Here is a 45,130-nt window from a genome sequence, read left to right on the forward strand (position 1 = left end):
AAGCGCACCGGGGAAGCGCTCGTCGACGCAGACCAGAACCTCGCGGCCGTGCAGCGGATGCCACCGATAGTGGACGACCCGCACCTCGGTACGACGCGCATTGTGACGTGTTTGTGCTTCAAAATCGACGAAAGCACGAACGTGCACGCGGCAGGTGGGTGCCGCGGCGCGACCTCGACGCGTGCAGCTCGGCGCGCTACTTCACCGGGTGGAAGGACCTTGTGCCGATCCCCCCCGACGGAGACCCGCCCGTGCTCAAACCACGGACCTGGCTGCTCAAGACCGGCTGGAGGCTCCGGGGACTGATCCCTACGAGCGCGGTACCAGGCACCTGACCACGCTCACGTTGACCCCGGCGCACCCGCTCCTCAGAACAGACTGAAGCCGACGCTCCCGACGAAGGCCACCTGGTGGCCGCGGTCCACGGTCACGGCGTGAAGGCCGGTCCAGCCAAACGTGATCGCCGTGCGACGCCCGACCGGGACGTGCAGCTCGAGGCCGTAGTACCAGCCAAAGCCGAAGCGCGGGCGGAAGCCGTCGACGAGGTCCACGTTCTCTCCGAGACCGAGCCCGGCCTTGGCCGAGACCTCGGGGACCCAGAGCCGGAGCTTGGCGAAGAAGAAGTGCCCGCCGAAGAGGTCGGAGGCCGACGGCCCCTCGGTGAGTCCGTCGCTGTAGACGAAGACGTGCGCGTAGCCCAGCGTCAGGGGCGCGCGCGAGAGAGTGCCGCCCACCTCGAGGGCGTGAAACACTCCGCCGCTGGACGGGCCCGCCCCCCACCCGGTCGCAAGGTGCAGGTGGAAGCCGGAGCGGGGCAAGGTCTCCTGCGGCGCGGCGCCTCCATCGGCGACGGGCGCTGCCGCCGCGGCACCGACGACGGCGAGCTGCGAAAGGAGCAGGAGCGCGAGCCCGCGCTCCCACCCCGGGCCACGCCGCCGGACGGGGGACCTCATGCCGCCGCGTGACCCGGCGGCTGCGCGAAGGCCGACGTCAACTCCTCGACCTTCCGCCGCAGACTCGCCGCCTGCTCACGCTGGCCCATCGCGTCCACGGCGCGCGCGAGCGCCTGCCAGATCAGGATCTGCACCATGCCGCCCTCCCCCGCCAGGCCGTCCAGGGTCAACCGCGTCTCCGTCGGAATCGGCACGCCGGTCACGCCCATGGCGAGGGTGGCCAGCGCGCGGGTCTTCTTTTTCACTAGACCCATCGTGATCCCTCCCTCGCGCTCGATCTGCTCGGCCAGCCCCACGAGGCGCTCCGCCGCCGGTCGCGCGTCCGCGCTCCTGAGCGCCGCCCCGAGGAGCGCCACGCCGTTCACCTGCACCACCGCGGTGAGCGACCCACCGTGTGCAGCGACCTCCTCCTCGAGGGCCGCCACATCACCGAAAATGGTCAGGGCCGCCATCCGCTCCCGCTGGTCCAGGATCTGCCGCAAGGCGATCTTCCTCGTCGGGGGAATGCGCCGGTCGAGGAGGCTGCGCGCAGCTGCCGGGCCCTGGGCCTGCAGCGTCCCCAGCACCTTCTTGCGGATGCTGCCGCGCTTGAGCAGCATGACGACCGACACGATAACACCCACCACCGCGCCAATAATGGCTCCCTCGAGCATGGCCTGCCTCCTCGCGTGCGTGCGCCATCCTCCGCCGAAGGTATGACGTAACCTGGACCTTACGCCACCTGTCCTCGCGGCGGCCCAAGCCCAGCCCCCTCGAGCACCTTGTGACAGGCGCGCGGCATCGCGCGCTGGCCGAGCTCCTCGGGCCGCACCCAGATGCGCGTCGCCACCGACTCAGCCGCCCGACTCGAGCGGCCGAGCAACCGGCACCGGAAGGCGTGCAAGGTCACCTTGAGATGGGAGTAGGCGTGCTTCACGGGCGGCAGCGACTCCTCCACCTCGACCTGGAGGCCGTAGAGCTCGCGCAGCGTCTGTGCGAGGCGCCCCGGTGGCTCCTCGCCGAGGGCGAGCGCGTAGCCCGGGAGGTCCCAGAGCCCCGCGAGGAGGCCCCCCGAGGGGCGTTGCTCGAGGAGCAGCCGCTCGCGGTCGCGTACGAGCGCCACGGCGAACGCCTGGTGCGGGACCGCCTTCGTCGGTCGCGTGGGCGGAAAGCGCGAGGGCTCGCCCGTCGCCGCGGCGGCACACACCGAGAGCAGCGGACAGAGCTCGCACCGAGGCGTGCGGGGGAGACAGACGAGCGCGCCGAGCTCCATCATGGCCTGGTTGTGGCGCGAGGGGTCGTGGTCCGCGAGGAGTTCGTGCGCGAGCGCCTCGAGGCGGCGCGCAACGGGCGCGCGACGCGGATCCTCCTCGAGCGCGAGGAGTCGCGACAGCACCCGGCGCACGTTCGCGTCCACCACGGCCAGGGGGGCGCCGAAGGCCAGGCTGGCCACGGCCGCCACGGTGTAGGGACCTATTCCCGGCAACGTTCGCAACTGGTCGGGGTCCCGCGGGAAGCTCCCGTCGAACCGCACGACCAGCTCGCGCGCGGCCCGGTGCAGGTTGCGCGCGCGGCTGTAGTAGCCGAGCCCCTCCCAGAGCCGCAGCACCTCCACCTCGTCCGCGGCGGCCAGCGCCCGCACGGTCGGCAGCGCCGCAAGCCACCGTTCGTAGTAGGGAACGACCGTCCGCACCTGGGTCTGCTGCAACATCACCTCGGAGATCCAGATCGCGTAGGCGTCCCGCGTGGCGCGCCAGGGGAGCACGCGGGCCTGCTGCAGGTACCAGCGATGCAGCTCCTCGACCGCCGGGCGGAGCAGGTCCGGATGAACGCCCCGCAGCGAAGGGAGCGCGCCGGCCGCCGATCCCGTCAACATGTCGCGTCGCTTCATGAATCCGTCACGTCGGGTTGTGCCTCGCCCGAGCGGTGGCCGGGCCCGTTGCTGTCCCGGGGGGACGGACGTAGCCTGGCCGGGCACGCATCAAAGCACAGCCGCCCCATAACCGTCCAACGGCCCTGGGCGAAAGCAGGGGCAAGACAAGGAGATGACCATGGCGAAACACGAGCTCCCCAAGCTGCCGTATGCCTACGACGCGCTCGAGCCCCACATCGACGCGCGCACGATGGAGATCCACTACACGAAGCACCATCAGGCGTACGTGACGAACCTGAACAACGCGCTGGAGAAGGCTCCCAAGCTCGCCACGCTCACCGCGGAGACCATCATCACCGACCTGGCCAGCGTGCCCGAAGAGGTCCGCACCGTCGTGCGCAACAACGGCGGCGGCCACGCGAACCACACCCTCTTCTGGAGCGTGATGGGGCGCAACAAGGGCGGCCGACCGAGCGGCGAGCTCGCGCAGGCCATCGACAAGACCTTCGGGTCGATCGACGCCTTCCAGGAGAAGTTCACGCAGGCCGCGCTCACCCGCTTCGGGTCAGGCTGGGCCTGGCTCGCCCTCGACAAGGCCGGCCAGCTGGTGGTGTGCTCGACGGCGAACCAGGACAGCCCGCTCATGGAGGGGATGCGCCCGGTCCTCGGCCTGGACGTCTGGGAGCACGCCTACTACCTGCACTACCAGAATCGCCGCCCCGACTACGTCAAGGCCTGGTGGAACGTGGTGGACTGGGACGCGGTGCACTCGCTCTGGAAGGACGCTCAGAAGCGGTAGGTCGACGTCAGCGCCAGCTGCAGCGTGTGCGAGGACTGGATGAAGGCCTCGAACACGCTGTTGCCGGAGCTCGCGGCCTTGGCGATGCTGCCCTGCGCGGCGCTCGCCTGGAAGTTCTCCGGCAGGAAGATCCCCACCCATTCGTAGAGCGCGGCCACGCCCAGGTCCAGGTGCTTGGTCACGCGAAATTCGAGCCCCGCGCCGGTGTAGAAGTTCAGGCCGAAGTTCGCCTCACCCTCCATGATCAGCATGGCCATGCCGAAGCCCACCGGGACGTACGGACGCAGCCGCGTGTCGAGCAGATACCAGCGATAGCCGAGGGCGAAGCGCGTGGTGATGAAGGTGGGGGAGTCGGAGCTGATGTCGATGGCCCCGGTGTCCCAGGTGCCGACGTAGAGGTTCTGCACCAGCTCGGGGGTCTTCTGCCCGGCTACCTTCGTCACCGAGAAGCGCGTCGAGCTGGCCGAGGACCACTTCTGCACCGCGATCGCGCTCCGCAGCGTGAAGTTATTGATCATCAGCGTGAGCCCCAGGTTGAAGCTCACCGTCGGCTTGAGGTTGAGCAAGATGTTGTAGCTGCTGTCCGGCACCTTCAGGAAGGCCTCCCCGGGGGCGTCGTCGTAGCCGAGCGGCACACCGTAGGGGAAGTTGCCGAGCGGGATCCCCGCCCCGGGCGTGAGCTCGAGCCCCACGTCCACGGCCGACGCGCGCCCCGGGGTTGCGAGGAGAAGTCCGGCCACGATTCCGACGAGCCAGCGTCTGGCGTGCATGAGCGTCCTCCCCGGGCCTAGTAGTAGACGCGCGCGTGGATCCCCAGAAAGAGCATGGGGAGCCAGGCGATGGCGTTGTCGAAGACGTTCTGCGTCGCGGCGATCCCCGCCGCGGCCAGGTTCGCGTCGGGCTCGGTCACGAACATCGAGAAGCGTGCGTCCGCGCCGAGGGCGAGCACCTTGAAGAGCGTGTACTCCGCCAGCACCCCCGCCTGCCCGCCGAAGCCGAAGAGGCTGTAGTTCACCACGCCGAAGTCCGGCGGCGACGCGACCACCATGCCGAAGCCCACCGGGATGGCGATGCGGAACCTCTCAGTCGGCTCGAAGGTGAAGCGGTAGCCCATCCCCACGTGGTGCAGGATCAGGGATTGCTGCGCTTCCAGGTCGATGACCTGCTTCACGCCCGAGCGAAGGGCCTCGGGGATCGCGGAGAACGCCGAGTCCGGTATGCGCCCTTTCACCCGCCCCGTGCTGAGCGAGGTGTAGGCCCAGCGGAACTCCCAGTGGTTGAGCGTCAGGCAGAGCGCGAAGCCCGCCCCGACGCCGTTCTCCATCGTGTAGGTGTCGTTCCCGCCGCCGAAGTCGAGATACTTCTTGAACGGGATGGCCACGCCGGGCGCGATCTCGAGGCCCACCACCGACCGCTTGCCGTAGGTCTTCTTGGCCGTCCCCTGGGTCGCGGGGGCGGCGGCCCCAGGGCCGGGAGCCGTCGCCGGCGCAGGTACCGCATTCGCAGCCGAAGGCCCGACCATGAGCCACACGGGAAGGGCTATCAGAGCGGCGTGAAGCCGAGCCATGGGAGCATCCTCCGACGAGAAGTTGGTCGATCTTCGGCCTTCACCGTCGAGCGGTCAAGGGCCACGAGAAACCCTCGGTTCGCCGTCCGCACCGCAGCGGCGACGGAGAATCAGAAGGCGCGCTTGAACTCGAGGACCGTCGCGAAGCGCCGCGCCGGATCCTTGGCCAGGGCGCGCAGGACCGGCTCGTCCACCGCCGCGGGGAGCTCCGTCCGACGCGTGGAGGGGGGCAGCGGCTCCTCGCTGCAGTGCAGAAAGCCGACGGCGATGGGCGAGTCGGCCACGAAGGGCGGCCGGCCGCAGAGCAGGTGATAGGTCATCGCGCCGAGGGCGTAGACATCCGTTCGCGCGTCCATGGGCTGACCGCGCACCTGCTCCGGCGCCATGTATTCCGGCGTGCCCAGGATGAGTCCCGTCGCCGTCATGCCGGCGAAGAAGGAGGCCTTGGCCAGCCCGAAGTCGATCACGCGCAGCTCGCCGCGCTCGTTCACGAGCACGTTCTGCGGCTTCAGGTCCCGGTGAATCACCCCCGCCTGGTGCGCGGCGGCGAGCGCGTCGCAGATCTGCCCCACGAGCGCGCGCGTCTCGTCCAGCGGCAGGTGGCGCCTGCGGCTGAGCAGCTCCGCCAGCGTGAGCCCCGGGAAATACTCCATCGAGAGGAAGAGCAGCCCTTCGGCCTCGCCGAGGTCGTGGATGCGGATCACGTTCGGATGCGTCACCTTGCGCGCGGAGCTGGCCTCGCGGCGAAAACGCTCGGCCGCCGCCGGATCGTCCGACAGGTTGCGCGCGATCACCTTGAGCGCCACCTGCTCGCCCATCTGACGGTCGGTTGCGAGGTAGACAGCCCCCATCCCACCGCGGCCGAGAGTACGCTCGACCTGGAAGCGCCCGAGGAGCACGCTCCCGAGCGGGAGCTCGCCGCTCGAGGCCTCGTGCGCGAGGAGCGAGGTCTTGGCCGTGGCCTCCGCCGCCGCGACCTCGGCGTGGGTTCCCCGCGGCACGGGGGGCGCGAGCGCCAGGCGGCTCTGTTCGGCGGCCAGGCGATTCAGCCGCGCGTTGAGCTCGAGGTCCACCGAGGTCACGATCGTCTCGAGGTTCTGCACCCGTCGTTCGAGCAGGGCGCGATCCTTCTCCGCCGCCTCGAGGCGCAGGCGCTCCGCCGCAGGGAGCTGCGCCGTCTCCCGCTCGAGCCGCAGCCTCTTGAACTTGAAGTACTGCGTGATCCCGACGATGAAGACCGGCATCCCGAAGATCATGATCAGCGCGAGCGGCCCTTCCATAGAGTGACTCGTACACGACGCACCGCTCGTGGGTCAAGGCGTGCTATAGCCCTCTGCGTGGGCGACGCGTTCATCCTGCTCGATCTCGACGGAACGATCCTGCACCTCGGCTGGGGCGACCCCGAGGTGCACCGCGCGCGCGAGCGGCTGGTCGCGCTGGCCCGCGCGCACGCGCTGAATCCTCCGCACGGCATGCTCATCCCGTCGCTGGCGGCTCTCGGCGCGCAGGACCCTTCCATCCTGGAGGCGCTCGACGAGGTGGAGGCCGTGGCCGCCCGCTCCGCCCGGCTCTGCGACGGTGCGCTCGCGGCCCTAGACGCGCTGGGAGAGCTCCCCTGGGCCATCGTCACGAGCAACGGCCGGCCCTGCGCCGAGGCCGCCCTGCGCGCGGTCGGGCTCGACGCCCCGCGCTCGCGCGTGATGGTCTGCCGCGGGGAGACGCGGGCGCTGAAGCCCGATCCGGAGCCCCTGCGGCGCGCGGTGGCGGACCTGGCGAACGTTCACGGGCAGCCGGCGTGTGTGGTGATGGTGGGGGACGCCGCGACGGACCTCCAGGCCGCCGCGGCGCTCGGCCGCGAGGCGAGCTACCCGGTGCACGGTCTGGGGGTCCTCGGCGGCGTCTCCTCGGAACGGCGCTTTCTCGAGGCCGGGGCGGCGCGCGTGCTCGCCAGTCTCTCGCAGCTCTCCACCGCCCTCGAGGAGCTGCTGCCGCGCTGAGGCGCTTCCGCGCTGAGCTGCGCCCGCTACTTGGGCAGGCACAGCCCCCACGGATGGAACTGCACGGGGGTGCAGTCTTCGTTCGTCTCGCACTTCGCGGCGCGCACGTCGCAGAGCCTGCGGCAGAGGGTCGGCACGCCGGCCGAGCAGCCGTGGCCCGGCTGGCACTCGAGGGTCGAGACGCAGGACTGTCCACTCGCCAGCGTCCCCGACGGACAGACGCACGCCGGCCCCTTGCCCTTCACCAGATAGCAGACGCCGCTCGAGCACCCCGAGGCCGCGATCGGGTCGCAGGCCGTCGTGACGCCCGTCGCGCTGCAAGGGCGTGCGTCGACGCCGCTCCGGTCGGCCACGAGCTTCAGGTCGGGGGACGGGGGCGCCGCGTCGGGGGCGCCGCGATCCTGCCGGGGCGGCGCCTGAGCATCGCGCCGCGGAGGGATGTGCCCCAGATCGGGCCACGCCTGGCCGTCCGTGCCCCCCGGAGTCTCCTTCGAACAGGCCCCGAGCAGCAGAGCCCCGAGCAGCGCCCACCGGACCATGTACGGAGTATCGCACGCGAAGCCACGTTTGCCGAAGGGCCTTGGCACCAGTCCTCGGTTGCGAGCGGTCGGAGGGCGGGATAGAACGCGGGCGTAGCGAGGGGAGCCATGAGCGACGACCGTCCCAAGAAGAGCTGGCGCGAGATCGACAAGGGGAGAGACAAGAGCACCCACCGGCGCGACGAGAAGTCCTCCCCGGCACGTCCTACCGGCGGCCGGACGCAGAAGTCCTATCGCGCGGCGCTGGACAGGCTCTTCGACAGCGGCAAGATCGGCGAGCTCGTCGAGCAGGTCGCCCCGACCGCCGGCTCCATCGACGCCACCGAAGAGCGTCGCGTGCGCCTCGAGCGGCAGCTCGTGGCCGCCGAGGGGCGAGACGCGATCACCAAGGCCGCCGACGCCTACCTGGCGGAGTTCCCGCTTCCCGAGGACGCGGAGGCCCTCACGAAGATCCTCGAGTACCCGGACGCGGACCGCCAGCGGCAGGCGCTCGAGAAGCTCTTGCCGGTCGTGCAGGCCAACAAACCGAAGCGCGCGCGCGCCCTCCTCGGCCGCCTGAAGCTCATCCGCGAGACCAGCGACGACCCCGATGAGAAAGAGCTGGCGCGACAGATCCTCGACCTGCTCGAGTAGCCTGGGGCCTACTCGCGCTGCTCGTTCCGTCGAGCCGACGCCGGCGAGAGCCACGCGCGGTTGACGTAGCAGAAGGCGCCGACCAGGCGGGCCTGCGCGAGGGGAACCCAGAGCGTGATGAAGTGGCGAAGCACCGCGCCGGCCACCGGCACGGGCAAGGCCCGTTGCAGGAGGATCCCGAGCGTGTCGGTGACGAAGGCGACCACCGTGAGCGCGCAGAGGAGGATGAAGGTGACCGCGTAGGCCCCCCCGACGGGCGCCAGGAGCCGAAATCCCCTGCTCGGGTCGAAGAGCGGCAGCACCTCCCGGCGCACGACGGCCGCCACGATTCCTGTCGGCAAATAGGCGAACCCGAGGCCGATCGCCAGGTACGCGCCGACGGTCTGGCGCCGGAGCACCTCCATCGGGTGCAGGTCGTAGCGCTCGAAGAGCACGTCGAGCCCCGTGATGAAGGTGCCGTACGCGGCGAGCGGGAGGAAGAACCAGGCGCCGATCACCGCCCCCTGCAGCAGCGGGTGGATCAGCTCGTCCCAGAGGTCCCGGTAGTCGGACGGGATCGGCAGCCGCATCGCCCCCACGGCGGCCTTGCGCGCCACCAGGTAGAAGTAGGTGGCGAAGGAGATGCGCGCCAGGAGCACGCAGACCCGCGAGAGCTCCCACGGCAGACTACCGAGCCACTCGAGGGTGCTGATGACGAGCGCGAGCACCCCCATCGCCAGCCAGCTGTCCGCGTGGAGGACGTAGCGCGCAAGCTCGGGAAGGTGCCCGAGCATCGCGTCCGGGCGCGAGGGGCGCGCCTCCTCGGGGACCTCCCGCTCCGACGCGGCGGGAGCGGCGACCCAGTCGGAAGACACGCGCTACCGCGCCCCCGGGAGACGCTCCACGTCGGCCAGATTGCGATCGAGGTGCGTTCGAGCCATCGGATCGAGCCGCATCACGAGGGTGTGCGTCGCCGCCAGCTGTTCGAAGAGCGCCGCGACGCGTGTGGCCTCGGCGCGCGGCAGAGAGGCTTCGGCCGCCTTCAGGCGCCGGCGAGCCTCCCCGAGGTGCTGCCCCGCCAGGCCGTAGTTGTTCCCCTGGACCTCGACGAGCGCCCGCAGCAGGGACCCCCGCGCGAGCAGCACCTGCTTCCCTCCGCGCGCCGCGTCCCGCTCCCCTTCGCACCGCGCAACCTCGCGGCGGCCAAGCTCCTCGGCGCTCTGCGCGCGGCTCCGCGCCGTGACGAGCTCACGCGAAAGATCCCCCTTCCCGAGCGTGCCGAGGAGATAGCCCCCCGCGACCCCGACCAGGAGCGCGATCACGATCCCCGCCGCCAGTTTCCACCCGTCGCTCATCCTGGCGCGAACGTACCACACGGCTACGCGGGCCCGCAAAGCGCGACCACGCTGAGCTGCCGCCCCGCGCGCTCGCCGTCTCGCCGATAGGAGAAGAAGAGCTCGGGCAGACAGCGGGTGCAGAGTTCGGCGCGGCCGAGGTGCGCCGGGAGCACCCCGAGGCGAAGGAGCACCTCTTCGGCCCCCACCGCCAGGTCCACGTGCGGTCGCCCCGCTCCCCCGGAACGCACCGCCCGCGGCAGCGCCGCGAAGGCCTCCACCACCTCGGGCCCCACCTCGTAGCAGCACGGCCCGATGCACGGGCCGATCGCCGCCCGAAGACGCTCTGGCCTGGCCCCGTGGCGCACGACCATGCGGTTCGCCGCCGCCTCGATCACTCCCGCCGAGAGGCCGCGCCAGCCGGCGTGCACGGCAGCCACGACCCCCGCCTCGGCGTCGGCGAGCAACACCGGGACGCAGTCCGCCGTGAAGACTCCCACCATCGTGCCCGGGCGCGCGGTCACGAGCGCGTCCGCGGACTCGGCGCGCGTCGCCGCGGGGTCGGCGCCGGCAGGCACCTCCAACACGCGGGTCCCGTGCACCTGCCGCGCGCAGTGGAGCGCCTCGGCGCCAAGCCCCACGCGCGCGGCAAGCCGTTCGGCGTTGGTTCGCCAGGCCGCCTCGGGGTTTCCCGCCGCGAGGCCGAAGCTGAGCGAGTCGCAGGGAGCCGGGCTCACCCCACCCCGCCGCGTGGAGAAGGCGTGCCGCACGCCGGGGACGGTGAGCGCGGGACTCACCAGCACCGTGGCTTGCCCCGCGTTCTCGCGGAGCTCGAAGGCACCGCCGGGCCTCACGGGGGCCCCGACCGCAGCGCCGCGAGCGCCGCGGCGAAGTCCTCGGGGACGGGCGAGACGAAACGAAGGCGCTCACCCGAACGGGGATGGTCGAAGCCGAGGACCTGCGCGTGCAGCGCCTGCCGTCCGAGCGCGCGCCCCACCTCTCGAAGACGTGCGTCGCGTGGCGCGCGCCCGTAGGTCGGATCGCCGAGCAGCGGCGCCAGATGCTCGGCGAAGTGCACGCGCACCTGGTGCGTGCGCCCGGTCTCGAGACGCGCCTCGACGAGGGTCGCCCCGACGAAGCGCTCCACCACCTGAAAGTGCGTGACGGCGCGGCGGCCCGTCGGGACGCGGCTCGTGAAGCGCTTGCGCTCGGTCGGATGTCGGCCGTAGGCGGTCTCGATCCGGCCGCTATCGGCACGCAGCTCGCCCGCCGCGAGCGCCAGGTAGCGCCGCTCCACCGAGTGCGCCTTGAACTGCGCCGCCAAGCCCCCGTGCGCGGCGTCGGTCTTGCTCGCCACGAGCACGCCGCTCGTCAGCTTGTCGAGGCGATGGACGATCCCCGGCCGCAACACTCCGCCCACCTCGGCCAGCTCGCCGCAGTGAGCGAGCAGCGCCGCCACGAGCGTCCCCGACCGATGCCCCGCCGCCGGGTGCACTACCATTCCCGCCGGCTTGTCCACCACCACGACCTGGTCGTCCTCAAAGAGCACGACCAGCGCGATCGCCTCGGGGAGCACGTCAGAGGGAACGGGCGGGGGCGGGGTGTAGACCACGCGATCCCCTGCGCGCAGACGCCGCGCGGGCCTGGCCACCTGCGCGTTCACCAGGCAGCACCCCGCGTCGATGCAACGCTTGAGCTGTGAACGGGTCTGCGGCAGCTCGCGACCGGCCAGGTACTGATCGAGGCGGAGCCCCCCCTCGGCTGCGCCCACCTCGAAGGCGAAGGAGGACCCATCGGACGAGGCCATCACCATCTTCTCCGCTGCGCGGCGCTCGCCTCCGGCGGGAACGGCCCTCTACCAGAGCTTGGACTTCACGTGCCCCTTGGGCTTGATCATCACGTCGATGAGCGCCCGGTCGTAGAGGTTCTGCTTGAAGATCTCGTCGGTGACGCGGCTCTTGAAGAGCTCGCGCCCCTCCGTGATCTCGCTCGCCATGCTGTCGAAGAGGTTGTCGTGCTCGAGACCCGCGACGATCTTGTCCTCGTGGTAGAGGCTCAGGTCCGAGGCGATGGCGCGCGCGAGCTGTCGGGCACGCTCGGGCTTGTCGATGGGTTGCCGCACCGGTCGTTGCTGGGTCATGGCGTCGCGCCTCTTGGCTTAATCCATCAAAATCTATCAACCTTCCGCGCGGCTGTCAAAGGCCGCCGCCCCGTGCTATGAGCATCCCGCCATGGCGAGCCACAAGAGCTACCGCCACCGACCGGGGCGAGCCGCACGCGACGATGGAAGCGGCGACGAGGACCCCGTCGTCTTCTTCGAGGCCGAGCCCCCGGGTCTGGACGACCCCGAGTCGGCCATCGAAGCAGCCGACCCCCCGGCGGGGACGCAGAGCAGCCCGGAACCCGAAGGCGCCCCGCGCGACAGCGGCCCGCGGGCCGTCATCGCCGTCGGCAGCGGCAAGGGCGGCGCGGGGAAGTCCCTGCTCGCGGCGAGCATGGGCGTCTATCTGGCGCAGCTCGGCAAGAAGGTCGTCCTCGTGGACGCGAACCTCGGCTCGGCGAACCTGCACACGATGGTGGGGGTCGAGGAACCGAAGCGCTCGCTGCACCACTTCCTCACCAAGGCGGTCACGCGTCTCGAGGAGGTGGTCGTCCCCACGCCCTTCGAGGGGCTCGGGCTGGTCGCCGGACACGACGACGGCGTGGGCTCGGCCAACCCGCGCCCCACGCAGAAGGTACGACTGCTCTCCCAGCTCCGGGCGCTCGACACCGACTACGTGGTGATCGACCTCCCGCCGGGGAGCGGCTACAACGCGCTCGACATCTTCCTCGCCGCGGACCTGCACGTGGTGGTCACCGTCCCCGAGCCCCCGGCGATCGAGAGCGCGTTCCGCTTCATCAAGAGCGCCTTCGTGCGGCGGGTGAAAGGGATCGCCGGGGTGGAACTCCTCGTCGAGCAGCTCGAGCCGAAGGCCCACTGCGGCATCCCGACCCCGATCCAGCTCCTGCAGGCGGCGCGGCACGAGCGCCCCGACCTCGTGGGCGAGCTCGAGCGGGCGATGGAGGATTTCAAGCCGCGCCTCATCGTCAACAAGACGCGGACCCGCGAGGATCTGGAGCTCGGGCCGGCCCTAGCGAGCGTCGGACGGCGCCACCTGGGCTTGCCGCTCGACTACCTCGGCTACGCCGAGAGCGACGACGTGGCGTGGGCCGCGGTGCGACGCCGGCGCCCCCTCCTCGTCGAGTACCCCGAGGCGAAGGTCTGCAAGGACCTCGAGCGGATGGCCCGTCGGATCGTGGCCCTCGAGAGCAAGGAGCGGCCCGGCTGCGTCGGGCTCCCGACGCCACTCGCGCTGCAGAACCACTACGAGATCCTCGAGACGCATCCGAGCGCGAGCGACGAGGAGATCCGCGTGGCCTTCCGCCGCGAACGCCGGCTCTACGACGCCAACTCGCCGGCGATCTTCGGCATCGCGCCGCACGAGGAGGTCAAGGTGATGCACCGGCGCATCGACGAGGCCTACTCGATCCTGGTCGACCCCGAGAAGCGGCACGCCTATAACCAGCAGCTCGTGCCGGGCTGGACGCCCAACCTCACCGAGGAGAGCGTCCCGGGAATCTCGCTCACCCTGCCCGTCCCCCCCGAGGTCTTCCTCGAGCGTCCCGAGCTGACGACGCTCGTGGAGACGCAACCCCGTCCGCAGGTCACCGCCGACACCGAGTTCACCGGCGCTCTGCTCCGCCAGATCCGCGAGTCGTCGGGGCTCGACCTCGAGGATGTGGCCGACCGCACGAAGATCTCCATCGGCTACCTGCGCGCGATCGAGGACGAGAACTTCCTCAGCGCTCCCGCCCCGGTCTACCTGCGCGGGTTCGTTAAGGCGGTGGCCCGCTCGCTTCGACTCGACGCGGACCACGTCGCGCGCACCTACATGGCGCGCTACGAGGCCGCGCGCCGGCAGGTACGTCCCACGCGCTGAGCGGCGGGCTTCGGCCGTCTACCCCGCGCGCGACGCGGCCAGCTCGACGGCCAGCTCGAGCGCGGCCCGTATGCTCTGCTCCCGAGCGACTCCCTTTCCCGCGATGTCGAGCGCGCTGCCGTGCGCGGGCGAGGTGCGCACGATGGGCAGGCCGAGCGTCACGTTCACAGCCGTGTCCGGGTGACGCATCTTCACGGGGATGAGCGCCTGGTCGTGGTAGCAGCAGACCACCGCGCTGTAGGCCTCGACCCCACGGCTGAAGAGCCCGTCCGCGGGGAGCGGCCCCTCGAGGAGCGCCTCGACGCCTCGGCGCGCCAGCTCGGCTCGCGCCTCGACGAGCGCCGGGGTCAGGACGCGCTGCTCCTCCTCGCCGAGGAGACCGCCTTCGCCGGCGTGGGGATTCAGCCCCGTCAGCGCCACCTTGAAGGGCTGGCTCACCCGGAAGGGTCCGGCGAGCGCCTCCGCGGTGAGGCACAGCGTCTCCACCACGAGCGGCACGGTGAGCGCCGCCGGGACCGCGGCGAGCGGCAGGTGCCCCGTCAGCGGCACGACGCGCAGCTTGGGACCCGCGAGCATCATCGCCACGCGACGCGCGCCAAAGCTGTGGGCCAGGTACTCCGTGTGCCCCGGAAAGGCGAAGCCCGCGCCGGCGATCGCTGCCTTGGTGATCGGCGCGGTGACGAGCGCCTCGAACTCCCCCGCCCGAAGGGCCGCGACCGCCGCCTGGAGACTCCAGAGCTGAAAGCGCGCCGCCTCCGGACTCGGGGTGCCGAAGGCGAGTGCCTCGAGCTCGATCCCTTCGAGCCCGTCGTCGCGCCAGGTCACGTCCGCCGGCAGCGGCAGCCGCAGGGTGCGGCCGAAGCGAGCGAAGAGCTCGCGCGGCGCAAAGAGCGACACGCGGGCGCCGGCGAGCGAGGAGCCGAGCGCCTTGAGCAGGATTTCGGGTCCGATGCCGCTGGGATCTCCCACGCTGACCGCGATCCGGCGCTCCATGGGCCGGAGTGTAGCAGCCGCCGCGCCCCGCCGTCATAATAGGAGGGAGCTGGGAGCGACGACCCTCCGTGGCTCCGCAAAACGGACTGCGACAGCGCGCCGTCCATCGCCGGCGGCGCGAGCCGAGCACCAACTCGGTCGGGAGGTGCCCCACGTCTTCTCGCAGCGCCCTTCTCCTCGCCGCCACGCTGCTCGGGGGCCTCGCCGCTCACCCACGGCCTGCGACCGCCGAACCCGCGCGTTCGGAGCTGCGCGTGGTCCGGATGATCGGGCTCGCCCAGCCCGCGCCTGGGACCGCCCGCACGGCCACGCTCGCCCCGCCGCAGGAGGTAGGCTGGGGCCCCGGAGAGGCCGTGACCTACGAGGTCAGTCTTCTCGGCATCTCCGGCGGTCGCGCGGCCATCGCCGTCGGGCAGGTCGGCCGACGACGAGGGCGCCGCACGCTCAAGATCCGCGCGCTCGGGGAGACGGTCCCGGGCATGATCCTGCGACTGCGCGAGGCGCAGGTGAGCCTCCTCGATCTGGCGGGCCTCGCCCCCCTCGAGACGACCTCCGACCGGCAGAGCGGCGAGACGAGCCGCAAGCTCCACACCGAGCACGGCGCGACCACACGCCAGACGGTGCGCCGCGAGGGCCGCGCCGTCGTGCGCACCCGCCGACTCCCCGCGGGCTACCTCGACCCGCTCACGACCCTCTTCTACCTCCGCGCGGCCGACCTGCGCCCCGGCTGGCGCGAGACGCTCGTCGTGCTCGCAGGCACCGCCCTCTGGAGGATCGAGCTCGCGCACGCGGGGACGGAGCGCCTCTACTCGCGCGTCGGCCCGAAGAACTGTGTACGCCTCGCCGGGCGGGCGATCCGCATCAACGACGACGGGCGGCCGCGTCCCGGCGCGCGCCCGCGCTCGGTATCGCTCTGGATCAGCGACGACGACGCGCGCCTCCCGGTTCAGCTCGTCGGCGAGACCGACGTGGGCCAGGCCCGGGCAACCCTGACGAGCGTCCAGCGGAGCCCGCGAGCCCTTCGCGTCCAGCTCCCGCAGTCAAGCGGTCCCCCGCGCGCCCAGAAAGCCGCGTCCGAACGTCCGGGCGCCCCGATTTTGGACTAGACGCGCGACGGGACTGTGCAAAAATATGAACCGTGACCGACATCGCCTGCTCCTTCTGCGGCAAGCGCCGGGCCGAGGTGCGAAAGCTCATCAGCGGCCCGAACGTCTATATCTGCGACGAGTGCGTCGGTCTCTGTAACGAGATCATCGAGCAGGACGAGGCCCCTACCCCGCGCCGCTTCCCTCGACCGAAGGAGATCCAGGGCGACCTGGACCGCTACGTCGTGGGCCAGAATCAGGCGAAGCGGGTCCTGTCGGTCGCCGTCTACAACCATTACAAGCGGATCCACTACCGACACCGACCGGGCGAGGTCGAGCTGGCCAAGGGGAACATCCTCCTCGTCGGGCCCACGGGGAGCGGCAAGACGCTCCTCGCGCAGGCGCTCGCGCGCAAGCTGGACGTGCCCTTCACCATCGCGGACGCCACGGCGCTCACCGAGGCGGGCTACGTGGGCGAGGACGTGGAGAGCGTGATCAAGGCCCTCTACCGCGCCGCCGACGGAGAGGTCGAACGCGCGGCCGAGGGGATCGTCTGCATCGACGAGGTGGACAAGCTCGCCCGCAAGGGCAGCGGCCCCTCCATCACGCGCGACGTCTCGGGCGAGGGGGTGCAGCAGGCGTTGCTCAAGCTGCTCGAGGGGCGGCGCGCGACCATCACCCCCGAGGGGTCGCGGAACCGGCCGCAGCAGGAGCTGATCCAGGTCGACACGACGAATATCCTCTTCATCTGCACCGGCGCCTTCAACGGCATCGAAGAGATCGTCCGCCAGCGGGTCGGCGAGCGGGGCATGGGTTTCGGCGCGCAGGTGGACGCGCGGCTCGAGGACAAGAACGCGCTGCGGGCCCAGCTCCGACACGAAGACCTGATCAAGTTCGGCATGATCCCGGAGTTCATGGGCCGCCTCCCCGTGGTCGTGCCCTGCGACGAGCTCGCGGTGGACGCGCTGGTCGAGATCCTCTGGCGTCCGAAGAACGCGCTCGTCCGCCAGTACCAGCGCCTCTTCGCCATGGAGGGGGTGCGCCTGCAGGTCAGCGATGGCGCGATGAGGGCCCTCGCGCAGGAGGCGTCGCGACGTCACTCGGGGGCGCGCGGCCTGCGCGCCATCATGGAGGAGGTGATGCTCGACATCATGTACGAGCTCCCCTCGCTCGAAGGGATCTCCGAGTGCGTGGTCGACGAGAACACGGTGAACAACCGCGAGCGCCCCAAGCTCATCCGCAAGAAGAAGGCCTCGTAGCTCCCCGGCGGCCCACCACCCGAATCGATCCTCCCTCGCGTGAACTGTCAAGAGTCGAAGTTCACGAAGCGCTACTAACCGCCGTGCCTGCATGCGACGCACGGTCCACCGATTGACAAAGACAGATCGCGCGCCCTACGATGACTTCGATGCTGAACGAAGAGCAAGCCAAGCAACTGCGAGGAACCCTCCAGGACGCCGAGCGCAAGCTGCTCTACAACGCGCAGAGCAGCCTGCACATGAGCATGGACCGCGAGACCGACAACGGCCGCGACTCGATCGATCAGTCGAGCAGTGAGGAACTGATCTCGACCGCGCTGCGGCTGCGGGACCGTGAGAAGAAGCTCCTGGCCAAGATCCGCGGCGCCATCGATCGGCTGACGCAGGGAAGCATCGACGAGTGCGAGGAGTGCGGCGAGGCGATCGGCTTCAAGCGCCTGATGGCCCGGCCGGTCACCACCCTGTGCATCGACTGCAAGGAGAGCGCCGAGGAGGAGGAGCGACGTCACGCCGGCTCGGAGTTCGAGGAAGCCGATTGGGGCGAAGTCTCCGCCGAAGAGTAGGCCCCGCTCCCCCCCTTCCGCCCCCTTCAGAGTCTCGTTTTTCCCTACTGCCCCCGTTTGGATTGCCCTGCTAGAGTGGTGTACTATCTCGAACACTACCCCGAACTTCACTGGGGTTAACCCCCCATAGCAGCGGCCGGGGATGGCGACTCCCGAGCAAAAATATCGCATCATCGACAAGCTCGACAGCGGCGGCATGGCGGAGATCTACCGTGCCGAAGCCGAGCTCATGCAGGGCATGAAGAAGAAGGTTGCGATCAAACGCATCCTTCCCCACCTCACGAAGAACCAGAAGTTCGTGGCGATGTTTCTGGACGAGGCTCGGCTGAGCCTCTACCTGAACCACGCCAACATCGTGCACGTCTACGACATCGGCCGCTCCGGCCAAACGTACTTCATCGTGATGGAGTACGTGGACGGCATGAACTTGCGCAACCTGTGCGAGTCGCTCAAGCGACAGGATCGCGCGCTCGAGATGGAGCACGCGATCTTCGTCATGATGGAGGTGTGCAAGGGACTCGGCTACGCGCACGACATGGTGAGCCCCGACGACGGTCGGCCCCTGAAGATCGTTCACCGCGACGTGAGCCCTCCGAACATCCTCCTCTCGCGCAACGGCGAGGTGAAGCTCGTGGACTTCGGTCTGGCCAAGGCCGCGAGCCAGATCGAGCAGACGGACCCCGGCGTGGTGAAGGGGAAGTTCTCGTACCTCTCGCCCGAGGCGGCCAGCGGAATCGAGGTCGACTACCGGGCCGACGTGTTCGCGGTAGGCATCATCCTGTTCGAGCTCCTGACCGGCCGCCGGCTCTTCTACGGCGAGACGGACTACCAGACGGTCGAGCTCGTGCGGCAAGCCCGAGTCCCCTCGCTCACCGCGCTGAGCCCGGACATCCCGCCGGACCTGGACCAGATCGTGCGGAAGGCCCTCGCGCGCGACCCGGACCAGCGCTTCCACCACGCCTACGAGATCCAGGACGCGCTGGCCCAGTTCCTCTTCGCCCGCGGCATGAAGGTCACGAGCCGCGACCTCGCCCGTCTGGTTCGACGCTGCGCCGCGGAGCAGGACCAGACGGGGCCGCCCAAGGGGCGCGCGCACGGAGTCATCGACACGCTGATCCAGGAGGAGATCGTCAAGTTCACCTCGCTGGACACGCAGAACTACGAGCAGGACGTGGGAGCCAGGCCGCTCTCGCCCGACGAGATCGGCGGGGGCACGCCGCTCAATCCTGCCGACCTCATCGACCCCCGCGGCTGGACCAACGAGTTCGGCGCGGCTGACCCCGCCGGATCGAGCCACCTTTCGCCCGTCACGCGCACCGCAGACATGCCCGACATGGGCTCCCTCGAGAGCATGCTCGAGGGCGAAGAGCGCCAGCCCACCCCTCCCCCGCAGCGCAAGAAGTCGCGAGGGAAGTCCGGGATCAAGATGAAGCCCCTGCTCATCGCCCTGGTGGTCTTCGTGGTGCTGGGAGCCGCGACCATTTTCGTGCTACACACGCTGGGGCTGCTCGGCGGTCGCTCCTCCCAGGACAATCAGGACATCGTCGAGCCCAAGTAGCCCACGGTTGCGGCGACCTGGCGGGGGACGTCACGCTCGCGCCACGCGCCGCTTCGAGGCCGTCATCGGCCCGGCCGGGCTCCCACGGGAGCGCGGTCGGCAGGGAAGAGCGCGGGTGAACGCATGAGCGCTGAAGCATCTCGCCTGGCCTATCGCCTCGGTCGCCAACCCAAGATCCTCGGCGTCGTCCTCGCGGGCGGCGAGGGCACGCGGCTCTGGCCCCTCACCGCCGACCGCGCCAAGCCGGCGGTCCCCTTCGGCGGCAGCTATCGCATCATCGACTTCGTCCTGTCGAACTTCGTGAACTCGGGGATCCACCGCATCAAGGTGCTGACGCAGTACAAGAGCGATTCGCTCCTCAGTCACATCAGCCGCGGGTGGCGCCTCTCCGCCATGCTCGACCACCACGTGGAACCCGTGCCCGCGCAGCAGCGCATGGGCAAGCAGTGGTTCCTCGGCTCGGCCGACGCGATCTATCAGAGCCTCAACGTCGTCGCGGACGAGGAACCCGACTACATCTGCGTCTTCGGCGGCGACCACATCTACCGCATGGACGTGCGGCAGATGCTCGCCTTCCACGTCGAACGCGACGCGGAGCTGACCGTGGCGGCCGTCCCCGTCCCGGCCTCCGAGGCCTCGTCCTTCGGCGTAATCGAGGTCGACGCCTCCGGTCGCATGGTCGGGTTTCAGGAGAAGCCGCGACACCCGAAGGAGATGCCGGGCCGCCCCGGGTGGGTCCTCGCGTCGATGGGCAACTACATCTTCGACCCGGACGTGCTCAGCGACGCAGTGACGCGCGACGCGCAGCAAGATACGGCCCACGACTTCGGCCGCAACATCCTGCCCATGCTGTACCCCTCGGCGCGCGTCTACGCCTACAACTTCATGGAGAACGAGGTGCCGGGGAGCGAGCCCGACGAGCGCGGCTACTGGAAGGACGTCGGCACCATCGAGTCCTACTTCCAGGCCACCCTGGACCTCGTCGCGGTCAAGCCGGTCCTGAACCTCTACAACCGGCGCTGGCCGATCCACACCTGGATGCGCCCCCGCCCTCCCGCCAAGTTCGTCTTCGCCGATCAAGCCCAGGACCGCATGGGGATGGCGACCGACTCGCTCATCTCGCCGGGGTGCATCCTGAGCGGCGGGCGCGTGAACCGCTCCGTCCTCTCCCCCTTCGTGCGGGTCAACAGCTACGCGTCCGTCGACGAGAGCGTGCTGATGGACGACGTGGACGTGGGGCGGCACAGCCGGCTGCGGCGCACGATCGTAGACAAGGGGGTGCAGATCCCCGCGCGCACCGAGATCGGGTTCGACACCGACCGCGACCGCCAGCGCTTCTTCGTGAGCGACGACGGGATTGTGGTCATCCCCAAGGGCTATCGCTTCGAGGGGTGACCCATGAGCTCCCGCCCTCCCGTCGAGCTCGCGCTCTTCTGGCACATGCACCAGCCGTGGTACATCGAGCCGGAGAGCGGCCGCCTCGCCCTGCCGTGGGTGCGCATGCACGCCGCGGGGGCCTACACCGACATGGCCGAACTGCTCCTCGAGCACCCCGAGGTGCGGGCGACCGTCAACCTCTCGCCCTCCCTGATCGACCAGATTCATTACTGCCTGGAGGGGGGGCGCGACGCCTTCGAGGAGCTCACCCTGCGCCCGCCCGGGGAGCTGAGCGACGAAGAGCGCCACGTCCTCGTGCGCAGCTTCTTCTCCGTCCACTGGGGCAAGGTGCTCGAGCCGATGCCGCGCTATCGAGAGCTCCTCGAGAAGCGCGGCCGCAACGTGCCGGCGCAGGGGTTCGCCGCCGCCGCGCAGCGCTTCTCCGATCGGGATCTGCGGGACCTCCAGGTGCTCTTCAACCTGGCATCCTTCGGCCACATCGCCCGTCGCCGCGACGAGGTGCGAACGCTGCTAGCGCGCGGAGGAGACTACCGCGAGGAGGACAAGGCGCTCGTCCTCTCCCTGCAACGCGACCTGCTCTCGCAGGTGCTGCCCCGCTGGCAACGCCTCGTGGACCGTCGCACGATCGAGCTCACGGCGAGCCCCTACTACCACGCGATCCTTCCCCTGCTCATCGACTCCAACGTCGCGCGCCGCGCGACCCCCGGGGTGCACCTTCCGGCGCGTTTCTGCGCCCCCGACGACGCCGAGCTGCAGATCCGCCGCGGCATCGCCCGCGTGCAGGACGAGTTCGGAGTCCGCCCGTCCGGCTTCTGGCCCTCGGAGGGAGCCGTGAGCCCCGAGACCGTGGAGCTCGCCCAGCGCTGCGGCGTGAGGTACCTCCTCTCCGACGAGAGCGTGCTCGGCCGCTCGCTGGACGACCGCCAGTGCACCCCCGGTCGCCGCTGCGCCTACCAGCCCTACCGCCGCGGCGAATGCGCGCTGGTCTTTCGCGACCAGCGCCTCTCGGAGCGCATCGCCAAGAGCTATTCGTCTACCGACGACGCGCGCGCCGCCGCTGCGGACTTTCTCTCCTGCGTCCTCGAGGCGGCCGACGCGGCGACGATCGAGACCGGGAGACCCCCGCTGGTCCTCGTCGCGCTCGACGGAGAGAACCCCTGGGAGGCCTATCCGGAACGAGGCACCCCCTTCCTCACGGCCCTCTACGAGGCGATCTCCACCGACCCGCGGCTCCGCACCGTGACGGTGCGCGAGCATCTGGAGCGCCATCCCCCCACCCTCGGCCTCGACTACCTGCACTCGGGTTCCTGGATCGAGGCGAACTTCACCATCTGGATCGGCGACCCGGAGACGAACCGCGCGTGGGAGCTCCTCGGACGGGCGCGAACGAGGCTCCAGGCCGCCGAGGAGAGCGGCGAGGAGAAGACCGAAGCTCTCGCCGCGGCGCGGGAGCACCTGCTGCGGGCCGAGGCCTCGGACTTCTTCTGGTGGCTCGGCGAGCCCTTCTTCTCCGCCGAGGACCCGATCTACGAGGCGCTCTTCCGCTCGCACCTCGTCGCCGTGTACGGCGCCCTCGGGGAGAGCCCCCCCGCCGACCTCCTGCGCCCCGTGTCGCAGGGCGGGGTGGTGGCCCCCGTCCGCCAGCCCTCGCGCTACATCCAGCCGCGCCTCGACGGCACGCGCACCTCCTTTTACGAGTGGCAGGGCGCCGGCCTCTACCGCGTGCCCCTCGCCGGGACGGACGCGCAGCACACCTCGTTCATCGCGGGGGTCTACTGGGGCTTCGACGCGTCCCAGCTCTTTCTGCGGTGCGACCCCGCCGCCACCCTCGAGGGCGCGACGGTGGACCTGCACGAGCTCGACCTTCAGTTCGAGCTCGCAACCCTGGATCGCACGCTCACCGCGCGAGTGATCTTTCGCCCGCGTCTCGAGGTGGAGCTCCACGAGGAACGCCGCGGGCAAACGCAGTCGCTCGGCACCTCGCACGAGGTGGCGTGCGCAGAGGTCATCGAGCTCGCCTTGCCGCTCGCCCGCCTCTCGCTGAACGCAGGGGCTCGAGCGGGCCTTTCGGTCCGGGTGGGGCGCCGGGGGGAGCCGCTCTCGCGCGTCCCCTTCCAGGGGGTGATCGAGGTCGAGGTCCCCGCCGGCGCGACGAGCGTGGACAGCCTGCCGGAAGATTTAGAGGGCCTGATCTAGAGGGTATGATCTAGAAAGAACCGTATCTTGAACCCGCGCACGCGTACCGCCACGGGACGGCCGTTCCGCTCCCCCGGCGAGAAGCGGCAGGCCTTCACCGCGGCCACGGCAGCCTCGGTGAGCCCCCGACCGAGCGACCGCACCACCACGACCTCCCGCGTGCGGCCGTCCTCCCCCACGACGAGATCCAGGACCACCGTGCCTTCGAGGCCCGCCTCGCGCGCCGCCTCGGTGTAGCGTCCGCTGCACTGCCCCCGCGGCAGCGGCAGCTTCGTCACGTCCTGCACGCCGAGGGGCGCCGGAGCGCCCGGACCCGCCCCGCGGCCTCCTCCGCCGCCGGCACCGGGCCTGCCCCGCCCCGCGTTCCCCACGGGCACGGCCGGGCCCTTGCCCCCCTGCGACGTCGAGCCCATCGAGACCCCGAAGGTCGGCGTCCCCTGCCCCTTAGCCGGCGCCGCGCTCTCCGCGGGCTTGGCCTGCTCGGCTGGCGCCGGCGTCGTGGCGACGAGGCGCCGCCTCCGCGGGCGAGGCTCCTTCGGCGGGCGGGGGGTCCGGGGCTCCGCCGGCTGGCGCGCCTCGACCACCGCGGGCTCCGGTGCCGGCGCGGCCTTCGCCGGCGCCTCGCGGAGCTCGACGCGCACGACCACGCGCGGGAGCGTCGGTGACGCGGGGGGCGGCAGGCGCGTCATCCCCCGAGCCAGCAGCACGTGCCCGAGCGCAGAGAGCCCGACAAAGAGGGCGAAGCGTCCGCCGTAGCTCATCGGGCGGGGGCCGGCGCCATCACGATGGCGGGGTCGATCTGGATCGCAAAGGAGGTCACTCCGAGCCTCTTCACGAGGTCGAGCACCCAGACCACGCGCCCGTGCGAGACCTCCTTGTCCCCGGCGACGATCACCTGGGCCTTGCTGTCCTTGGCGACCGCGCGCTTCACTGCCGCGCGCAGCGCCTCGGGCTCCACGGGGGCGCCGTCGAGGTGCAGCCGTCCGTCGCGCGTGAGCGTGACGATCAGGGTGGGGCTCTGCGGCGCGGTGCCCTGGGAGGCCTTCGGGAACTCCACCTCGATGGCCTTACGCGCGATCACGTGCGCCGTCAGCATGAAGATGATGAGCAGCACGAGCATGATGTCCACGAGGGGCGTGACGTTGATGTCGGTGATCAGCCCGCGACGACGCGTGGGGGCGCCCATCACTCGCCCTCCGGCGCGAGCGCCGCGACCCGCGGTGCGCCGGCCCGTTCCGTCTTCACGAAGGCCAGGATCCGATGCCCGAGAGCCCCCGCACCGGCCGCCGCCGTCTCCACGTGCCGCATGAGCCCGTTGTAGGCCGCCACGGCGGGCAGGGCCACGAGCAGGCCCACCCCGGTCGCCACGAGGGCCTCGGCGATCCCGGCCATCACGGCCTGCGTCCCTTGCGCGCTGTTCACGGACAGGTCGTGAAACGACCGCACGATCCCCAGCACCGTGCCGAAGAGGCCGACGAAGGGCGCGTTGTTTCCGAGCGTCCCGAGGAAGGCGAGCCCGCGCTCGTAGCGCAGGCGTTCGCTTTCCACGGCGGCGGCGAGGTGCTCTTCGATCGCCGCCGGCCCGTCGGCGGTGTGCTCGAGGCAGGCTCGGGCCACGGCCGTCTCCATCGAAGCCGGTCCCGCCAGGGTCCGCAACGCGGCCTCGGGGCCGGTGGCGCGCAGGGCCTTGAGCAGCTCCTCGCTCTGGCGCCGGGAGGCGCGCATCCGCGCGAAGAACCAGAGGCGTTCGAGCACGACGGCCACGGCCACCACGCTGAGCCCCAGAAGCAGCCAGAGCACCCAGCGCGAGCCCGCTCGCAGCATGAGGTCCAGGGCCTGCGCGTCGATCGATTGCGGATTGCTCACGGATCTGCCTCCTCGTCGTGATCGGTCGCCCTCGGGGTCCGTCGCTGCTAGAAGCGTCCTCTCACCCCGACGGTGGGAATGACGTAGCGGAGCGTCTCTCCCTGCAGGAGCTCCTCGGGGAGGAGCGCGACGTTCAGCAGGTCGATGTAGAAGTCTAACAGCCAGCCTCGCCAGGCGGCGCGCTTGTCGATCCGCAGGTCGATCCGCAGGTAGCCGTCCTGGCGAGCGGCGTTGTAGCCCGCCGTGCTGGTGGCCGGCTTGCCGCTCTGGTACTGCAAGCGCAGGCCGAGGTCCCAGCTCCGAGGCAGAGGAATCCCGACGACGAGGTTCAAGAGGTGGGTGCGGTCGAAATCGTACGGCGCCCATCCCGGATCCCGGCGCCGCTCCGAGCGCGAGAGCGTGTAGGAGAGCCACCCGTAGATACCGGTCCTCGACTGACGCCGGATGAGGAGCTCGAGTCCGTACGCGCGACCGAGGAGCGGCTTGACCAGCTCGTCTACGGCCTTCTGGGAGCGATTTGGCGAGGGCTCCGTCGTCGTGGGGAGCAGAGAGGTATTCGGTGCGGTGGTCAGGCTCTCGGGGTTGAAGGCCAGGTCGAAGATCGTCGGGTCGAGCAGGCTGAAGTACCCCTCCAGCCCGAGGCTGAGTCCCTGCGCGAAGGGGACCTCCAGCCCGAGACTCCCCTGGATGGAGCGCAGCAGCCCGAAGCGCAGCGGCATGGTGTCGAGCCCCGGCAGCGGCAGGACGAAGCGCGGCGGCTGGTGGTAGAGGCCGACCGACCCCTTGAGCCAGATCCCGTTCCGGTCGCTGTCGGCGGGCACGTCGGGGAGCGAGCGCCGGGCGAGCAGGTAGCGCACGGTGAGTCGCGGGTCGGCGGAGAGCTGTCGCGTGGCGCCGTCGTGGAGCAGGTCCCCGCGGAGGCCCGGACGGAAGAGCCACCTCGGCGAGGGTCTCCAGAGGACCTCGGCCAGCGCGCCGACGTCGTAGAGGCGCGTCAGGTCCTGGGTCAGGGCCGCGAGCGAGAAGTTCCCGAGGGTGGAGGCGGGAGGGGCCGCCTGCGAGAAGAAGTGGAGCGCTCCTTCGAGGCCGCCCACCAGGGTGAGCCGCGGACCGGGCCGAAAGGTCCACCGCGCACGCGGGTCCACGACCCAAGTCGTCACGTTCCCGCCCTGCCCTTCGCTGTGGTCGTAACCGAGGAGCAGCCGGTAGGCGCCGTCGAAGCGTCCCCGCCCGTGCTGCGCGCGGAGGTCCAGCCGGTGGAAGTTCAGGATCAGGGCCGGCTCGAGCGGCGGGTCGGGGTCAGCCGGGTCGGCGCTCGGCGAGACGGTGTCCAGCTCGTCGCGGGCGCCGTAGGCGAACACGGTCCACCCGTTGCGAAGGGTTCCCCCGTCGACGCGAAGCTGGTAGTCCCAGTACGAGAGCGAGGCCTGTTTGGTGGCCAGGCTCAGGATGAGCCCCGGGTAGCCGTAGCGCCCCGCCGCCGTGACGTTGAGGCCGAGCTTCGGGATGGGCCAGCGCACGAGCCCGCCGACGGCCATCAGGTTGAGGTCCACGTCGATGCGGCGCTCGTCCGGCCGCGCGCGCCGGGTCTGCCCGTCCACGATGCCGCCCGTGTAGCCGCCGTAGATCACGGGGGCGCCCCCGGGGAAGAACCGCACCTCGTCGATGAACTCGGGGTGCACCACGCTGGGACCGGCGAGCAGGTGGTAGAGCAGCGGCACCCGCGCGCCGTCGAGCAGGGTGCCCGTGGAGCTCGGGCTCGCCCCCCGCACCACCGGGAAGGGGACGAGGGAGATCACCGACGCGGTGCCGGGGAGGGTCTGGATCACGCGAAAGGGGTCGCCGAAGGTGCCCGGAACCTGCGTCAGCTCGGGGCCCGTGAGCGCGATGCGCGACACCTCCTCGCGGCGGCGCTCGCTGACCACGACGATCTCGTACGGATCGTAGCGCTCGCGTTCCACGAAGTAGGTCACGGCGATCTGCTGGCGCTCCGCGACGCGCTCGCGCTGGAGAAAGGGACGGTACCCCGAGGAATGCACGCGCACCGTGATCGCGCCGGCCGGGATGGAGAGCCGGAACCGCCCGCTGGGATCTGCCTCGGCCACGTACCGCCGTCCGCCCACCTCCGCGACCACGGTCGCGCCGCTGACGGGCGCGCGCGTACCCAGCTCCACGAGCCGCCCCCGGAGCAGCGAGGTCGGCGCGAGCCCCGCGGGCACGACCCCGCCCGAGGGGCGTGGCGGCGGCAAGAAGGTATGTGTGAAAGCAATCTGCACGCGCACCGGCTGCCCCCCGTAGCGTCCCGGCGCGAAGCGGAACGCACGAGCCGCACGCACCACCGCGTCGTCGAAGATGGGGAGCGATCGCGTCGCGAGGACCACCGCCTCCACGCGGCCGTCGACCCCGACCGAGATGGTGACCTTCACGACGACCGGGCGGGAGTGCGGCGGAGCCCCCGCGGGATAGGGGACCACGGCCGGGCGCAGCGGGCGCGGCGGCTCGAGCACAGCCGGCTGCGAGACGGGCTGCGAGCTGGGCTGCGAGGCCGGCCGTGAACTGGGTTGCGAGGCCGGCTGCGACCTCGGTGGATCGTCGGGAAGGGGCCGCGCCTGCGCGGTGGAGAGCCCCAGCAGAGACGCCACCGCGACGCAGAGGAGCCGACGATGAAGAGCCGGCGTGCGGCGGCACGTCCGACGAGGCCGCCTCAGCGCCACGCGATCACCCAGGCGAGCGAGAGGCCCAGGTGCGGCCACCACTGGCGCCGCACGATCGGGCGGGCGGTGTCCGGCTCGTCCCGCCCCGTGTCCGCGACGCAGCCCGTCCACTGCGCGTCAACGACGAGGGTGGGCCCCGTCGAGGAGCGTGGCCCGAGCACGAAGAGGTAGTCCGCGCGTACGAGCCCGGTCACGCCCACGCCACTGCAGCTCGGAAGCGGGGTCCGCGCGTCGGGGAAGGTGTACGACGCGTAGAGCGTGCCCGGCTGCGGGTCGGGGTTCGGACGCCCCGCGCGCCCCTCTACGAGACCCGCGAAGCCGATCCCCACAGAGAGGCTCAGGCCGCGCGCGACGTGCCAGGTCGGCTCGACCGTGCCCGCGAAACGGAGCCCCGAAACCCCGCCCGCCGCCCCGAAGGCGTAGAGGTACTGGAGCGAGCCGAGGAGGGACCACTTCTCGTCGAGGCGCACGCCGAGCCGGATGGTGGGGCCGACGAGGTTTCCGCTCGGCGCCCCGCCGAGGCCGACGAGCCGGCCGTAGCCGACTCCCAGGGCCACCCGAAAGCCAGGGCGCAACCACGCGGCCCGGTCGCTCTCGGTGGGGAGCGAGAAGCGGGGGGGCCCGTCCTCATCGGGCCTCGCCCGCGCCGGGAACGGCACCAACGACGCGCCGACGACGAGCGCGCACGCGGCGAGGCGGATCCGCGGGGCAGGGCGTGCGACCGCGTGAGCGCGGCGGATCATCGGCTTCGACAGATCCACGGCCACCACGAGGGCGGGTTCCCCGTGCGATCCCACTGGGGCGTCGCGCAGGCCGGGTCGTTGCGGCACCCCCGGAGCGTGTAGTGCGAGACGCTGCGACAGAGCTCCTCCGTCGGGCTGGCCACGACGAGCTGGACCCCCGGGGGCGCCGGCACCCCCCCGAGGCTCGGAAACCCGACGCAGGCCCAGACGCGATGGGGAAGGGTCGGGTCACGCGCGGGCGGCTCGCGGTAGGTCGTCGTTCCCCCCGAGTTCGACCCCGCGCACGCCACGTCGCTCAGGGTTTCAGGCGCCTGAAGGTCGATGGTCACGACCGTCTGTTCGGGAGCGACCTCGTCGCACCGCGTGGGGTCTACCGACGGAAGCCGCCCTTCGCGCGCCGCCGCGAGAGCCGCCTCGGCCGAAAAGCCGCCCGTGCGCAAGATCGAGTAGCCGAGCCGTGGCGGCGGACAGCCGACGCGCGGGTAGAAGGCCGCGCGGGCGTCGAACTCTCCCTCTCGAAACGCCACCCGCTGGTTGGGCCTGGTCATGGAGACGAAGCTCGCCCCGTAGACCTGGTCCTGCCCCCGGAGCGTTCCTCCGCCGACGCTGGGCCCGGGACCCGCCTCCGCCGAGCTCGCGTCACGCAGACCGGCGTCCACCGGACCGGCGTCCGTCGAACCGGTGTCCATCGAGCTCGCGTCACGCAGACCGGCGTCCGCCGATCCGGCGTCCACTGGACCGGCCTCGCGCGCGCCGCCATCTCCCGTCCCGCCGTCGGTCGCGGTACCCGACCCGCGCCCGGATCGCCGCAGCTCGAGCGTCCCGCTTCCGTTGCGATCTTCGAACACGACGAGCGACCCGTACGCCACGCGCGAGGTGACGTCTCCCACCATGATCTCCGTCGGTGGCAGTCCCATCAGCTCCAGCGTCGCGCGTCCGTCGGGCCCGAGCGCGACGCTCGGTCCCACGCGTGCCGGCACGAAGCGAAAGCTGTCCGGGCAGCCGGCCTTCACCACCGCCGCCGCGGAGAAGAACACCGGTTCGGGGGCCGACTCCGGCGGCAGAAAGCAGAACGGCTCGGGGCGCCACTGGCCGCCCCAGACCAGCGCGACGCGCAGCCGCGAGGCCAGCGACGGGGTGGCCAGCCGCCCGGAGACCTGCACCTGGATCCGTGCGAGCGGGGTCTCCCCGGCGGCCAGGGAGAGGAGCCTGTCGCAGCCGCCGAGCGCGAGGAGCCCCGCCCCGAGCACGACGACCACGGCGCGCCAGCTGCGCCTCACCGCTGCCATGCGATCCCCGCCCCCGCGAGCCAGCCAAAGCGCGCGGCCCCGTCGAGAAGGTGCAGCGACGGCCCACCGCTCACACTGAGACCGAACCCCGCCAGCAGCCGCAGCACCACCGTCGGCTCGAGCTCCAGCGCGGGAAGGAGCCTCCACGCCGAGGCGGTGAGCGCTTCACCGGTCAGGCCGGCCCGGTTCCCCTGGCTGCGCGTGCGCAGCTCGTGCACCAGCGTCCCCCCCACTCCCAGGCGCACCCCCACCGTCGCGCGCCCGAACGACCGCTGCAGCGCGCCGACCGCTCGCAGGCGAAGGTCGTCGTGACGCACCTCCCAGCTGGGCGTGAACTCCGTGGCCGTTCCCCACGAGACGCGCACCCCCCAGCAGAGCAGGCGCCCGCGCGTGTACGCCAGCTCCACGCCCGTCGTCATTCCCGTGGGCAACGCCGCGGGCAACGAGAGCAGCAGGCGCCCTTCCACGAGATGCGTGGGCACGGGGGTGAGCACGGCGTCGGGCGGCGTCGCACGACCGCGCCCGGGGACCCCGGCACCGACGAGCAGCGCGGCGACGAGACCGATCCGGCGCGACCTACTTCTGCAGGCTGTCCATGGCCTGCTGCGCATCGCGGGCGAGCTCCTCCGGCGGGTTGAAGGAGAGGTACTTGCGATACATCTCCACCGCGGGCCGCGGCATCGAGTTCGCCTCGTACACCTTGGCCAGGTCCAGATAGTATTCGCGATTCTTGGCGTCGAGCTCGACCGCCCGCCGGATCGACGAGATCGCCTCCTGCCCCTGCCCCTTCTCGTCGAGCAAGAGCCCCCTCCGGTGGTGCGGATCGGGGCAGCGCGGACAGACGCGCATCGCCGCGTCGTACTGCGCGAGCGCCTCCACCTGACTCCCGCCGTCCTGCTGGGCGCGTCCGAGCAGCACGAGGAGCTCCGCCTGCACGCGCGGCGGTCGCCGGTGCCGCTCGAGGAGCTTCACCGCCCGGACGAGGACACGCACCGCCGCCGGAAGCTTTCCACGACTCATCTCGAGCAGCCCCTCGGCGCTGAGCGCCTCCGGCGAGTCGGGGTGACGCGCCTCGAGCTCCCGCAGCGCCGATTGGGCCCCGGACACGTTGTTGTCCGCGTCGAGCTGCGCCCTGACGAGCAGCGACCAGGCCTCCGCGTCCCTCGGGATCGCGCGGGTCGCCTCCGCGAGCAAGGGCACCGCGGCCCGCGCATCGTACCGGCGCAGCGCGAGCCTCCCTCGGGCCAGCGCCGCGACCCCGGGCCGCGCCCCCTCCAGCCGGCGCAGTTCCGCCTCCGCCCCGCCGTAGTCCCGCTGCGCCGTGAGCACCTGGATCAGCGCCAGGCGCGCCTGCTCGTCCTTCGGCGCGAGGCGCAGCACCTGCTCGAGGTCGCTGCGCGCCTGCACGAGGTTCCACTTCTCGAGCTCGAGCTCCGCGAGCCGCTTGCGCGCCGCCACGTTCCAGGTGCTGGTGCGGGCCGCCGCGATCAGCTCGCGGTGTGCGGCCTCGTAGTTGCCATCGGCCGCGTACGCGTCTGCAAGCTTGAGTCGCGCCTCCATCGCGCCTCGATCCTTGCGGAGCGCCTGCTCGAACTTGTCGATCGCCGCCTTGGCCTGCCCCCGCAGCAGGTACGTCTCGCCGAGCGCCACCAGCAGACCGGCGCTGTCCGGATTGCTCGCGAGCAGCGGGCGCAGCACCCGCTCGGCCTCGTCGGCGCGGCCCTCCGCCCCCAGCACCTTGGCAAGGACGAGCGTCCCCTCGATCCCCGGGGCGACCTTGAGGGCCTGCTCGGCCTCCCTCCGCGCCGCAGGCAGCTCTCCGAGGAGCACGAAGACCTGCGCCCGCAGGAGCGTCGAGAACGGGAGGGCCTGCGCGCGCTGCAGCGCCTCGAGCGCCTCCCGAGCACGCCCCTGCGCCAGATAGACCTGCGCCAGGCGATAGTGCGGGTGCGGCCGTCCCACCATCATGGTGTCGGCCCGCCTCGCCGCCTGCTCGGCCTCGCTCAGCCGAGAGAGGTCGATGAGCAAGGCCGCCAGCGCGTCCTGAAAGACGGCGTCCTGGGCCGGCTCGTTGGCCTTGGCCTCCTTGAGGAAACGCTCCACCTGATCCGGTCGTCCCTTGCCGACCATCAAGCGGGCGAGCTGCAGGTAGGCCCAGCCGCGCTGGCCCCGCGACGCGAGGACGCGACGCTCTCCCTCCACGATCGAGACCAGGCGATTCTCCGCGGTCGACAGGTCCAGCCCGCGGGCCGCTAGCACCCGGCTCCGTCCGAGGTGCGACGCGACATGCTCCGGGTTGACCGCCAGGGCCTCGTCGTAGCGCTTGAGCGCGTTCTCGAGCTCCTCCTGCACCGCCAGCGCGTCGCCGAGAGCCGCGAGCGCCAGGACATGTCGCGGGTCGAGACGCAGCGCCTGCTGCAGGCTCTCGATCGCGGCTGCCGTCCGCCCCTGGAGCAGCGCCACGCGCCCGTCCAGGTAGACCAGCAACGCGCTCGACGAGAAGCGCGTACGCCCTTGCAGCGCCAGCTCGGCGGCCTCCTTGAGCTGCCCTTGTTGAAGTCGAAGGTAAATGCGCGCCGCGACGCGCTGCTCGTCCTGCGGCTCCCCCTCCACCGAGGGAGCTCGGAGGAGCGGCGGCGGATCGCCGAACTCCACCGGCACCGCCGCGTTGAGGTGGGCCGTGACGCCCGCCACGACTCCGTCGTCGGGACGACGACTCAGGATCTCGCCGAAGATCTGCGCCGCCGCGAGGTAGTCCCCCGCGTTGGCGTTCTTCAAGCGCACCACCGCCTCGCGCCGCTTGTGGTCGATGTCTCGACTCACGCGCATGTAGCGCACGAAGAAGCCGATCCCCACGGCCGCTGCGAGCACACCCACCGACCCCAAGAGCCAGAAGAGCCAGCGGTTGCTCCCCGGAGGACCGAGGAGCATGGTCAGGAACGACGTCGCTCCCTTCGGGTACGGGGGCGGCCTGGGCATGGCCGGGCGCCGCGCCTCCGCGCGACGACTCGGCGCCTTGGCCTTCGCCTTGGCCTTGGCGCGCGGAGCCGAGGCGGGGACCTGAAAGGGCTGCGACCCGCCGCCGAGCTCGTCGATCAGGCTATCCTCGGCGGGCGTCCGCGACGCGGGCCCCCCCTCGCGCCCGCGCCCCCGACCCGCCGACGCCGAGCGAGGCTTCGCGGCGGCCGGGTGACTGTCCACGTAGGCCGCCGAGCGACCCTCTCCGGGTTCGAGAGAGGCGGTGCGTTGCGGGTAGGGACGGCGCCCCGACTGATCCGCCGGCTCCAGCGCCAGCTCCTCCTCGTCGGGGTGTTCGGGCACGCTCACCGAAGGATGGCGTCGCACCTCGCGGCGCGAGTCGTAGTCCAGCTCCCCGTCGCGCGAGACGGAGTCCAGCCCGTACGAGTCCTGTCGGTCGTAGGGCGGCGCAGCCTCTCCGGGCCCGGCGAAGCTGTCCGAGAGCTCGCCGTGCGCTTCGTAGCGGCGTTCGGGAGCCGAGCGGTCGACGCGGGCGGCGGGCGGAGCGGCCTCGGCGAAGCTGGACGCCGAGTTGCCACGGTCCGACGCGGCGGGCGGCTTCCCCCCGTCCGCGGGGCCGAGGTAGGTGGGCGCGGGGCGATAGACCTCCGAGGTGTAAGGGTCCAGCTCGACGGAGATGTCGCCCTGCGACGGCGCGGAGGACACAGGCTGGCGCTCCACCCGCGGCGCGGAGCCCGGATACCCGACCGGTAGCTTGCCCCCCTCTGCCGGGCCGAGAAAGGTCGGCGGCGGCGCGTACGGCTCGTCGAATCGGTCGGGCGGCGCGTCCACACTGTCCGGCAGTGCATCGAAGGCCACGCGCGTGAACGCGTGCTCGTCGGTACCCGGCGGCAACGTCTCGTCGGAGCGCGCGACGAGCTCGGGCGGCGCCCCGACCGCGCCCGTGGGTGGAGGAACGGGCGGCATATGCCCCGGGTAGCCGGGCGCCGCAGGCAGCGCCGAGAAATCGGCCGAGAGCTCGGCCGAAACGGGCAACGGATCGTCGTCGTGCCCCGCTCCACCGAACGCCACGCGTCCGACCGCATCGCTGTCGGGCAGCTCCTCGTCCCACCCGTCGCCTTCGTCCGCGTCGGGTGGCGCGTGGGAGTCGCGTCCCCCGAAGTGTCGGTCGGCGTCTGGCGCGTCCTCGTCGACGGAGTCGAGCTCCGGCGCCTCGCGCTCCTCCGAGCTCGGCAGCTCGTGGAAGCCCTTGCCACGGCCGAGCGCCTCCGCGGCCTTCAGATCGAGGGCGGCCGTCTGCTCGCCCGGGCGCCGAGGCGAGCCGATCCCACCACCTCCACCCGACTCGAGCGCCCGCCGCGTCGGCGAGGCCGGCGCGTCGGGGCCCCGCGCCTCGTTCCCCCCGATGATGACCGACGGCGCCGAGGGGAACTCGGCCTTGAACCCCGGGCGCGCCGTCGCCGGCGACAGAAGCCCCGCCGCCCTCAAGGCCTCCAGGTTCCGCGGCACGACCGTCGGTTCGTACGTCCCCTCGTCGGGGAGGTCCTCGTGAAACTCGACCGGCGGCGGCGCCCCTACGGTGGCGAGGTCCTCGGGCTCCTCGTCGACGGGAGGCGGCGTATTTCGTCGATGTCCCTCGCGCGTGGCGCCCGCGCGCAGCAGCGCGTCGTCGGCATCCTCGTCGAGATCGTCGTCGGCGTCCTCCTCCGCATCCTCCACCTCCTCTTCGGCGGGGTTCACCTCGTGGCCGTCCCAGACCTCGGGGGGCGAGAGCAGCTCGTCGGAGCGCTCCAGGCTGCCGAACATCGGCGTGGCCACCCGGGCGAGCAGGGCCGCCGTCTTCCGCTGCCCCAGGGCACGCGCCACCTGAGCCATCGCCTCCTCGGGCCCGGCCTCCACCGTGGAATGCCCGCGCGAATCCTTGCGCGCCATCTCCTCGAGGTCGGTCTCTCGCGTGACATTGATCGACGTGCCCGCCCGCCCGTCGCGCAGGCGCGCCATCACGCTCGGCGTGGGCTCCACCTGCCGCGTGGGTCGCGGCCCGAGGGGCGCGTGCTCGTCGCTGTCGGGAAGCGCCGCGAGGCTCTCGCCCGTCGAGAGAGGCAGCTCGTCCCCGCTGGCGCTCGACCGCGCCGCCGCCCCGCGATCGGCGAGCGCCGCGTGCTCCGTGTCGCCCCGCACGTCCTCCCGGATGCGGCCTCTCAGCCCCTCGCGCAGCGTCTCCTCACCCCAGTCCACGGCAGACTGCGAACCGGTCAGCGTCCCGCCTCTCGCCGGCGGAACCCACGGCGCGGTGCCCAGGTCCCCGTCGTAGTCCTCGACCTCTCGCCCGGCGCGCGTCAGCCCCGTGTCGATGACTCGCGCCCCGGTCCCTCGCCCGCGTCCGCCGCCCAGCGGCTCCGCGACCGTGTAGCGGTCCCGGTCTCCCGCCGGCCGTTCGTCGCCGGTTCGTCGAGGTTCCTCCTCGACGTCGGTCCCCTCGTCGTCGTCGTCGTGGTCGTGGTCCTCGTCGTCGTCCTCGTCGACCGGCTCGCTCGCTGCGCGCGCCGGCACCCCGCCCCGGATCCCCGTGCGGACCTGCTGCGCCCGCGGCGCGGGATAGACCTTCGTATCGGTGTGGCCCCCCACGAGCGGCCCGGACTGGTCCTCCAGGCTCGCATCCGCCTCGTCGAGGAGCTTCAGCACCTTCTCGTTGTGCGGATCGAGCTCGTGCGCGACCTCGAGCGCCTCTTTCGCCCGCCGTGGGTCGCCCGCGTGGAGCAGCGCCTCCCCCTTCAGCAGGTGAGCCATCGGATGGTCCGGTTCGAGCTCGAGGGCCACCCGCATCTCGGCGAGCACCTCCTCGTGCCGTCCGAGTGCCATGAGCGCCATGGCCAGCACCAGCCGGCCTTCGACGTAGGTCGGATGCGCGAGCAGCCCGAGACGGCAGATCTTCACCGCCTCCTGGTACTGCCGACGAACGATCGCCACCTTCCCGCGCTGAACGAAGTCGGCGGAGGCGTTGTCTCCCGACGGCGGTCCGGCGGCTGGATTGTCGGGCCGGGCCAACGAGCCCTCCTCGAGCGCGACCGCTGCCCCGGGCAGACATCGCACGCACGAGCCACGCCGCACCCTGCGGCGGCTCGTCAAGATGCATCGTCCCCCCGAAAGCCCACGTGAGGTCCGGAGGGCGAGACGCGGTAAATTTCTTTGAATTTTACGGGATCCGAGGCGGCCCGGTCAAATCGCGCGGCGCGGCGTGGGATCGCCGGGTCAGAGCAGCGGGAAAGGTGCGCCCCGGAGCCACCGCTGGTCGGCCAGGCGCCACTCCCCCTTCTCGAGGGTCCAGGTCTGCTGGATGACGCTTCGCCGCAGGCGCGCCTCGCGCAGCTCGTACCAGTCGAAGCGCACGGTGCTCAGCGCGCGGTCCACGCTCAACACCTGCACCGCGTCCACCTCGGCGTCGGTCACCTGCAGGTCGGGGTGGCCTGCCCTCCGAGCCAGGATCCGTTGCCCGTGCGAGCGGGACAGGTAGCGCACCACGAGCTCGGGCCGTCCCCACCGCACCCCGTCGCTGTATTCGAGCACCGCGTCGAGGAGGGAGGCCTTGCGATTCGCCGCGCTCTCGCAGCCGCCGGCGACTCCCGCCAGCAGGTAACAGAAGAGCAGAGGTGCGCGGAACATGCGTCGAGCCTAGGCCGCCTCACCCATCCGGCGCAATTTTTCGCGTGCGCGCTCTTCCCCCCGGCGCTCCGGGGGAGGGGCTAACCGCCGCGACGGAGGATCTTCCGCACGCGGGCGAGCTCCTCCGAGCCGAGCTCCCGGAGCAGTACGAGCGTCGCGAGGTAGGCGGCGAAGACCACCAGGCACTCGCCGATCGTCACCAGCTTGGAGACCTCGGGGATAAGCCTTCCGACCCCGAGCCCCACGGCCGTGGCCGCCAGCACGCGCAGAAAGGTGAGCCACGGGATCCCGGACTTGAAGGCCCGGTAGAGCAGCGCGGCGGAGAGCACCGCTCCGAGCGCCATGGCTCCGGCGGAGGCCGCAGCGGCGAGAGCCAAGGCTTCCCGGGCCGAGGCCGCGCGCGGCACGAGCGCCCAGTTGGCTGCGGCCGCGGCGACGAGCGTCACCACGCCGGAGAGGAGCGCCGCCCCCGTCTTGCCCGCGCCGTTCAGGATGGTGTTCACGATCGTGAACATCGAGAAGCAGACCATCCCCGCGGCGAGCAGGCCGAGCCCAAGGCCTGCCTGGCGGTAGACCGCCTTGTAGGGGACGTTGATCACCGCCTCGGGATTGGCCATGAACACCACCCCCAGGCCGGCGCAGAAGACGAGCGAGAGGCGCAGCGTCTGGCGTACGTAGCTGCGGGTCTTCTCCACGTCCTGTTCGAAGGTGGAGCGGGAGACGAGCGGAAAGATCACGAAGGCCACCGCCAGGATCGCCTGGTATGGGATGAACGCCAGGGTCTGCGCCGCGCCGTAGTAACCGGTGAACGCCGAGGCCACCTTGGCCGGGTCCGCGAGGCCCTGGCCCGCGGCCCACGCGCCGACGTACCGCTTCAGCATGAAGAGGTCCACCCGCATGGTGAGATTCAGCGCCGCCGTATAGAGGAAGAGCTGGACCAGATAGCCCACGAAGCGACCCGGCGGAAAGCGCTCCTGCGTGCGCGGGAGCCCGACCCACCCCGCCGCGAGCACGAGGAAGCTCCCCGCCGCCGCGACGAAGCCGCCGACGGCCCCCCAGACCCCCCAGCCGAGCAGCGCGAACCCGCAGATGAAGGCCATGCGCAGCGTGGCGAAGCCCACGTCCAGGCTGGCCTGGCGCGCGAACATGCGCCGCCCGTTGCAGGAGCCGACGAAGACGGCGTAGAGCGCGTAGCAGAAGACGATCCCCGCCGAGAGGCGGAAGAGGCCCGTCAGGCCGGGGTCGTTCTCCCAGCGCGCGATGAGCGGCGCCGCCAGCGCGTAGAGCGCCGCGACCCCGCCCCCGAGGAGCAGGAGCACCTTCAGCGCGGCCGCCTTCACGGCCTCGGCGCGCGTCTCGTCCTCGGCGGTGAACTTGCTCACCCCCTGGATCGTGCCGGTGACGATCACGTTGTCGATCACCGAGACCAGCCCGATGACCAGCACGTAGTCGCCGAAGGCCGCGTCCGAGTGCAGGAGCCGGGGGAGCAGGAAGTAGATCACGTACCCCGCCGCCATGAAGTAGAGCTTGGCGAAGGAGATGTAGAGCACGCCGCGACCGGCGCTCGTGGAAGCCTCGGGCATGGGTCGCATCCCTACACGATGCGGCCGGGGATGACAAGGCGCCCCGCCCCAGGAGCCCGCGAAAGGCTCGCCAGCACGGCACCTTGCGGCGCGAACGCCGCGACCGGCGTTTCTCCCTACAGCTTCGTCGCCGCGAGCCGATGGAATAAGGGCATCTGTGTGCCCGCGAGACGGGGGGGACGGGGTCTCTTGACCGACTACACGAACGTCGTGTCCCGGCTGTCCGCTTTCTCCGACCCGGCCGCGCTGTTCGCCGCCTTGCTGGGCGGCACGCCCGTCCCGACGCTCATCTGCGGGCCGGACGGCGAAACCCTGCTCGTCACCCCGTCGCTCCCGAGGGTCCTCGGGTGGACGCCCCCGCCGGGACACAACCTGGCCCGCGACGGCATCCCGGGGCTGCCTCCCGTGGGCGACCTCTTCGCCCGCTGCCTGGCAGACGGGACGATCCCCCTGCCGCTCTGCGGCTACGACCGGCCGGAACGCGAGGGCGCCCCCACCGAGCGGCTCGCGCTCGAGGGGTACATGATGAGGGCGCAGTCGGCCACCGGCGAGACCGTGGCCGTCGTCGTCATCTACCGCGACGTCACCGAACGCCTCAGGGAGCTGCACGCCGTCCGCGCCGCGGAGACGCAGCTTCGCACCGTGGTGAGCCACGCACCGGTGGTCCTTTTCGGCCTCGACCGGGCGGGGAACGTGACCTTCGCCGACGGCCAGGGACTCGACGCGATCGGCCTGCGAGGCCACGAACTCCTCGGACGGTCGGCCGTCGAGGCGGTGCGCACGCTCCCCCCCGAGGCGGGCGTGCTGCTCCGTCGCGCTCTCACCGGACGCGAGGCCGCGTGGAGCGGCGCCGTCGCGGGACGGGTCTTCGACCTGCGCCTCTTCCCCCAGTGCGACTCGCACGGCGCCCTGTCGGGCGTGCTCGGCCTGGCGCAGGACGTGACCGAGCGGCACCGGGCGCAGGAGGCCGCCGAGGCGCGAGAGCGGCGCTTCCGGGCGCTCGTGGAGCACGGCGCCGACGTGATCACGCTGCACCGCGAGGACGGCACGATCCTCTACGCCTCGTCCTCGGTGAGGCACGTGCTCGGCTACGAGGTCGACGAGCTCGTCGGACGCCACCCGACGGAGTTCCAGCACCCGGAGGACAGGCTCCACGTCGAAGCCCAGGGGGCGCGCATGCTGCAGAGCCCCGGCGTTCCCGTGACGGCGCGCTACCGGGTGCGGCGCAAGGACGGCGCCTGGCGCTGGATCGAGGGACGTGCCACGAACCTGCTTCACGACCAGGACGTCCGCGCCGTGGTGGTGAACCAGCACGACGTGACCGAATCGCACGAGGCGCAGGCGGCCCTCGTCGAGCGGGAACAGATGCTCGAGGACGCGCAATCCTTGAGCCTGATGGGCAGCTTCATTTCCAACGCCGAGGGTCGATTCCTCAGCGCCTCACCGAGCCTCTACCGCATCCTCGGCCTCCCCGAGAACACGCCCCTCTCCTTCGCCACGATCATGCAACTCATCCACCCCGACGACATCCCGAGCGCCGTCAGCGCGCGAGAGCGGGCCCTCGCCACGCGCGAAGGCTTCGACCTCGAGCACCGAATCTATCACCCCGACGGCCGGGAGCGCTGGATCCGGGTAGTCACGAAGATCATGATCCCGCCCGGAGGTCAGGCCACGTACGCGCTGGGCACCGTGCAGGACCTCACCGACCGCAAGCAGCTCGAGGCGCAGCTCGTGCAGAGCCAGCGCATGGAGGCCGTGGGGCGGCTGGCGGGAGGGATCGCGCACGACTTCAACAACGTGCTCTCGGCCATCAGCGGTTTCGGCCAGGTGGTCCACGACGCGCTCGGCGAGCACGACCCGCTGCGCGAGGACATGGCCCAGGTCCTGGAGGCCTCGGAACGGGCAGCTCAGCTCACGCGCCAGCTCCTCGCCTTCAGCCGGCGCCAGGTGCTGCAGCCCCAGGTGCTGGACCTGAACGAACGCCTGCCCGAGATGAGCCGCATGCTCCGCCGCATCATCGGCGAGGACGTGGAGCTGGAGCTGAAGCTCGCCCCCGGCACCGCGCCGATCAAGGTCGACCCCGGCCAGCTCGAGCAGGTCGTCGTGAACCTGGCGGTCAACGCCCGCGACTCCATGCCCGACGGGGGCCTCCTGACGGTCGCGACCGAGGAACTGCCCGCCCGGGCCGCCGACGCGACGCCCGGCCTTCGGGCCGGCTCGGAGCGCCGGATCCTCCTCCGCGTCACGGACAGCGGCAGCGGGATGGACCGAGCCACCATCGAGCGCGTCTTCGAGCCCTTCTTCACCACCAAGGGGCTGGGCCAGGGGACGGGGCTCGGCCTCTCGACGGTCCACGGCATCGTGGAGCAGAGCGGCGGGAACATCACCGTCGAGAGCGAGCAGGGGATCGGCACCACCTTCCGGATCGTGCTGCCGCGCACCGACGAACCGCTGACCGCCACGGCCATCCATCCCGTCGCGCCGGGGCGCAAGGAGAACCACGAGACGCTGCTCGTCGTCGAGGACGACGACGCCGTACGGCTGTTCGCGCGCCGCTGGCTCCGCCAGGCGGGCTACCGCGTGCTCGAGGCGCGAAACGGCGGCGAGGCGCTCCTGACGATCGAGCAGCACCCAGGCCCGGTCCACCTGCTCATCACCGACGTCATCATGCCGCGCATCAGCGGCAAGCAGCTGGCAGAGCGCCTCCGCGCCGCGCGCCCGGGACTGAAGGTGCTCTACATGTCGGGCTACTCCGACGAGGTCATCGCGCACCACGGCGTCCTCGAGCCGGGGGTCCTGCTGCTCGAGAAGCCCCTCTCCGGCCCGGCCCTCGAGCAGAAGGTGCGCGAGGCGCTGCGCACCACGTGATGGCGCCGACTCCCGGCAGCACCCGGCCGCTCCCTCCCCGTTCGCTCTTCCCCGGCCACCCATGCGGCGTGGTAACGTCCGATCCGGGTGTTCTGGTCGAGGGGGGGCCAGGAGCACGAGGAGGAGCTCTTCCCATGCTCAGGCTTCCCCACGCACCGCGGCCCCGGCCGGTCGAACGCGCCCGGCTCGGGCGCCTGGTGAAGGCCGGTTTCTTCGCCTTCGGCATCCCGGACCACTCGTTCTGCTCCGTCGACGTGACCGCCCGCTGTCCCCTGCGCTGCGAGCACTGCTACTTCTTCGAGCAGGGCTACGACAAGCGAGACGAGCTCTCCGTGGAGGGCTGGGTCGCGCTGATGGAGCGGCTCAAGCGCGAGGCCTGGCCGCGCCCCTACTACGCCTTCCAGTGCAGCTGGGTGGGCGGCGAGCCGCTCGTGCGCCGGGAGGTCGTGGAGCGCTGCCGGCGCTACTTCCCGTACAACATCGTGGTCACGAGCGGCACGATCCCGCTGCCCAGCTGGCCCGACGTGCACTTCTTCATCTCCATCGACGGAACCGAGGAGGTGCACGAGAGCATCCGCGGCAAAGGCACCTACGCGCGGAGCAAGGCGCACGCCGACCGCCCCGACCTGAACGTGATGGTCACCTACTGCGTCAACCGCCGGAACGCCCACTGCATCGAGGAGTTCATCCGCGAGTGGGACGCCACCTCGGTCCGGCACGTGATGTTCGAGTTCCACACCCCGATCCGGGGACTCCAGGCCGACGGCGACCTGGCGCTGACCCTCGCCGAGCGAGACAGCGTGCTCGACGAATTGCTCGAGCTCAAGGAAGCCTACGGGCACTTCATCCTCGCTCCGCCGCGGGCCTACCGACTGATGAAGCGCGACGCCTGCCGCTCGGTCACCGACGCGTGCATCTACCGCCGGGCGGCCGCGGTCTTCGGCCCCGACGGCGAGCGCAAGACCCCGTGCATGCTCGGCCCGAAGGCCGACTGCGACCGCTGCGGCTGCATCATCCCGTTCATCACGCGCGCGCAGGTCGACCGCCGCGAGGTGCTACGGGACGTGGTCGGCGACCTGCGGAGAGCCTTGCTGTAGCGCTCCTCGCGACCCGGGCGGCGAGCGCAGGCCCCTGCTCGTCGCCCTTTGGGACCTCTGCTATCCCTTGGGGCGATACGTGACCTTCGGGGGAAGGGGCGCCGGGAAGGGCTTATGGACCGCGAAGCGCTGCTGCGCACGATCGGCGAGGAATTCGAGGATCCGTACGGTCTCCACGAGATCCTCTGGATTCGCACCCCCGTGGCCGTCCTGCTCTGCCGGCCCGACGGCGAGGTCCTCCTGGCGAGCGGCGGCTACGCGCGCCTCTTCGGGGCGAGTCCCCCGCCCGGGATGAACCTTCGGCGGGACGGCGTAGCGGGGCAGGGCTCCGAGGAGGCCACCTTTGCCGAGGCGATGCGCACGGGCGTGGCCTACCTGCACGCCAGCTGGTACGAGCGGCTCGACGCCGAGGGACACCCCTCCGCGCCAGCCGGTCGCCTGGCCGTGGAAGGCTACGCGCTGCGCATCGACGGTGGCCGTGGGGGACGGCAACACGTCCTCGTCACCCTGCGGGACGTGACCGACCGCCTGCAGGACATCGTCGAGAGACAGCGCATCGCCGACGAGCTCGCGGCACGCGAGAGGCATTTTCGCGCCATCGCCGAGCAGGGGAGCGACGCCGTCTACCTGACCGGCGCGAACGGCACGATCGGCTGGGCCTCCCCGTCGGTGGAGCACATGCTCGGCTACCGCCCGGACGAGCTCGTCGGCCGTCACGCGGCGGAGCTCGGCCACCCGGACGATTATCCGGCGATGCTGGGCGTGCTCCCCACGCTCCTCGGCCAGCCGGGCACGCCGGTCACGGCGCGCTACCGCATCCGGCACAAGGAAGGGCGCTGGATCTGGGTCGAGGCGCGGATGGTGAACCTCCTCCACGACCCCACGGTCCACGCGCTGGTGGCGAGCCACCGCGACGTGACGGCCGAGCACGTGGCCGTCGAGCAGCTCCGCGAACAGCAGCGCATGCTCGAAGAGGCGCAGGCCGTGGCGCACATCGGCAGCCTCGAGATCCGCGAGGACGAACTCCCGCTCGTGCGCTGGTCCCACGAGGCCTTCCGCATCTTCGGTTTTTCGGAGGAGACCCCGGCCACCTACGACCGCGCGCGGAGCGCCATTCCCAAAGAGGACTGGAAGGCCCTCGGCGAGGCCTTCGCGGCCACCTGGAGCGACGGCCGGCCGATCGACCTCGAGCACCGCGTGCTCCGCTCCGATGGCACGCTCCGGTGGGTGCGGCTGAAGACGGCGATCCCCGAGGGCGGCGTCCCGGGGCGACGGCGCCTCACGGGCACGATCCAGGACATCACGGAGCGCAAGCAGCTCGAGGCCCAGCTGCTGCAGGCGCAAAAAATGGAGGCCGTGGGGCAGCTCGCCGGCGGCGTGGCGCACGACTTCAACAACGCGCTCTCGGTCATCCTCGGCTTCGGGGGCGTGATGCTCGCCGAGCTCCCCGCGGACAGTCGGCTCCGAGCCGACCTCGACCACGTCCTCGCCGCCGGCGAGCACGCGCGCGACCTCGTGCGGCAGCTCCTCGCCTTCAGCCGGCGGCAGGTGCTTCAGCCCATCGTGCTCGACGTGAACGAGGCGATCTGCGAGGCGGACCGGATGCTCGCCCGCACCCTCGGCGAGAACGTCCACGTCAAGCTCGCCCTCGCCCCCTCGCTGGCCCTGGTCAAGGTCGACCCCGCGCAGCTCACGCAGGTCGTGCTGAACCTCGCGATCAACGCGCGCGACGCGATGCCCGAGGGAGGCCTGCTCACCATCGAGACCGCGAACGCGCATCTCGACGCCGAGTACGCGCGGCAGCACCCCGAGCTCACCCCGGGGGACTACGTCCTCATCGCCGTCACCGACACGGGGATCGGCATCGCTCCTGCCGTGCGGGACCGCATCTTCGAGCCCTTCTTCACCACCAAGGCCAGCGGGAAGGGGACGGGGCTCGGGCTCTCGACGGTCTACGGCATCGTGCGCCAGAGCGGCGGTCACATCTGGGTCTACAGCGAGCTGGGCCAGGGAACGACCTTCAAGATCTACCTCCCCGTCACCGACGAGCGCGCCCGCAGCGCGGTGGCGAGCGAGACGCCCCTCGAGGGGCGCCTGGGCGGCACGGAGACGGTGCTCGTCGTGGAGGACGAGCCCGGCGTGCGCGAGTTCGTGCGGCGCGCCCTCATGCAGCACGGCTACCACGTCCTCGAGGCGCCTCACGCCGAGGCAGCCATGGCGCTGATGCACGAGTACCACGGTCCGGTGGACCTCTTGCTCACCGACGTGGTGCTTCCGGGCCTGAGCGGGCGCCACCTCGCCGTCTGGCTCGCCGAGCGACGGCCCGACCTGCGCGTGCTCTACATGTCGGGCTACACCGAGGACACCATCGTGCACCGGGGCGTGCTCAACGGGGGGGCGCCGTTTCTCGAGAAGCCCTTCCTCTCGGACACGCTCGCCCGCCGCGTCCGGCAGGTCCTGGACGCTCCCGCCCGCGGCGCGTGAGCGTCCGGCGCGAGCTCCGGGCCCTCGCGGGGCCGCAATAGCTCGCCTTGCCCCGGGAGGCCCTCACCTCTCGCAGCCTCAGCGTTTGACGGCCTCGGCGCTCCAGGCGTCCATCCCCACCTTGTAGCCGAATTGCGCGCTGAAGTAGTCGGCGTTGATCGTGCCCTTGAGGGACCGCGAGCCCGTCAGGAAGAGCTCGAAGTGGCCTTTGGCGACAATGCCGAGCCCCGTGTTCACCTGGATGTCGAAGGTCGCGGTCGTTCCGACGATCCGCCCCGGCACAGTCCCTTGATTCCCCGTGAGGCTGGCCTGGTCGAGCGTCCCCGCGATGGTCCACGCGTCGGCCCGAATGTCCCCCTCCTTGTACTGGGGGTTGACGGGGCTCGACCCGGCCACGAGCTTGGTGTTGACGTCCCAGACGCCGAAGAAGTCCTCGGGCTTGCCCGTGCCCCCGCACGCGACGAACAGCGAGATGAAGAACGCCGCGCACGCGACCGACGCGAGAAGGATCGCTCCGCGCGCGACGCGCATCGCCTCACCCCAGCGGGCCCCGAAGGGCTGATAAGCGTCCCCAACGGGATTCGAACCCGTGTCGCCGGCGTGAAAGGCCGAATTTGTCCATGCTTTCCAGTCGTTAAATAACATTGGGGCATAGTGCCCCACTTTGCAAGCTGGCTATTTCTCACACTTTTTTGAAACGGCTGGACAAGGTTTGGTCAACGGCTGGCGGGGCTTCCTGCTACGGCTTTTCGGTGGGGCGGCTTACTGTTCCTAGTAGCCCAAAAGCAGAAGAATGGCGAAACCAAAAGCCATTAGCATACATATATCAACTATCTGCCATCGCTTCTCTTTCGCTTCCTCTATACTCAGTTGGGGCTTTGGTTGTTCCTGCTCTGGTAGGTTCCGCTTTAGTTGCCGATTTAGTGCCCGCCATTCGCCATACGAGAAGGGTTCTAAGTTTTTCGCACGGCAATGATAGGCGTGCATTTCCCATTCCAAAAACTCAACAAGCTTTTCCGCCTCTGCTATTTCCGCTTTATCTTTTTCACTCATCCCCATTCTAGCACGCACACTTGGCAATGCAGAATATTATCGCAATTAAGAATAGTAGCCCTGCTAGGCTACTGCAATCTTCGCAGTGTTTGTTATTCATAGTTTC

At 71.1% G+C, this 45,130-nt stretch carries 39 protein-coding genes and 1 tRNA gene; 14 read left to right on the top strand and 26 right to left on the bottom strand.

Going from position 1 to position 45,130, the window contains the following annotated elements; all coding sequences use genetic code 11:
- The first annotated feature begins 158 nt into the window (after window positions 1-158).
- Window positions 159-335 (top strand): hypothetical protein, encoded by a 177-nt coding sequence (locus IT371_21885; GenBank protein MCC6750331.1) that lies wholly within the window; start codon window positions 159-161, stop codon window positions 333-335.
- A 33-nt stretch (window positions 336-368) separates the two neighbouring features.
- Here the strand turns inward: IT371_21885 and IT371_21890 are convergent, their stop codons facing one another.
- Genes IT371_21890 through mutY form a run of 3 tightly spaced genes read right to left on the bottom strand, consistent with a single transcriptional unit; the run spans window position 369 to window position 2,823 of the window.
- Window positions 369-953, bottom strand: coding sequence for a hypothetical protein (locus IT371_21890; GenBank protein ID MCC6750332.1), 585 nt, complete (start codon window positions 951-953; stop codon window positions 369-371).
- On the bottom strand, window positions 950-1,606 hold the full coding sequence (locus tag IT371_21895; GenBank protein ID MCC6750333.1) for a hypothetical protein: 657 nt from the start codon (window positions 1,604-1,606) through the stop codon (window positions 950-952). The genes IT371_21890 and IT371_21895 overlap by 4 nt, the downstream gene beginning before the upstream one ends.
- Before the next feature lie 59 nt (window positions 1,607-1,665).
- A complete protein-coding gene (gene mutY / locus IT371_21900; GenBank protein ID MCC6750334.1) occupies window positions 1,666-2,823 on the bottom strand; it encodes an A/G-specific adenine glycosylase in 1,158 nt (385 codons plus the stop codon).
- Window positions 2,824-2,983: 160 nt separating this feature from the next.
- Between mutY and IT371_21905 the strand changes: the two genes are divergently transcribed.
- Window positions 2,984-3,604 (top strand): superoxide dismutase, encoded by a 621-nt coding sequence (locus IT371_21905; protein MCC6750335.1) that lies wholly within the window; start codon window positions 2,984-2,986, stop codon window positions 3,602-3,604.
- On the opposite strand, the gene IT371_21910 is transcribed toward IT371_21905, so the two are convergent.
- The 3 genes from IT371_21910 to IT371_21920 form a co-directional block, all read right to left on the bottom strand.
- Window positions 3,592-4,374, bottom strand: a complete 783-nt coding sequence (locus IT371_21910; protein MCC6750336.1) for a hypothetical protein — start codon at window positions 4,372-4,374, stop codon at window positions 3,592-3,594. The genes IT371_21905 and IT371_21910 overlap by 13 nt on opposite strands.
- Before the next feature lie 17 nt (window positions 4,375-4,391).
- Window positions 4,392-5,171 (bottom strand): hypothetical protein, encoded by a 780-nt coding sequence (locus IT371_21915; protein MCC6750337.1) that lies wholly within the window; start codon window positions 5,169-5,171, stop codon window positions 4,392-4,394.
- A 110-nt stretch (window positions 5,172-5,281) separates the two neighbouring features.
- On the bottom strand, window positions 5,282-6,451 hold the full coding sequence (locus tag IT371_21920; GenBank protein ID MCC6750338.1) for a serine/threonine protein kinase: 1,170 nt from the start codon (window positions 6,449-6,451) through the stop codon (window positions 5,282-5,284).
- A 57-nt stretch (window positions 6,452-6,508) separates the two neighbouring features.
- Between IT371_21920 and IT371_21925 the strand changes: the two genes are divergently transcribed.
- The gene (locus IT371_21925; GenBank protein ID MCC6750339.1) at window positions 6,509-7,168 is read left to right on the top strand and encodes an HAD family hydrolase; all 660 of its coding nucleotides are present in this window, start codon (window positions 6,509-6,511) and stop codon (window positions 7,166-7,168) included.
- Between the two features lie 26 nt (window positions 7,169-7,194).
- Here IT371_21925 and IT371_21930 read toward each other — a convergent pair whose 3' ends face one another.
- Window positions 7,195-7,707, bottom strand: a complete 513-nt coding sequence (locus IT371_21930) for a hypothetical protein (protein ID MCC6750340.1) — start codon at window positions 7,705-7,707, stop codon at window positions 7,195-7,197.
- 108 nt (window positions 7,708-7,815) lie between these two features.
- Between IT371_21930 and IT371_21935 the strand changes: the two genes are divergently transcribed.
- Entirely contained in the window at window positions 7,816-8,340 is a 525-nt protein-coding gene (locus IT371_21935; protein ID MCC6750341.1) for a hypothetical protein, read from the top strand.
- 8 nt (window positions 8,341-8,348) lie between these two features.
- Here the strand turns inward: IT371_21935 and IT371_21940 are convergent, their stop codons facing one another.
- The 5 genes from IT371_21940 to IT371_21960 are packed head-to-tail and all read right to left on the bottom strand — an operon-like array spanning window position 8,349 to window position 11,793.
- The gene (locus tag IT371_21940; protein ID MCC6750342.1) at window positions 8,349-9,194 is read right to left on the bottom strand and encodes a hypothetical protein; all 846 of its coding nucleotides are present in this window, start codon (window positions 9,192-9,194) and stop codon (window positions 8,349-8,351) included.
- A 3-nt stretch (window positions 9,195-9,197) separates the two neighbouring features.
- On the bottom strand, window positions 9,198-9,674 hold the full coding sequence (locus tag IT371_21945) for a hypothetical protein (GenBank protein ID MCC6750343.1): 477 nt from the start codon (window positions 9,672-9,674) through the stop codon (window positions 9,198-9,200).
- A gap of 23 nt (window positions 9,675-9,697) precedes the next feature.
- Window positions 9,698-10,456 (bottom strand): peptidoglycan editing factor PgeF, encoded by a 759-nt coding sequence (gene pgeF, locus IT371_21950; GenBank protein ID MCC6750344.1) that lies wholly within the window; start codon window positions 10,454-10,456, stop codon window positions 9,698-9,700.
- Window positions 10,457-10,503: 47 nt separating this feature from the next.
- Window positions 10,504-11,460 (bottom strand): RluA family pseudouridine synthase, encoded by a 957-nt coding sequence (locus tag IT371_21955; GenBank protein ID MCC6750345.1) that lies wholly within the window; start codon window positions 11,458-11,460, stop codon window positions 10,504-10,506.
- Between the two features lie 48 nt (window positions 11,461-11,508).
- Window positions 11,509-11,793: a hypothetical protein gene (locus tag IT371_21960; protein MCC6750346.1), complete on the bottom strand. Its 285-nt coding sequence runs from the start codon at window positions 11,791-11,793 to the stop codon at window positions 11,509-11,511.
- A gap of 91 nt (window positions 11,794-11,884) precedes the next feature.
- On the opposite strand from IT371_21960, the gene IT371_21965 reads away from it, so the two are divergent.
- On the top strand, window positions 11,885-13,633 hold the full coding sequence (locus IT371_21965; protein ID MCC6750347.1) for a helix-turn-helix domain-containing protein: 1,749 nt from the start codon (window positions 11,885-11,887) through the stop codon (window positions 13,631-13,633).
- 18 nt (window positions 13,634-13,651) lie between these two features.
- Here the strand turns inward: IT371_21965 and pdxA are convergent, their stop codons facing one another.
- On the bottom strand, window positions 13,652-14,626 hold the full coding sequence (pdxA, locus tag IT371_21970; protein MCC6750348.1) for a 4-hydroxythreonine-4-phosphate dehydrogenase PdxA: 975 nt from the start codon (window positions 14,624-14,626) through the stop codon (window positions 13,652-13,654).
- A gap of 254 nt (window positions 14,627-14,880) precedes the next feature.
- On the opposite strand from pdxA, the gene IT371_21975 reads away from it, so the two are divergent.
- The 6 genes from IT371_21975 (at window position 14,881) to IT371_22000 (ending at window position 22,685) form a co-directional block, all read left to right on the top strand.
- A complete protein-coding gene (locus IT371_21975; GenBank protein MCC6750349.1) occupies window positions 14,881-15,732 on the top strand; it encodes a DUF3108 domain-containing protein in 852 nt (283 codons plus the stop codon).
- 32 nt (window positions 15,733-15,764) lie between these two features.
- Window positions 15,765-16,970, top strand: a complete 1,206-nt coding sequence (gene clpX / locus IT371_21980) for an ATP-dependent Clp protease ATP-binding subunit ClpX (GenBank protein ID MCC6750350.1) — start codon at window positions 15,765-15,767, stop codon at window positions 16,968-16,970.
- A 149-nt stretch (window positions 16,971-17,119) separates the two neighbouring features.
- Window positions 17,120-17,533, top strand: coding sequence for a TraR/DksA C4-type zinc finger protein (locus tag IT371_21985; GenBank protein MCC6750351.1), 414 nt, complete (start codon window positions 17,120-17,122; stop codon window positions 17,531-17,533).
- A gap of 142 nt (window positions 17,534-17,675) precedes the next feature.
- Complete coding sequence (locus IT371_21990) at window positions 17,676-19,091, top strand: serine/threonine protein kinase (protein MCC6750352.1); 1,416 nt, start codon at window positions 17,676-17,678, stop codon at window positions 19,089-19,091.
- 123 nt (window positions 19,092-19,214) lie between these two features.
- Complete coding sequence (gene glgC, locus IT371_21995) at window positions 19,215-20,486, top strand: glucose-1-phosphate adenylyltransferase (protein ID MCC6750353.1); 1,272 nt, start codon at window positions 19,215-19,217, stop codon at window positions 20,484-20,486.
- Between the two features lie 3 nt (window positions 20,487-20,489).
- Complete coding sequence (locus IT371_22000) at window positions 20,490-22,685, top strand: glycoside hydrolase (GenBank protein MCC6750354.1); 2,196 nt, start codon at window positions 20,490-20,492, stop codon at window positions 22,683-22,685.
- On the opposite strand, the gene IT371_22005 is transcribed toward IT371_22000, so the two are convergent.
- From IT371_22005 to IT371_22050, 10 genes are all read right to left on the bottom strand, one after another.
- A complete protein-coding gene (locus IT371_22005; protein MCC6750355.1) occupies window positions 22,682-23,446 on the bottom strand; it encodes a TonB family protein in 765 nt (254 codons plus the stop codon). The genes IT371_22000 and IT371_22005 overlap by 4 nt on opposite strands.
- A complete protein-coding gene (locus IT371_22010) occupies window positions 23,443-23,871 on the bottom strand; it encodes a biopolymer transporter ExbD (protein ID MCC6750356.1) in 429 nt (142 codons plus the stop codon). Before IT371_22010 ends, IT371_22005 begins: the two co-directional genes overlap by 4 nt.
- Window positions 23,871-24,551, bottom strand: coding sequence for a MotA/TolQ/ExbB proton channel family protein (locus IT371_22015; GenBank protein MCC6750357.1), 681 nt, complete (start codon window positions 24,549-24,551; stop codon window positions 23,871-23,873). Before IT371_22015 ends, IT371_22010 begins: the two co-directional genes overlap by 1 nt.
- A 47-nt stretch (window positions 24,552-24,598) precedes the next feature.
- Complete coding sequence (locus IT371_22020; GenBank protein ID MCC6750358.1) at window positions 24,599-27,058, bottom strand: carboxypeptidase regulatory-like domain-containing protein; 2,460 nt, start codon at window positions 27,056-27,058, stop codon at window positions 24,599-24,601.
- A 197-nt stretch (window positions 27,059-27,255) separates the two neighbouring features.
- Complete coding sequence (locus IT371_22025; protein ID MCC6750359.1) at window positions 27,256-28,008, bottom strand: hypothetical protein; 753 nt, start codon at window positions 28,006-28,008, stop codon at window positions 27,256-27,258.
- Window positions 28,005-29,297 (bottom strand): hypothetical protein, encoded by a 1,293-nt coding sequence (locus IT371_22030; GenBank protein MCC6750360.1) that lies wholly within the window; start codon window positions 29,295-29,297, stop codon window positions 28,005-28,007. The genes IT371_22025 and IT371_22030 overlap by 4 nt, the downstream gene beginning before the upstream one ends.
- Window positions 29,285-29,908, bottom strand: a complete 624-nt coding sequence (locus IT371_22035) for a hypothetical protein (protein ID MCC6750361.1) — start codon at window positions 29,906-29,908, stop codon at window positions 29,285-29,287. The genes IT371_22030 and IT371_22035 overlap by 13 nt, the downstream gene beginning before the upstream one ends.
- Window positions 29,874-35,324, bottom strand: coding sequence for a tetratricopeptide repeat protein (locus tag IT371_22040; protein MCC6750362.1), 5,451 nt, complete (start codon window positions 35,322-35,324; stop codon window positions 29,874-29,876). The genes IT371_22035 and IT371_22040 overlap by 35 nt, the downstream gene beginning before the upstream one ends.
- A gap of 204 nt (window positions 35,325-35,528) precedes the next feature.
- Window positions 35,529-35,939, bottom strand: a complete 411-nt coding sequence (locus IT371_22045; protein MCC6750363.1) for a hypothetical protein — start codon at window positions 35,937-35,939, stop codon at window positions 35,529-35,531.
- Window positions 35,940-36,019: 80 nt separating this feature from the next.
- Window positions 36,020-37,522 carry a lipopolysaccharide biosynthesis protein gene (locus IT371_22050; protein ID MCC6750364.1) on the bottom strand — a complete coding sequence of 501 codons (1,503 nt, stop codon included), beginning with the start codon at window positions 37,520-37,522 and terminating at the stop codon, window positions 36,020-36,022.
- Between the two features lie 159 nt (window positions 37,523-37,681).
- Here IT371_22050 and IT371_22055 point away from each other — a divergent pair, with 159 nt between their 5' ends.
- The 3 genes from IT371_22055 (at window position 37,682) to IT371_22065 (ending at window position 43,971) form a co-directional block, all read left to right on the top strand.
- Entirely contained in the window at window positions 37,682-40,390 is a 2,709-nt protein-coding gene (locus tag IT371_22055; protein MCC6750365.1) for a PAS domain S-box protein, read from the top strand.
- Between the two features lie 134 nt (window positions 40,391-40,524).
- Window positions 40,525-41,487 (top strand): hypothetical protein, encoded by a 963-nt coding sequence (locus tag IT371_22060; GenBank protein ID MCC6750366.1) that lies wholly within the window; start codon window positions 40,525-40,527, stop codon window positions 41,485-41,487.
- Between the two features lie 114 nt (window positions 41,488-41,601).
- Window positions 41,602-43,971 (top strand): PAS domain S-box protein, encoded by a 2,370-nt coding sequence (locus tag IT371_22065; GenBank protein MCC6750367.1) that lies wholly within the window; start codon window positions 41,602-41,604, stop codon window positions 43,969-43,971.
- Window positions 43,972-44,049: 78 nt separating this feature from the next.
- Here the strand turns inward: IT371_22065 and IT371_22070 are convergent, their stop codons facing one another.
- From IT371_22070 to IT371_22080, 3 genes are all read right to left on the bottom strand, one after another.
- Window positions 44,050-44,502 (bottom strand): hypothetical protein, encoded by a 453-nt coding sequence (locus IT371_22070; GenBank protein MCC6750368.1) that lies wholly within the window; start codon window positions 44,500-44,502, stop codon window positions 44,050-44,052.
- Window positions 44,503-44,537: 35 nt separating this feature from the next.
- A tRNA-Ser gene (locus IT371_22075) sits at window positions 44,538-44,622 on the bottom strand.
- A gap of 120 nt (window positions 44,623-44,742) precedes the next feature.
- Window positions 44,743-45,024, bottom strand: coding sequence for a hypothetical protein (locus IT371_22080; GenBank protein ID MCC6750369.1), 282 nt, complete (start codon window positions 45,022-45,024; stop codon window positions 44,743-44,745).
- Between the last annotated feature and the right edge of the window lie 106 nt (window positions 45,025-45,130).

This window comes from Deltaproteobacteria bacterium (genome assembly GCA_020848905.1).
In the GTDB taxonomy this organism is placed as follows: Bacteria; Myxococcota_A; Polyangia.

Coding starts and splice junctions, on each gene's coding strand:
- IT371_21890 (MCC6750332.1), bottom strand. CDS start 953: ATGAGGTCCCCCGTCCGGCGGCGTGGCCCGGGGTGGGAGCGCGGGCTC.
- IT371_21895 (MCC6750333.1), bottom strand. CDS start 1,606: ATGCTCGAGGGAGCCATTATTGGCGCGGTGGTGGGTGTTATCGTGTCG.
- mutY (MCC6750334.1), bottom strand. CDS start 2,823: ATGAAGCGACGCGACATGTTGACGGGATCGGCGGCCGGCGCGCTCCCT.
- IT371_21905 (MCC6750335.1), top strand. CDS start 2,984: ATGGCGAAACACGAGCTCCCCAAGCTGCCGTATGCCTACGACGCGCTC.
- IT371_21910 (MCC6750336.1), bottom strand. CDS start 4,374: ATGCACGCCAGACGCTGGCTCGTCGGAATCGTGGCCGGACTTCTCCTC.
- IT371_21915 (MCC6750337.1), bottom strand. CDS start 5,171: ATGGCTCGGCTTCACGCCGCTCTGATAGCCCTTCCCGTGTGGCTCATG.
- IT371_21920 (MCC6750338.1), bottom strand. CDS start 6,451: ATGGAAGGGCCGCTCGCGCTGATCATGATCTTCGGGATGCCGGTCTTC.
- IT371_21930 (MCC6750340.1), bottom strand. CDS start 7,707: ATGGTCCGGTGGGCGCTGCTCGGGGCTCTGCTGCTCGGGGCCTGTTCG.
- IT371_21935 (MCC6750341.1), top strand. CDS start 7,816: ATGAGCGACGACCGTCCCAAGAAGAGCTGGCGCGAGATCGACAAGGGG.
- IT371_21945 (MCC6750343.1), bottom strand. CDS start 9,674: ATGAGCGACGGGTGGAAACTGGCGGCGGGGATCGTGATCGCGCTCCTG.
- IT371_21955 (MCC6750345.1), bottom strand. CDS start 11,460: ATGGCCTCGTCCGATGGGTCCTCCTTCGCCTTCGAGGTGGGCGCAGCC.
- IT371_21960 (MCC6750346.1), bottom strand. CDS start 11,793: ATGACCCAGCAACGACCGGTGCGGCAACCCATCGACAAGCCCGAGCGT.
- IT371_21965 (MCC6750347.1), top strand. CDS start 11,885: ATGGCGAGCCACAAGAGCTACCGCCACCGACCGGGGCGAGCCGCACGC.
- pdxA (MCC6750348.1), bottom strand. CDS start 14,626: ATGGAGCGCCGGATCGCGGTCAGCGTGGGAGATCCCAGCGGCATCGGA.
- IT371_21985 (MCC6750351.1), top strand. CDS start 17,120: ATGCTGAACGAAGAGCAAGCCAAGCAACTGCGAGGAACCCTCCAGGAC.
- IT371_21990 (MCC6750352.1), top strand. CDS start 17,676: ATGGCGACTCCCGAGCAAAAATATCGCATCATCGACAAGCTCGACAGC.
- glgC (MCC6750353.1), top strand. CDS start 19,215: ATGAGCGCTGAAGCATCTCGCCTGGCCTATCGCCTCGGTCGCCAACCC.
- IT371_22000 (MCC6750354.1), top strand. CDS start 20,490: ATGAGCTCCCGCCCTCCCGTCGAGCTCGCGCTCTTCTGGCACATGCAC.
- IT371_22005 (MCC6750355.1), bottom strand. CDS start 23,446: ATGAGCTACGGCGGACGCTTCGCCCTCTTTGTCGGGCTCTCTGCGCTC.
- IT371_22010 (MCC6750356.1), bottom strand. CDS start 23,871: ATGGGCGCCCCCACGCGTCGTCGCGGGCTGATCACCGACATCAACGTC.
- IT371_22025 (MCC6750359.1), bottom strand. CDS start 28,008: ATGATCCGCCGCGCTCACGCGGTCGCACGCCCTGCCCCGCGGATCCGC.
- IT371_22030 (MCC6750360.1), bottom strand. CDS start 29,297: ATGGCAGCGGTGAGGCGCAGCTGGCGCGCCGTGGTCGTCGTGCTCGGG.
- IT371_22035 (MCC6750361.1), bottom strand. CDS start 29,908: ATGCGCAGCAGGCCATGGACAGCCTGCAGAAGTAGGTCGCGCCGGATC.
- IT371_22045 (MCC6750363.1), bottom strand. CDS start 35,939: ATGTTCCGCGCACCTCTGCTCTTCTGTTACCTGCTGGCGGGAGTCGCC.
- IT371_22050 (MCC6750364.1), bottom strand. CDS start 37,522: ATGCCCGAGGCTTCCACGAGCGCCGGTCGCGGCGTGCTCTACATCTCC.
- IT371_22060 (MCC6750366.1), top strand. CDS start 40,525: ATGCTCAGGCTTCCCCACGCACCGCGGCCCCGGCCGGTCGAACGCGCC.
- IT371_22065 (MCC6750367.1), top strand. CDS start 41,602: ATGGACCGCGAAGCGCTGCTGCGCACGATCGGCGAGGAATTCGAGGAT.
- IT371_22070 (MCC6750368.1), bottom strand. CDS start 44,502: ATGCGCGTCGCGCGCGGAGCGATCCTTCTCGCGTCGGTCGCGTGCGCG.
- IT371_22080 (MCC6750369.1), bottom strand. CDS start 45,024: ATGAGTGAAAAAGATAAAGCGGAAATAGCAGAGGCGGAAAAGCTTGTT.